At 38.1% G+C, this 52,916-nt stretch carries 36 protein-coding genes and 4 pseudogenes (1 of these 40 only partly in view); 21 read left to right on the top strand and 19 right to left on the bottom strand.

Going from position 1 to position 52,916, the window contains the following annotated elements; all coding sequences use genetic code 11:
* The first annotated feature begins 1,665 nt into the window (after window positions 1–1,665).
* The 18 genes from tssB to ACYUCW_RS03160 all read left to right on the top strand — a co-directional run bounded on the left by tssB (window position 1,666) and on the right by ACYUCW_RS03160 (window position 23,689).
* Window positions 1,666–2,166 (top strand): type VI secretion system contractile sheath small subunit, encoded by a 501-nt coding sequence (gene tssB, locus ACYUCW_RS03245; protein WP_460408202.1) that lies wholly within the window; start codon window positions 1,666–1,668, stop codon window positions 2,164–2,166.
* A gap of 20 nt (window positions 2,167–2,186) precedes the next feature.
* Window positions 2,187–3,665, top strand: coding sequence for a type VI secretion system contractile sheath large subunit (gene tssC, locus ACYUCW_RS03240; RefSeq protein WP_460408201.1), 1,479 nt, complete (start codon window positions 2,187–2,189; stop codon window positions 3,663–3,665).
* A 5-nt stretch (window positions 3,666–3,670) separates the two neighbouring features.
* Window positions 3,671–4,102: a type VI secretion system baseplate subunit TssE gene (gene tssE / locus ACYUCW_RS03235; protein WP_004244624.1), complete on the top strand. Its 432-nt coding sequence runs from the start codon at window positions 3,671–3,673 to the stop codon at window positions 4,100–4,102.
* Between the two features lie 7 nt (window positions 4,103–4,109).
* Complete coding sequence (gene tssF, locus ACYUCW_RS03230; protein ID WP_161742120.1) at window positions 4,110–5,885, top strand: type VI secretion system baseplate subunit TssF; 1,776 nt, start codon at window positions 4,110–4,112, stop codon at window positions 5,883–5,885.
* Window positions 5,849–6,886 carry a type VI secretion system baseplate subunit TssG gene (gene tssG, locus ACYUCW_RS03225; protein WP_004244621.1) on the top strand — a complete coding sequence of 346 codons (1,038 nt, stop codon included), beginning with the start codon at window positions 5,849–5,851 and terminating at the stop codon, window positions 6,884–6,886. The genes tssF and tssG overlap by 37 nt, the downstream gene beginning before the upstream one ends.
* A gap of 4 nt (window positions 6,887–6,890) precedes the next feature.
* Window positions 6,891–8,159, top strand: a complete 1,269-nt coding sequence (gene tagH, locus ACYUCW_RS03220) for a type VI secretion system-associated FHA domain protein TagH (protein ID WP_460408203.1) — start codon at window positions 6,891–6,893, stop codon at window positions 8,157–8,159.
* 1 nt (window position 8,160) lies between these two features.
* Complete coding sequence (gene tssJ / locus ACYUCW_RS03215; protein ID WP_004244619.1) at window positions 8,161–8,712, top strand: type VI secretion system lipoprotein TssJ; 552 nt, start codon at window positions 8,161–8,163, stop codon at window positions 8,710–8,712.
* Window position 8,713: 1 nt separating this feature from the next.
* Entirely contained in the window at window positions 8,714–10,072 is a 1,359-nt protein-coding gene (tssK, locus tag ACYUCW_RS03210; protein ID WP_004247647.1) for a type VI secretion system baseplate subunit TssK, read from the top strand.
* Window positions 10,065–10,820 (top strand): type IVB secretion system protein IcmH/DotU, encoded by a 756-nt coding sequence (gene icmH, locus ACYUCW_RS03205; RefSeq protein WP_004244617.1) that lies wholly within the window; start codon window positions 10,065–10,067, stop codon window positions 10,818–10,820. The genes tssK and icmH overlap by 8 nt, the downstream gene beginning before the upstream one ends.
* 8 nt (window positions 10,821–10,828) lie before the next feature.
* Window positions 10,829–13,540: a type VI secretion system ATPase TssH gene (gene tssH / locus ACYUCW_RS03200; protein ID WP_049203599.1), complete on the top strand. Its 2,712-nt coding sequence runs from the start codon at window positions 10,829–10,831 to the stop codon at window positions 13,538–13,540.
* Between the two features lie 3 nt (window positions 13,541–13,543).
* A complete protein-coding gene (locus ACYUCW_RS03195; protein ID WP_004244614.1) occupies window positions 13,544–14,332 on the top strand; it encodes a helix-turn-helix domain-containing protein in 789 nt (262 codons plus the stop codon).
* A gap of 1 nt (window position 14,333) precedes the next feature.
* Complete coding sequence (gene vasI, locus ACYUCW_RS03190; RefSeq protein WP_004244612.1) at window positions 14,334–14,984, top strand: type VI secretion system-associated protein VasI; 651 nt, start codon at window positions 14,334–14,336, stop codon at window positions 14,982–14,984.
* Window positions 14,985–14,989: 5 nt separating this feature from the next.
* Window positions 14,990–16,453 carry a type VI secretion system protein TssA gene (tssA, locus tag ACYUCW_RS03185; RefSeq protein ID WP_004244611.1) on the top strand — a complete coding sequence of 488 codons (1,464 nt, stop codon included), beginning with the start codon at window positions 14,990–14,992 and terminating at the stop codon, window positions 16,451–16,453.
* 2 nt (window positions 16,454–16,455) lie between these two features.
* Window positions 16,456–20,004, top strand: coding sequence for a type VI secretion system membrane subunit TssM (gene tssM, locus ACYUCW_RS03180; protein WP_004244610.1), 3,549 nt, complete (start codon window positions 16,456–16,458; stop codon window positions 20,002–20,004).
* 49 nt (window positions 20,005–20,053) lie between these two features.
* Window positions 20,054–20,728, top strand: a complete 675-nt coding sequence (locus tag ACYUCW_RS03175; RefSeq protein ID WP_460408199.1) for a type VI secretion system ImpA family N-terminal domain-containing protein — start codon at window positions 20,054–20,056, stop codon at window positions 20,726–20,728.
* Complete coding sequence (locus ACYUCW_RS03170) at window positions 20,725–21,396, top strand: VasL domain-containing protein (protein ID WP_460408198.1); 672 nt, start codon at window positions 20,725–20,727, stop codon at window positions 21,394–21,396. The genes ACYUCW_RS03175 and ACYUCW_RS03170 overlap by 4 nt, the downstream gene beginning before the upstream one ends.
* Window positions 21,389–23,125, top strand: a complete 1,737-nt coding sequence (locus ACYUCW_RS03165) for a type VI secretion system baseplate subunit TssF (RefSeq protein ID WP_004244608.1) — start codon at window positions 21,389–21,391, stop codon at window positions 23,123–23,125. The genes ACYUCW_RS03170 and ACYUCW_RS03165 overlap by 8 nt, the downstream gene beginning before the upstream one ends.
* Window positions 23,126–23,215: 90 nt before the next feature.
* A complete protein-coding gene (locus tag ACYUCW_RS03160; RefSeq protein ID WP_004244607.1) occupies window positions 23,216–23,689 on the top strand; it encodes an Hcp family type VI secretion system effector in 474 nt (157 codons plus the stop codon).
* 92 nt (window positions 23,690–23,781) lie between these two features.
* Here the strand turns inward: ACYUCW_RS03160 and ACYUCW_RS03155 are convergent, their stop codons facing one another.
* The 4 genes and pseudogenes from ACYUCW_RS03155 to aphA all read right to left on the bottom strand — a co-directional run bounded on the left by ACYUCW_RS03155 (window position 23,782) and on the right by aphA (window position 28,141).
* Entirely contained in the window at window positions 23,782–24,432 is a 651-nt protein-coding gene (locus ACYUCW_RS03155; protein WP_004247640.1) for an MBL fold metallo-hydrolase, read from the bottom strand.
* 49 nt (window positions 24,433–24,481) lie between these two features.
* Window positions 24,482–25,031 (bottom strand): annotated as a pseudogene (locus ACYUCW_RS03150) (DUF882 domain-containing protein).
* Between the two features lie 331 nt (window positions 25,032–25,362).
* Window positions 25,363–27,078: pseudogene (gene ldtD / locus ACYUCW_RS03145) on the bottom strand (L,D-transpeptidase).
* 349 nt (window positions 27,079–27,427) lie between these two features.
* Window positions 27,428–28,141 carry an acid phosphatase AphA gene (gene aphA / locus ACYUCW_RS03140; protein WP_004247637.1) on the bottom strand — a complete coding sequence of 238 codons (714 nt, stop codon included), beginning with the start codon at window positions 28,139–28,141 and terminating at the stop codon, window positions 27,428–27,430.
* A 405-nt stretch (window positions 28,142–28,546) separates the two neighbouring features.
* Here aphA and catA point away from each other — a divergent pair, with 405 nt between their 5' ends.
* Window positions 28,547–29,200 (top strand): type A chloramphenicol O-acetyltransferase, encoded by a 654-nt coding sequence (gene catA, locus ACYUCW_RS03135; protein ID WP_004247636.1) that lies wholly within the window; start codon window positions 28,547–28,549, stop codon window positions 29,198–29,200.
* A gap of 282 nt (window positions 29,201–29,482) precedes the next feature.
* On the opposite strand, the gene mukB is transcribed toward catA, so the two are convergent.
* From mukB to cmoM, 4 genes and pseudogenes are all read right to left on the bottom strand, one after another.
* Window positions 29,483–33,940 (bottom strand): chromosome partition protein MukB, encoded by a 4,458-nt coding sequence (mukB, locus tag ACYUCW_RS03130; RefSeq protein WP_460408197.1) that lies wholly within the window; start codon window positions 33,938–33,940, stop codon window positions 29,483–29,485.
* A complete protein-coding gene (mukE, locus tag ACYUCW_RS03125) occupies window positions 33,937–34,668 on the bottom strand; it encodes a chromosome partition protein MukE (protein ID WP_004247634.1) in 732 nt (243 codons plus the stop codon). Before mukE ends, mukB begins: the two co-directional genes overlap by 4 nt.
* The gene (mukF, locus tag ACYUCW_RS03120; protein WP_004244597.1) at window positions 34,649–35,971 is read right to left on the bottom strand and encodes a chromosome partition protein MukF; all 1,323 of its coding nucleotides are present in this window, start codon (window positions 35,969–35,971) and stop codon (window positions 34,649–34,651) included. The genes mukE and mukF overlap by 20 nt, the downstream gene beginning before the upstream one ends.
* Before the next feature lie 9 nt (window positions 35,972–35,980).
* Window positions 35,981–36,753, bottom strand: a pseudogene (gene cmoM, locus ACYUCW_RS03115) (tRNA uridine 5-oxyacetic acid(34) methyltransferase CmoM).
* A 379-nt stretch (window positions 36,754–37,132) separates the two neighbouring features.
* Between cmoM and elyC the strand changes: the two are divergent.
* Window positions 37,133–37,963, top strand: coding sequence for an envelope biogenesis factor ElyC (elyC, locus tag ACYUCW_RS03110; RefSeq protein WP_004247632.1), 831 nt, complete (start codon window positions 37,133–37,135; stop codon window positions 37,961–37,963).
* A gap of 122 nt (window positions 37,964–38,085) precedes the next feature.
* Here the strand turns inward: elyC and kdsB are convergent, their stop codons facing one another.
* From kdsB to serC, 11 genes and pseudogenes are all read right to left on the bottom strand, one after another.
* Window positions 38,086–38,847 (bottom strand): 3-deoxy-manno-octulosonate cytidylyltransferase, encoded by a 762-nt coding sequence (gene kdsB, locus ACYUCW_RS03105; protein WP_004244594.1) that lies wholly within the window; start codon window positions 38,845–38,847, stop codon window positions 38,086–38,088.
* Window positions 38,848–38,851: 4 nt separating this feature from the next.
* Entirely contained in the window at window positions 38,852–39,031 is a 180-nt protein-coding gene (locus ACYUCW_RS03100; RefSeq protein ID WP_004244593.1) for a Trm112 family protein, read from the bottom strand.
* A 414-nt stretch (window positions 39,032–39,445) separates the two neighbouring features.
* A complete protein-coding gene (locus ACYUCW_RS03095; protein ID WP_004247631.1) occupies window positions 39,446–39,661 on the bottom strand; it encodes a cold-shock protein in 216 nt (71 codons plus the stop codon).
* 495 nt (window positions 39,662–40,156) lie between these two features.
* Window positions 40,157–41,158 (bottom strand): tetraacyldisaccharide 4'-kinase, encoded by a 1,002-nt coding sequence (gene lpxK, locus ACYUCW_RS03090; protein WP_046335154.1) that lies wholly within the window; start codon window positions 41,156–41,158, stop codon window positions 40,157–40,159.
* A complete protein-coding gene (gene msbA, locus ACYUCW_RS03085; RefSeq protein WP_460408196.1) occupies window positions 41,155–42,900 on the bottom strand; it encodes a lipid A ABC transporter ATP-binding protein/permease MsbA in 1,746 nt (581 codons plus the stop codon). Before msbA ends, lpxK begins: the two co-directional genes overlap by 4 nt.
* Before the next feature lie 36 nt (window positions 42,901–42,936).
* A pseudogene (locus ACYUCW_RS03080) lies at window positions 42,937–45,219 on the bottom strand (DNA internalization-related competence protein ComEC/Rec2).
* A gap of 504 nt (window positions 45,220–45,723) precedes the next feature.
* On the bottom strand, window positions 45,724–46,011 hold the full coding sequence (gene ihfB / locus ACYUCW_RS03075) for an integration host factor subunit beta (RefSeq protein ID WP_004244587.1): 288 nt from the start codon (window positions 46,009–46,011) through the stop codon (window positions 45,724–45,726).
* Window positions 46,012–46,075: 64 nt separating this feature from the next.
* On the bottom strand, window positions 46,076–47,749 hold the full coding sequence (rpsA, locus tag ACYUCW_RS03070) for a 30S ribosomal protein S1 (protein ID WP_004244586.1): 1,674 nt from the start codon (window positions 47,747–47,749) through the stop codon (window positions 46,076–46,078).
* 181 nt (window positions 47,750–47,930) lie between these two features.
* Window positions 47,931–48,608 carry a (d)CMP kinase gene (gene cmk / locus ACYUCW_RS03065; RefSeq protein WP_004244585.1) on the bottom strand — a complete coding sequence of 226 codons (678 nt, stop codon included), beginning with the start codon at window positions 48,606–48,608 and terminating at the stop codon, window positions 47,931–47,933.
* Between the two features lie 288 nt (window positions 48,609–48,896).
* Window positions 48,897–50,183 carry a 3-phosphoshikimate 1-carboxyvinyltransferase gene (gene aroA / locus ACYUCW_RS03060; RefSeq protein WP_004244584.1) on the bottom strand — a complete coding sequence of 429 codons (1,287 nt, stop codon included), beginning with the start codon at window positions 50,181–50,183 and terminating at the stop codon, window positions 48,897–48,899.
* A gap of 196 nt (window positions 50,184–50,379) precedes the next feature.
* The gene (gene serC / locus ACYUCW_RS03055; RefSeq protein ID WP_004244582.1) at window positions 50,380–51,468 is read right to left on the bottom strand and encodes a 3-phosphoserine/phosphohydroxythreonine transaminase; all 1,089 of its coding nucleotides are present in this window, start codon (window positions 51,466–51,468) and stop codon (window positions 50,380–50,382) included.
* 136 nt (window positions 51,469–51,604) lie between these two features.
* Here serC and ACYUCW_RS03050 point away from each other — a divergent pair, with 136 nt between their 5' ends.
* Window positions 51,605–52,916, top strand: the 5' portion of a protein-coding gene (locus tag ACYUCW_RS03050; RefSeq protein ID WP_004247627.1) for an MFS transporter. 119 nt of this gene lie beyond the right edge of the window; only the first 1,312 of its 1,431 coding nucleotides appear in the window; the start codon lies at window positions 51,605–51,607; its stop codon lies beyond the right edge, outside the window.

The raw sequence follows: 52,916 nt of genomic DNA, 5'->3' as shown, positions 1-52,916 counted from the left end.
AAAGTGTTTATCAGCATAAAATATGATGAATAAATAGACAAATTGCTCGCAACCCAAGAAACACTATGTACATAAAAATATATTTTGTAACAGAAATGTTAAATCAAAAATAGCGCATATAATCCATTGATTTTAAAGTATTAAAAATTAATCACATTGAATTATACTGTCCTTTTTCCATGAGCAGTCCAAATTGGTCAATATATTTAGCTGTTAAGCTCAATTTAATTAAAATATCATGCTAATTAAGCCACTATTTTTATTTAACACACTCAATATGCGTATATTTCAGTCTTATTTTTACGTACCAATACTCATTTTATGGAGGCTAATTATAAAACTATACAATGAACAAGTAGAAAATAAGGATAGGAAGACACAAAAGTTTTAGTTTAACTATCTTGGTCTTTACTTATTGATGATAAAGATATGCTGTTATTCCAGTATAAATTAAGAAGCGATGCTCATTACAGTAGCAATATTGAGAGAAGATTTTTCATATCATATTAGGGTAAAGATCTATTTGAGCCATATTAGTATTTATCCTTGATTGAAATAGGTAATCCTCTTATTTGATAACAATAAAGATATCTCTATAGTTATTTAGCTATTTATGGTTAGTCTTTTTTGGCTTATAGCACCATCTTCTTACTCACTATAAGAGATACATCGTACTAAAAAATTAAAAATCCATTTATTAAAGCAGAATATTTCTCAGATCATACCCTTAAGTTAAACCAAATATAGCTGTATTATATTTGCAATTCTGTTGCCATAAAAAACTAATTCACACCTAAATAGTTTCATTACGTTTTTATTTTTTATCATATACTCGTTATATATATGTTATTTTTAATATATCAATATGTAGCGTCACAAAGGGCTTTAAAACCTATTATTCCCTCTGATTTTCTAACACGTTATGTTCCTATGAATAAATTGATATCCCAAAAAAAACCTCTTTATTACTCCTAAATCAAGATTAACGCCTTAACTAAAAGCACTATAACACATTGAAAATAAAGCAAAATATAAAAGTATCGCCAATATCCTAAAAGGCTTATTTAATATGTATCCATCATCGTGCTACAAATATAATGAGTAAAAGCTAACTTATCCTAAAATTGAAATAACCTTTCAAGCAAAATAGATAAAATAAGTAATTATGCTAGAAAAAGATGAAATTATATTACTAATTGTAAAATATGAACTTAGCTCACAGAATTTTATAAATTAATATATTCTATATTTATTAAATTGAGTTTAATTAATATTGCAATTAGCTATATCATTTAGATACTCATTATTAGAGTAACCACCGAATAAGTTAGCTTTCATAATTATAGTCAAACTTATTTCTTATCCCGATAAGATGCCCTATTGATACTGCTCTCAGCTTATTTAATATAAAAATAAGAACTCATATAATAAATTACCTATTGACCCTAAGTTAATTTTGTATATCATGACCAAAACTAAAAAATAAACTTTGTACAATATTAAACATATTTAAACACCTTACTGGGAAAAGAATTCTTAACGCAGAGCCTGTTTTGTTCTGTGTAGGGAAGTGCATGCTCTAAATTTATTATTAATTTTTAATTTAGGCATTTTATTTATGGAATTAAGAAGTTATTGCATACTCATACAAGGAGCTTAACTTAAATGAGTAAGAAAAATCTCGGTAGTGTTGCCCCTAAAGAAAGGATTAATATTAAATATACGCCAAATACTGGCGGAGCTCAGGCTGAAGTCGAACTTCCATTGAATATGTTGATTGCTGGGGATATGAAAGGTAAAACGGAAGAGACCCCCATTGAAGATCGCAAAGCGATTTCAGTCAATCAAAACAACTTCAATTCTGTTATGGAAAGTGCTGGCATTAATTTAAATATTAATGTTCGCAATACCTTAGAAGAAAGCAGTGATTCAGAGCTTAATGTTAACCTTGATGTGAAATCTTTACAGGATTTCTCTCCTGATAGTATCGCTCGCCAAGTGCCCGAATTAAATAAACTTCTCGAATTGCGTGAAGCTTTAGTTGCATTAAAAGGTCCTCTAGGCAATGTCCCAGCTTTTAGAAAGCGTCTTCAAGAACTACTTGAAAATCAAGAAACTCGCGAACAGCTTCTAAAAGAGCTCGATATTGCTGCTAATCAAAAATAATGTTTATAGAGGATTATTTCATGTCACTAAATGCAGAAGCTCAAGAGCAACAAGCCCCCGCATCTACAGGCTCTTTGCTTGATGAAATTATGGCTCAATCACGTATGTCTCCAGAAACAGAAGCATACGATATTGCCAAACAAGGTGTTGCTGCTTTTATTAGTAATATTTTCGCCAGTGAATCTGAAGACCAACAGATCAATCGATTATTAATCGATAAAATGCTTGTTGAACTTGATAATAAACTAAGTACTCAAGTTGACGAAATTCTTCACGCGCCTAAATTTCAAGAAATTGAAGCTTCGTGGCGTTCTTTAAAATTACTCGTTGATCGCACTGATTTTAGAGAAAATATTAAGATCAATATTCTTCATGCAACTAAAGAAGAGTTATTAGAAGATTTTGAATTTTCTCCAGAAATTGTTCAATCAGGCTTCTATCAACACGTCTACTCTTCAGGATACGGCCAATTTGGTGGTGAACCTGTTGCAACAGTTATTGGTAACTACGCCTTTAACAATACTGCGCCAGATATGAAGTTAATGCAGTATGTTAGTACTGTTGGTGCAATGGCACACGCGCCATTCCTATCATCTGTTTCACCTAATTTCTTTGGTATTAATAGCTACGCTGAACTGCCGGCAATTAAAGATCTAAAATCTGTTTTTGAAGGCCCTGCACACACTAAATGGCGCTCACTGCGTGAAGCAGAAGATTCCCGTTATTTAGGATTAACAGCACCGCGTTTCTTATTACGTTTGCCATACTCTCCAACAGAAAACCCTGTAAAAATGTTTAACTATTCAGAAAATGTTAAACAAGACCATGAGCACTATTTATGGGGTAATACCGCATTCTTATTAGCAAGCTGTATTAATGATAGTTTTGCAAAATATCGTTGGTGTCCAAACATTATTGGCCCACAAAGTGGCGGTACAGTTAATGATCTTCCTGTGCATATTTTTGAAGCGATGGGTGAATTACAAACTAAGATCCCAACTGAAGTTTTAGTTACCGATCGTAGAGAATTTGAACTAGCAGAAGAAGGCTTTATCACGCTGACCATGCGTAAAGGCAGTGATAATGCTGCATTCTTCTCAGCAAACTCGGTTCAAAAACCAAAAGTCTTCCCAAATACTCCTGAAGGCAAATTGGCAGAGACTAACTATAAGTTAGGAACTCAATTGCCATACATGTTTATTATCAATCGCTTAGCTCATTATATAAAAGTATTGCAACGTGAACAGATTGGCTCACGGAAAGAGCGTCAAGATCTGGAGCGTGAACTCAATATTTGGCTTAAGCAATATGTCGCAGATCAAGAAAACCCACCAGCAGATGTTCGTAGTAAACGTCCATTGCGTTCAGCTGAAATCAAAGTACTTGATGTTGATGGCGATCCAGGTTGGTACCAAGTCGCTATTCAAGTTCGCCCACATTTTAAATATATGGGTGCAAACTTTGAATTATCACTTGTTGGTCGTCTTGATAAAGAGTAACGGTGATGGCATCCAATTATGGCTGGCAGGCTAATGCTGGCGCCAGCTTATTTGAACGGATCCGAGGGAAAAACTTAGGTTTTTCCCATCGTTCGCGAACAAATACACTCATTGAATCAATAAAACAGAATTTAAATTACATCTTAAATGCTAGACCTGATGGTTGCCAAGGAACGCCACCCTTAGGGATCCCTGATTTAAATGATGCGACTCAATCTACGGTTGATTTTAAATCTCACCTAGAAGATAGCATTAGTAGTTGCATTATTGCGTATGAACCACGGATCAGCAAAGTTGTAGTGAAATTTCTTGAAGAAGATGCAGATAGTTTATCTTTACAATTTAATATTAATGCTTTTATTGATTTAGAAAATAAGCAGCAACTTATTGAATTTAATGTGTATTTAGATAATAACCGTAGATATCAGCTTAAATAGCATTAATATGTCATCAAAATCCTACTTTACCAATGAATCAGAATACTTAAATGAGCTGACTGAGCAAGTTGCCAAAGAAAAACCGCAACTTGTTAATTTGCTTTCGCACAATGTTAAAGATCCTGATACTTCGCGGATTATGGATGGGCTATCTTATTTATCGGGTAATTTACGCCAGCAAATAGATAGACAATTTCCTGAGTTAACTAACAGTTTAGCCAATATGCTTTGGCCAAACTACGCGCGCCCTGTGCCAAGCATGACGATTGTTGAATATCATCCTAATTATGCTCAGTGCCAACACGCAACAAAAATTTCAGCAGGACAACCTTTTAGTGCCACTCCACTTTATGTGCAAAGTGAGGAAACAAACCACGAGACGTTATTTCAATGTCGATTTAGTCAAAGTCGCGACCTCTGGTTAATGCCGACAAAAATCAGTAACATTTTGCAGCAAACAACCGCCATTGAAATAACATTTGAGTTAGCAACAAAACAGCCACTTGCCAATATTGGCTTAGATAAATTGTGTTTTTACTTAAATGGTGCGCCATTTACTACAAATCAGCTCTATTTTTTATTAAGCCAGCATGTGCAGAGTGCCTCTTTAGTCACAGATGTACATACGCTACCTCTTACTCACTTTTCAGTTACGCCTGTTGGTTTTCAAAAGCAGGATGCCTTACTTCCATACCCGAAAAATAGCTATGATGGCTATCGTATACTGCAAGAGTTTTTCTGTTTTCCTGAAGCCTTTCTCTTTCTAGATATTCATGGTTTGGATGACATTCCTTTGGCTATCGAAGCAGAGCAATTCAAACTGGTGATCAATTTTGATCTAGAAATTCCTGATGGCGTTATTCTTTACGACGACAGTATTAAACTTAATTGCACCCCTATTGTGAATTTATTTCCTATTGATAGTGAAGCAATAAATTTGACGGGGAAAAATGAGGAGTATGTTTTAAGTCCTAATTACCAACTTACTGAATGTTTTGATATTTTTTCGATTAATGAGGTTAGAGGGTTACGTTATCCTAATGATGCTAAACCTTATCCGATCACCTATACAGCATTTGAAAGTTTTTATCATCAAAACCATCAGACTCAAAATCATGGCTATTACCGTTTAAAGATAAGTCAAAATGAGCAGTTATACGGCTATTCCCATCGACTTTCTTTTGTTCGTCAGCAAGAGCCTCAGTTACAACAGTGTGAAGAAACCGTTTCTGTTGCACTCAACTGTACTAACCGCTATATCGCTTCCCAGTTATCGACGCGTTCTATCGATTTAGATAGTGCATCAATGCCTTATGGGGCTTTATCTGCTAAGAATTTATTCGCACCAACACTGCCTTTATATCCATTATTAGATAAAACATTATATTGGTCTGAATTAACTAATTTATCTTTAAATTATCAGTCTTTGCTCAATCTTGATTCATTAAAAAAAATATTACAACTCTATGATTTACCGTCTGTTTATAACACACAGGTTGCAAGGCAATCACAAAAACGCCTAGATGCATTAGTTGATTTACATTCAGAGCATATTGAGCATATCTACAAAGGGCTTCCTGTTCGTGGTCTGAAGACAACTTTAGTTGTTCATCAAAATGCGTTTCTTTCGGAAGGAAGTTTATTCCTATTTTGTACCGTTATCGCTCAATTTTTCACCTTATATACCAGCATTAATATGTTTCATGAGTTGGAAGTTATTAACCTTGATAATAAGGAAGTTTATCGATGGCCAGCACAAATCAACCAGCACATACTGAAGTAATCGATCGTTGGCTGGAACAAGCTGGCTCATCGGTAACAGAGTATAATTTTTATCAACTCGTTGAATTGTTAAATAAAATAATTCATCAAGATGTCAACTCGATGGAGGATGACAGCGGTATTCTTCGCTTTAAATCTTATTCAAATATTGCATTTCCGACGCGAGATGTCATTTCCATTGAAAAAAATAATGTCGAACAATATGAATTAGAAGTCGCTTTTTTAGGCTTACAAGGAAGTCAGTCCCCCCTACCAGGCTATTATCTGGATGAGTTTGCTTGGGAAGATGCACAACAGATAGAAGGTATCTCCGCTTTTCTCGATATCTTCAATCATCGTCTGATAGCGTTACTTTATCGGATCTGGCGCAAATATCGTTACTACATTTGCTTTGAAAATGAAGGTCAGGATTCATTTTCACAATATATGTTTTCTCTCGTTGGATTAGGCAATGGAGCTAATCGCGGTCGGATCAAAATCAACCATAGCAAAATGCTCGCTTATGCTGGTCTTTTGGCGAGTCCAAGTCGCTCTTCTGATGTGATTAGTAGTCTTATATCTCACTGTTTCGACTTAGAAAATGTAAAAGTAATTGGTTGGGAGACACGCCGTGTTCCTATTCCTGAATCACAACAAAACAAGTTAGGTACGATTTCTCATCAATCCGGACAAAAATCTCGCCCACGAATGTTATTAGGGGAAAATTTTAGTCTGGGCTCACACATATATGACTGCAATGGAAAATGCACCATCGAAATCAGTGAATTAAGTTTAGAACGCTATATGCGTTTTTTACCTAACGGCAGTGATTTCGCACCATTAGTTGCCTTTGTTTCTTACATTTTTCATGAGCAATTAGCTTGGGATTTACGTCTTAGCATTGCTGAAAAGCAAGCCGAAGGGTTCCGTTTGGGTCACCAACAACACAACCAATTAGGCTGGCAAAGCTTTTTAGGTCAACCCGCAAAGAAACCGGATGTCACCATTACGGTATTGGAATAAAGAGATGGATAAATATCAGCCAACAATTTCTTTTAGCATCAAAAATAGTGAACAGCTAGAAAGTGGTTATCTGCCAAATGCGACTTTAACTCAAAGTGGCGGACAGATTGGTAGTGGCAATCAATGTGACTGGAAAATCCAAGATAATGAAGGTGCTATTGCCGATCGGCAATGTACGGTGTTTTGGAAAGATCAACACTTTTGCTTAAAAGTAAATTCAGGTCCTGTTTACATTAATAATGCGATTATTCCATTGCATCTTGATGCCGTTAGACTGACCCAAGGTGATCAGATAAAAGTGGGTAAATTAGTTATTGCCACCAATATTAGTCTTACCGGAGAGCCGGTACAAAATATGATGGCGATGACGCCTCAGTCTATTATCGCAAAAGATCATGATCCGCTAGATTCATTATTTGATGTTGATACAACAGTCAAAAATGAGCGGAAAGAGCCTCCGTTTGTACCAACCGTTCAGGGTGCATTAACAACAGATCCACTACAGGCTTTAGAAAACGAAAATCTAAGCTTAATTTCTAAAAACACACAAGCTACTTCAGACGATCCTTTATTGAGTGACCCCCACTCGTATTCATCTGCCTTTCCGACATCAGATAATCAAGAGAATACTATGGTCCAAGAATTTATTGATTTACCTAAAATCACACCTAATGAAAACGAACATATGACCGATGTCGATCATGTGGCGGTTAACCCTCTGATGAAGGGATTAGGTATCCACCTTAATTTAACAAATACACAGCATGCTAATGATTTTCTTGTTGAACTGGGTAAAACCGTCAAAGCGGCTATTGAAGGTTTACTGATTTTGCAACAACAACAAGAAAGCTTACAAGATAAGCAATTACGCCCAATTGAAGATAATCCTCTACGTCTTAATAGTAGCTATGAAGAGACAATGAAGTTGATGTTTACCGATGAACGTAGCCCTGTACATCTTTCAGCACCTGCGGCAGTAACAGAAAGCTTGCACAACATCCAATTGCATTATCAAGCGAATCAAGAAGCTATTTCAACCGCACTATCAACCATGTTGGCAGCATTCTCTCCTGAACATTTATTAAACCGCTTTTCTCAGTATCGACGAGCTTCAGATAACACACCAATGAATGATGGCTGGGCTTGGGAAATGTACAACAACTATTACAAAGAACTCTCTTCATCTCGGCAACAGGGTTTTGAAAAATTATTCTATGAAGTATACAGCCACGCTTATGACAGAGCGCTGAGAAAAGGAATAGAGGAAGCTTAATATGCAGCTTAGAACTTTCTCAATATTACTGTTATTTAGCTCTTTTTTAATATTGAGTGGATGTAGTAAACCTTTTGAAGCCGCGGGTAAAATGGGGAAAATCTTATTAGATCCCTCAACTCCTGTTGGGCAACCGAAAGATCAGCCCTCTACCGTTGCATTAACCATCCTTGCGGAGCCCTATATTAATCCTAATCAGGAAGGTGAAGCTGCGCCGATAAATATCCAAGTTGTTTATCTTAACGAAGATTCAGTATTTGGCTCTGTTGATCATGATCAGATAGATGCAAAAGAGGGTGACTTAGAGAAAGTTCTAAAGAAAAATTATATTGACCATCAAGACTACACCATTTTACCTGGCCAATATAAACCCTTCCCTACTATGACGTTAGACCCATCTAACCGTTACATTGGCATTATTGCCTATTACTCAGATCCTGATAAAGCAGAATGGAAGAAAATAGTCAAAGCGCGTGGTAAAGGACGCCACTACTTCCTATTAGTGCACATTAGGGAAAATGAAATCGAATTTAGACAAGAAGAGGATGATTAATATGTCAACTAAAAATAGAGTGATCTGGCGTGAAGGGCTATTTATCAAACCTCAACATTTTCAACAACAACAACGTCATCAAGATTATATGACGGTGAGTATTTTAAATAACTTTTTTTCACACTTTTGGGGATTTAGTACCTTAAAATTGAGTGACGATTTATATGCTTTAGGTCGTATTGGTATTAAAGAAGCTTCTGGTGTTATGCCAGACGGCACCATTTTCTCTATACCAAACCAAGATTTACTACCACAGCCTATTGATATAACGAATATTACTGATAGTGACAGCAGTATTATTTATCTGGCTTTTCCTTTAATGAACGAGAATGTCAGTGAAATTTCCACTGAACATAACGGTAGTCGTTTACTTTCTCGCTACAGCGAAAGCACCGAAAATATTCGTGATTTACATACTGAAAATGGTGATATCAGTGCTATTCATGTTGCACAGCTCACACCAATACTCAAACAAGGTAAACATGGTTTAGATGCCTATGTTGCTTTACCTATCTGTCGTATTAGAGAGCGTAATGCTAATGGTAATTTAACGCTGGATAATGATTATATTCCTAGCCTATTAAATATCCGTGCCTCAACATTATTGAGCCAATTTCTCACCGAGCTTGAAGGAACGCTATATGAAAGAGGAAAACAAATTGCCTCTCGCATTGGTGCCCCGGGTCAGCAAGGTGTTGCGGATGTGGCAGAATTTATGATGTTACAAGTGCTTAATCGCACTTATCCACTCTATTCGCATTATGCTCAAGAGCCGGTGATCCATCCTGAAAAACTATTTCGAGATTTATTAGAGCTTTGTGGTGAACTACAGACATTCACGAATACTTCACGTTTACCTGAAAATATTGCCAAATATCAACATGCTAAATTAACAGAAAGTTATATTCCATTAATAGCCAGTATCCGCGAAGCACTCAGTGTTGTCTTAACACCAAGAGCGATCCCAATCCCGCTACAAGTTCAAGAGCATGGTATTCGTGTAGCAACCATTCATGACAAACAACTGCTACAACGAGCTGAATTTATTATTGCGGTGAAATCACAAATGCCGCAAGAGCAACTACGTCGCCAATTCCCACAACAAACTAAGGTGACAACAATCAATAACATTCGCAGCTTGGTTAGTGTGCAAATACCGGGTGTTCCTTTATCACCACTTTCGGCTGCACCAAGACAATTACCTTATCACTCGGGATATAACTATTTCCATTTTGATCAACAAGGCAATGAATGGAAAGGGATCCAGCAGGATGGCAACATCGCATTCCACGTTTCAGGAAACTTCCCCGATCTCGATATTCAGTTATGGGCAATAAGAGATGGAGCACTCTATGACTGATGATATTTTACTGAATCATGATGATGAAGAGCGCATTACAAAGAAAAATTACCAACTGCCACTAAGAGGAAACAACATCAATCCAATGATAGATGCTGCTACACCTTTATTAGGCATGGTATTGCGCATGAAAGCGATGTCTGAAACCCCACTTTCAGAAAAGCTGTACCAACAAGTTGTCATGGATATTACCTCTATTGAGCAACAATTACAGATCCAAGGTTACGAGCCAGGTGCCATTGTTTCATTTCGTTATGTGCTATGTACTTTTATTGATGAAACCGCCCTTGGATTAGGCTGGGATCAAGATAATGGTTGGGTAAAACAATCATTACTGGTTCATTTTCATAATGAATCATGGGGTGGTGAAAAAGTCTTTGTCTTAATTGAAAGATTATTAGGTGAACCCAAGCGTTACCTCGATCTGATTGAATTTATCTACCTTTGTTTATGCCTAGGATACCGCGGGCGCTACAAAGTCTCTGCGGGACAAAATGATGAATTTAATCATTTATTAAGACGCTTACAAAAACAGATCCAACAGCTAAGAGGTAACGCTAAACCAATAGTTCTATTTGAAAAAGGTGATAACCAACAAAGCCGTTATCGTTTAGGTAAGCGTTTAGGGGCTCGCTATATTCTCATAGGTACAGCGGTATTCGCGTTGATTATTTATAGCATTTATTCATCCAGACTGAATTATCAAACACTCAGTATTGTGGAACAACTTAATACTTTACTTGGCTAGGACGCATTATGATCCAAATTGATCTCTCTACTCTCGTTAATCGATTACACCCAATAGCTAAGCATGCCTTAGAAAGTGCAGCCGCTTACTGTGTAAGCCACCAGCAACCTGAAATTACGATTGCTCAGTTTCTACAAAAACTGATAGAAACGCCATTAACTGACATTCGTATGATCAGTCAAAAAAGCGCATTAGATATTAATGCGTTATCAGAGTTATTAGATATCGACATTCCGCCACATCAAGTTATTACACAAAGTTATCCTAGTTTTTCACCCTTATTAGTCGAATGGATGAAAGATAGCTGGCTATTAGCGTCAACTGAGCTAAATCACAGTGAACTTCGCTCTGGTGCATTGTTTTTAACTTTACTACAAATGCCTTTGCGTTATCTTGCGAAACCTGTTGCCGATATGCTTGCGCAGATTAACCGCGACCAATTAAAACTCAATTTTGATCAATGGACTGAAGGCTCTGCTGAATCGCCTTTTAACGAAAAAACAGTATCAGAAAAAGGTAACCTTGCCGCTGATTCATTGTTAGCGAAATTTACTCATAACATGACTGAACAAGCGCGAAATGGTGAGTTAGATCCGGTCTTATGTCGCGATAATGAAATCGACTTAATGATTGATATTCTGTGCCGTCGCCGTAAAAACAATCCTGTAGTAGTCGGAGAGCCCGGTGTGGGTAAAAGTGCGTTAATTGAAGGACTAGCACTACGTATTATTGCCGGAGATATTCCTGATAAATTAAGAGGTTGTGAACTTCTTACTCTTGATTTAGGCGCATTACAAGCAGGTGCTGCAGTCAAAGGCGAATTTGAAAAACGCTTTAAAGGCATTATGCAAGAAGTCACTCAATCTCCTCACCCTATCATTCTATTTATTGATGAAGCACACACCCTCATTGGTGCAGGTAACCAGCAAGGTGGCTTAGATGTTTCTAATTTATTAAAACCGGCTTTGGCGCGTGGAGAGCTACGAACTATCGCAGCAACGACTTGGAGCGAATACAAAAAATATTTTGAAAAAGATGCCGCATTAGCGCGCCGTTTCCAATTAGTGCAAGTCAAAGAGCCATCATCTGCAGAAGCCATTATCATTATGCGTGGCTTACGTAGTATCTATGAAAAATCTCACCATGTCTTTATTGATGATGAAGCACTACGAGCCAGTGCTGAATTAAGTGAACGTTATATCTCTGGACGTCAATTACCAGACAAAGCCATTGATGTATTAGATACAGCCTGTGCAAGAGCCGCGATTAATCTATCTTCGCCACCAAAGGCATTATCCTCTTTGAAAACAGAACTCCACCAAATCAATATGGAAATGGATGTATTACAAAGAGAACACTATTTAGGTTTAGATGATCATTCTGAGCGTCTTGAAACGTTAGCCTCACAAGCAAGTGCTATTGAACAACAAGCAACTGATTTACAGCAAGCATGGGAGCAACAAAAAGAGCTTGTATCTCAAATTATTACGTTACGAGCAACATTACTTAATAATGCTACCGAAGCGACTAATGACGATGTCGCAAACGATGTTGCAAATAATGAAGTGGTAAGTGATATAAGAACTTATAGTGAAGCAGAAGATGCTGAAGATAATGATGAAAAAATAGCAACACAGCCCCCCTGCTCATCTGAAGAATTAAAGCAACAGTTACAACAATTAGATAAACAACTTGCTCAGTTACACGACACGCATTTACTGGTTTCGCCTCACGTCGATAAAAAACAAATTGCGGCGGTAATTGCTGAATGGACCGGAGTACCATTAAATCGATTATCACAAGATGCATTATCAATTGTCACTGAGTTACCGACCTACTTGGAAGAGAGTATCAAAGGCCAATCATTAGCCATTCAATGTTTACACAAACATTTACTTACAGCGCGGGCTGATTTACGTCGACCGGGTCGACCGCTGGGGGCATTCTTATTAGCAGGTCCTAGTGGCGTGGGTAAAACAGAAACGGTTATCCAAATTGCCCAATTAATGTTCGGTGGCACACAATATCTCACGACTATTAATATGTCTGAGTTTCAAGAAAAACATACTGTTTCTCGCCTTATTGGTTCACCTCCCGGTTATGTGGGATATGGTGAAGGAGGGATCTTAACAGAAGCTATTCGTAAAAGACCTTACTCAGTTGTTTTACTCGACGAAGTAGAGAAAGCGCATCCTGATGTGCTAAATCTATTTTATCAAGCTTTTGATAAAGGAGAGATAGCCGATGGAGAAGGACGAGTCATTGATTGTAAAAATATCGCATTTTTCCTCACCTCTAATTTAGGTGACCATGTCATTACTGCTTACGCGGATAAACCGGACGAACTAGAAGATGCACTCTACCCTGAATTAACAACTTTCTTTAAACCGGCATTACTTGCTCGAATGGAAGTGATCCCTTATTTACCGTTGCCTGCAGAGGTTTTACGACAAATTGTTGATGGCAAATTAGCCCGTCTTATTAACCTGTTAAAACAGCGTTTCAACGCAGAAATCAATGTAGAAGAGAGTGTTGCTACGGAAATTTTACGCAGAGCTTCTCGTGCTGAAAATGGTGCGCGTATTTTGGAATCTATTATTGATGGTGCGTTATTGCCGCCTCTTTCTTTATTACTTCTACAATATAGTGCACGTAATGAAGCTATCTCTCATATCCGCTTAGCGACTGAAAATGATGAGTTTATTGCGGAGGTTAATTAAGCAATGAAAGCGAGACTAAAAAATGCGCTTGCACTACTAGAATGTCATGATGTAGAGACGCTAGCTGTTCAATTTCTAAAATATAGCTTTTTTCGTAGCTCACTGAGTGGGTTAATTATTTCGTTAATGAATAAAGCTGAAAATAAATTGGAAAGTTGGAATATCGACTTAACGCTTCAAGTGCAAAGCCATTTTTTAGATACCGATATTACCGATGCAGATCACCCTTTAATTCAACTGCTATTTAAGGGTGAACCTGTATTTTGGCAAAACTTACAACAAGGTAGTTATATTAATAATGCTGCTATGCGCGGTTTTATTTCACAGCTTCCGGTGAACACCGGATTGTATAGTTTGCCTATCTATGATGTTAACCATAAAGCATGTGGCACGATTATTCTTTTAGGGCAAGCTGAAGAGCTAGAAAATATCGAGCAAGGTATTTTCCCTATTTATTGTGAACTATTTAATCATCAATTAAAGCATCTTTTTGAATTATCAAATATGCAACAAAAAATCTCTTACTTGCAATATATCAATCAATTACAAAGGGAAAAAGAAACCACGCTTAATGAAACGTTAGATAAATTAACCGCATCTGTAGCGACTATTGCACTTCCTACCATACAAATCAAAGGAGTTAATGATTTAGAAGTTGCTATAGAAAATTATGAAAAAGAAATTTTATTAGATAAACAGCAAGAATTGAAAGGAGATATTAACGCCATGGCAGAACAGCTTAGTATTTCTAAACGAGCGTTAATATATAAATTGAAGAAATACGGAGTATAAAATGAACGTATTGAAAATCTTTTTCTGCACATTACTCCCTTTACTCTTCACTTCACCGGGAAAGGCCGAAAATAATCTTAATCAGAAAATGATTGAGGAATTAACTCAATGCCGTTTGGAATCATCTCAGCTAATTCGTTTAGATTGTTATGACAAAATTGCGCTTTCTTCAACATCTTCCTCCAATGCACTGCCTGATGTTACTCAAATGGGTAAAACATGGCGCCAAGCAACAGAGCATGAAATGAAACGGACGGGAAACAGTGCAGGTTTTCTCGTCTCAGTACCAGAAACCGGTGATTATCCCGTATTAATGACCATTCCAGCGATTGGCTTTCAACCGCCTCGCCCCATCTTAATGCTGAGCTGTATTGATAACATTACTCGGATGCAAATTATCCTGCCAACAAAACAAGATGCTGGCAGTGTGATGGTTTCAACGGATAAAACACAATTTACTGCAGAATGGTTTTTACGTGAAAACGGTTATGTATTGGAATCAAGCCGCGGTATACCGGGCATAGATGAAATTAAACGCTTGTTAAATGCTGAAAGATTGACATTGAAATTATCTAATAACGAAAAACTCACCTTCAATATTTCAGGTATTTCACAACAAATAATCCCTTTAAGAGCGGCTTGCCACTGGTAGAAATCATGATGAACAATACTTCTTATGCATGGAAACAACAGCTACTGACAGCGCTTGATGAACAGCAAGTCAGTAGTGCTGTCAATGATAATGATGCCGACTGGGAATATATTGACAGTGAAATGATAAAGTTCGGCTCACTTAGTCATGGTCAATTAGATATTAAAGAGATCCAGCGTCGCTGTTTACACCTATTTGAAACGCAGACTAAAGATTTTCGGATCTTAGTCCATTTATTACGTACTTTACAGCATGCTGGAGAGCCAAAAGAATTAGTATTGGCAGCACAGATCCTAACTGATTTTAATCGTCAATATTGGCAAAGTTGCTACCCAACCAATATGAAATTGAAATCACGTTTAGCCAATCAAGTTTTGAAACGTTTTGAAACAGCGAGTGAGAGTTTTTGTCATGCAGCCAACAGTGCGATGCGTGATGATATTCTAGGCTCGTTCGCCTTTCTAGCGCAATTTTGGCATGAACAAAGCCCGGCACTTGCAGAACAAATTGATGATTTAAGCAGAGATTATAATCGTATTGAAAATAACGATGCGCCGATTATTGTTGCTTCACCTGCCGAGAAAGAAGAAAAAGTACAGACTCCGCCGGTTAGCGAGTCTATAGAAACACCGACAAAAAATAGCTTAACACCAACTATTAACGTTAACCATCAAGATGAAAGACAATGGAAACAAACATTACTTCAAGTAGCTGATGTTATCTGCCAACAAGCCCCTGAAAGTTCAGTAGGATATCGTATACGGCGTTATGCAATTTGGCACGCTATTACGGTCTTACCTCAAGCTAATGCTCAAGGTAAAACGCCTTTAGCCCCCGTATCAATTGACCGTGTAATGGATTACAAAGCTCAACTGACTCAAGCGTCCATTACGCTATTAAACAATATTGAACAGAGTCTCTCACTCTCTCCTTACTGGTTAGAAGGCCATATGTTAGCTGCACAAGTAGCAGCTAAATTAGGTTATGGGGAAGTAGAAAGTGGCATTATTGAAGAGTTACGTATTTTTTTAGCGCGTCTTCCTGAACTTGTTAACTTGCACTTTTCGGATATGACTCCCTTCTTTCCTGAAAGTGTACAACAGTGGTTAGAGCAATATAACCAAACTGAAAACGGTCAATTGCCACCATCGAATACAAATACTGCGATCCTAGAGCAAGAAGTCTTGCAATGTTATGAACAACAAGGTCTTGAAGCAGCCCTGAAGCTTATTGAATTAAACCTTGCTAGCAGATCAGAGCCTAGAGATAGATTTTATGGACAATTATTGTCTGCACAACTATTTGAATTGTCAGGTATGGATTATATGGCTACACAGTTATACCAACAACTTAATACCTCTGCCTCACATTATTCACTTGCAGATTGGGAACCCAACTTAATACGACAACTCATGCAAAAAATAGACAAAAAGACAGAAATAACAATGACTATGGATAGGGATCAATAATAATGAAATTACCGGTTTTCTCCATTTCAAACATTACGAGTTCGGTAAAAAAACTCTTTTTTGCTGATAAATCTAAAATTGCCTCCTTTTTGCTATTTTTATTGGCATTACTTCCCGCTTTGCTCATTATTTGGATCTGGTGGTGGGGGCCAACATTTCGTTATCAAGATTCCATACCGTTTAGCGAGGTCACCACACGTTGGTTAGCAACCGTCGTTATTGTATTGCTTGTTGTGAGTTGGATTGGTCTAGCAACATGGCGTCGAGTTAAAAAATTGGAAGCATTAAAACTTGATGTCGAATTGGCTGTAGTTGATCCGGTAAGACAAGATCTTGATTTTCAAAAACGTTATTTAAACTATTGGAAATCACAATTTATTCGTCACTTAAATGGTCATACTAAAGCGGTTTATTTACGCCCTTGGTATTTTGTTTTAGGAGCTAACCAAAGTGGAAAGCATAGCTTATTAAAAAATACGGTAAACCCATTAGATATTGCGCCTAGCGACAATATTGTTAACGAACAAAATATTGCATTAAATATTCAATGTCTATTAACCGACAATGCTGTACTTTTTGTCCCTAATGGTGATCTATTAACCCAACCGGCAAATCAGGCTGATAAACCTCAACTTTATCACCGTTTGTGGGGCGATTTACTCAATTGGATCAAAACTAATCGCCCAAGACAACCAATGAATGGCATCGTCTTAACTGTCGATACCCTATCGTTATTAACCAATAGTAAGGAGCAAAATAGTCAGCTACTTGCTGATTTACAAATGCGTATTGAAGAAATACGCATGACATTTAATAGTCGCTTGCCTTTATATATCGTCTTAACCAAGCTAGATCTATTACGTGGTTTTGACTCAATGTATCAATCATTAGATGTTCAACAACGTAATGAAGTATTAGGTGTTTCTTTCAACCAAAAAGCAAAAAGTAATTGGAAAAAGGAATTAAATCATTTTTGGTCACAATGGGTAGGCCAAATGAACAGCGCATTACCAGAAATGATGCTACAAAGAGCAGAAGGTAACCAGCGTAGTGATCTATTTAGTTTCGTGCGCCAAATTGAAGGGTTACAACATTCTGTATGCACATTAATTGATGCATTGCTCATCAATAATGAGCAACATAATATCTGTTTAAGAGGGGTTTATTTAACTTCTGCATTGCAAATCGGTCAAATCGATGATGTGTTTAGCCAAACAGCGTCCGAACAATATCATTTACCGACAGCACCTCTTACTACATGGCCAATTAATGATAGCCACCCTTATTTTACTACCCAATTATTTAGTCAAGTGCTATTTAGTGAGCCTAATATTGCAGCAGAAAACCATTATTGGGTTAAAAAACATCGGACTCGCCTATTAGTCACCACTGCTGTTAGCTTTGTCGGCTTAATCGCAATTTGGAATGGTTGGAGCCACTATTACGACAAAAACTATCGTGCTGGAGAAAACGTTCTTAATGAGGTAAAAGCATTCCGTGCTATTGAGAACAATGCTCAAAAAGATACTGATGGTAGCCTACAATTACCGGTGCTCAATCCATTACGTGAAGCAACCTTAGCTTATGGTAATCATCGTGATAAAAATGTGCTCTTTTCTGATATGGGTCTTTACCAAGGTCAAAAAGTTGGCCCACAAGTTGAACAAGTCTATTTACAACTACTCACCGATCGCTTTTTACCTGCGGTTATGTCTGGGTTGTTAAATGAACTTAACAGTGCCGATAAAGGAAGTGAAGATAAGTTAGAGATATTGCGTATTATGCGCATGTTAGAAGATAAAAGTGGCCGTAATAATGGCATGGTAGAAGATTTTATGGCTGATTATTGGAGCCAACTGTTCACTGGTCAACGTGAAAAACAACTGCAACTAAAAGCCCATTTGCGCTATGCCCTTGAGCACACAGATTGGAAACAAGAGCGTGAAAAAGGATTTGTTTCAGCCACTAAAGCCTTTATGCCTTTTGCTGGACCTATAAAAAATGCACAAGCAGAGTTAAGTGTATTGTCACTTTATCAGCGTGTATATCAAGCCTTACGCTTAAAGGCTAATCAAGAGCTTTCAGCGCCTTTAAATTTACAACATCAAATTGGCCCAAGTTTTAATACGGTCTTTACGGCTATTGATGATGATAAATTAGAAATTCCACAATTCTTAACGCGCTCAGGGTTATTAAACTATTTTATCCGCCAAAATGATAAATTGGTCGAGCTAACATTACTTGATGCTTGGGTTCTTAATCTAACCACCAACACACAATATAGTGAAAGTGATCGTAAAGAAATTCAGCGTCAAATCAGTGAACAATATCTTAGTGACTATACGGCTCAATGGCGTAATGCCATGAGCAATTTAGAAATTCGTCAATTTGATTCAATACAAGATGAAATTACCGCTCTTGAGCAAATTATTAGTGGTGAACAACCATTACGCCGAGCATTACAAGTTCTACGTGATAACACGGTTATTCCAACTATTGATGAAAATTTACCACTTGATGAACAAAAAACACTGATGGCTGAGCCATCTTACCGTTTATTAACCCGCTTAGATCGCGAATTTACTCCTCAAACTGAGATATTAGTCAGTAACCAAGGGGAAAATTTACAGAATCTGAATCAAAAACTAAATGACTTACATCGTTACCTATTGGGGATCCAAAACTCTCCAGTGCCGGGGAAAGCGGCGCTTAAAGCAGTTTCGATGCGCTTAAACGATAATAATCGCGACGCTATTTTTGAGCTATCACAAATGGCGAAAACATTACCAGAGCCGCTTAACCGCTGGGTCGATGAGTTATCAGTGCAAGCATGGAATGTGGTCCAAAAAGAAGCTATTCGTTATATGGAAGTAGAATGGAATGAAAATGTTGTCAAACAATACAATACTTATATTGCCGGTCGCTATCCATTTAACCCAGCAGCTAAACAAGATGTTCCTTTAAGTGAATTTGAACGTTTCTTCAAACCAAATGGAACATTAGATAGCTTCTATCAACAAAATCTGCGTTTATTCGTTGAGAATAACTTAGTTAACGATAGTGATAGCCAATCATTGATCCGCGCTGATGTATTAGCACAAATTGAAATAGCCAATCGTATTAGAGAAACCTTCTTTAATGCCCAAGGTAATTTAGAAGCACAATATGCTATTGAGCCACTGTCATTAAGTGGTAATAAGCGTCGTAGCATCTTAAATCTTGATGGACAATTGATTGATTACGCTCATAGTCGCAGCCATGTGACACACTTGGTATGGCCAAACTCAATGCGTTCCAATATTGAAAGTAAACTGACTTTAGTGCCTCTTTCCGGTGATAAATCGCCACGTTCAATCAGTTTCTCTGGGCCATGGGCACAAATGCGATTAGTTGATAATGCAAAACTCATCAATATCAAATCTAACTCATTCGATATTCGCTTCACAATCGACGGTGGTGATATGACTTATCGAGTTATAGTTGATGAATCTAATAATCCTTTCTTCGGTGGATTATTCACAAAATTCCGTTTACCTGAAACGCTTTATTAATGTGATTTCCCCCACTTTATAGTGGGGGAATAAAAGGATGTTGAGTGCGATGAAATCAGAAAGTTTAGTGATTAAAATTGGGGGATCTCCACTTGATACCCCTGAATTTATTGCCCTGAAAACCGAATTTAATAAATTGAGCCACCCTGCTCGACCAGAAATAAGTTGGACACTTATTGAGTCACTTTGCTTATCCCTATTTAAAAATCATGGTATCGACCTACAAAGCGGTGCTTACTATACCATTGCAAGATTACAACAGCATGGTTTAAGCGGTTTTACTGAAGGATGTGAGTTATTAGCAAATGTTATTGTGACTTATTGGGATAGCCTGTGGCCGGAAAAGCCAAATCAACGTACAGAGGTATTAAACTGGTTTAATACCAAAGCCAGCGCTTTATTAAGACAACAATCCTATCAAGCAAAAGATCTACGATTAATCTATCGTTCAGAGCGCGCGTTACAGTTAATAATCGATAAACTGGCTAAAACAACTTGGGAAAAACTGCCTAAAATTGAAAACTTACTGTGGTTTTTCCAAAACTTAGCCAAACAAATTGAAAAGCAAGAAAAACAGACGCAACAAGATAGTGCCGAACCCGTTAGCGTACCGCCATTAGTCTGTATTCAACAACCGTCGAAAACAACGGACAAAGCAGCCCCCACTTTTGTGATTGAAACACCTCAACCCGCCTCTTCTTTCACTGTAGTAGCAAAAAAATGAGTGCGACCCGAGGTTTTATATGGGGCTGTGTGCTCAGTTGCATACTGTTTTTAGCTGTCGGATTTGGTGTACATCTCTATTTAAAACAAGAGATGAATGCGATTACTTCAATACCTGAAGGTGCGGCTGCCAAATGGTTGTTTAAACCACAGTTAAATAGCTACGAGTATCATTTAGCATTATTAGAAAAACGTTCTCCTCTTTCTAATTTACGGCTAATTGATACGATGCAAGAAAAAGCCAAAAACGCTTGGCCTACAGATGCAGAGCAAATTTATTTTACACGTAATTGGCAAAATCTTTATCAAACGCACTTAGAGAATATGCCAATTAATGATAGCTGGTCTGAAACCGCGACATTATTACAACAACTTTCTAATAAAATAGTTCAGCAAGAACGAAATAGAGGCAGTTTTACACTCTCTTATCTAAAAACGGCAATTTATGATATTCAAAAACAGCACAATAAAGTTGAGCCAATCGAAGAAAAACTGCGACAACTCGCTGTACAAATTGAAACAGGGCAACCTATTTCTCCTGCAACTCTTAATAATATTGATAATAAAATTAATGGGTTATTAGCTCGTTATTATGATTTACAAAAACAAGCTGAACAACAAGGTTTAAAACCCGGCTCATATTCATCTTTTGGATTAGATCATGAGTGAAATTAAATATATTAAAGAAAAGCAGTACTTACAAAAACTGTTCAGTGAGTATGCAGATAAAGCGCCACATTTAGCGAGCGTACTTGATCCTCAAGATCCACAAACAAGTTATCTCTTAGAAGGCTTTGCTTTTTTATCTGCTCGTTTACAAGATAAAATTGATGATGCTTTTCCTGAGATCACATTACCCCTACTGCAACGACTAAATTCCCAAGCCATTAAAGGCCTACCATCAACAACAATTATCCAAATTGACCAAAGTGAAATTCTCCCCTATCCCATGGAGATTAATGAAAAACATTTGGTGATTGGCGACAACGGGGCACAATTTAGTTTCTGCCATAATTTCACCATCATGCCTTATAGCATTTTGGATAGAAAAATTACTCAGCATCCAAACCACTCTTGTATCTCTCTTGAAATATTATATCGTGGTGATGTGGAATTAACTCAAACAAATGCACTTAATGTTTTTTTAGGGGAAAATAAAACCACCTCAGACATTTTATTACTCGCATTTAGTCAATATTTTGAAAAAATTGAGGTGGTACATAACGGTGAACGTTATGAAGGCGATCCTCTTAATTATGCTTTTGAACCCAAAATTGGCAATGACTATAAAATCTTCCCACAGAAAAATAACTCATTTTCTGCACCACAACGTTTATTAGAAGGTCTTTATTTACCCCATGTTCACCATTTTATTGAGTTAGATATACCACAAATAGTGACTCAATTAGATTGGAAACAACAGCAGCGGTTTGTTGTGAATATCTATTTCAGTCAGCAACTTCCTTTAACTCAAGAAGAGTGTAATCAGAGCTTTTTTTTAAACTGTGCTCCAGCGATTGATAGTGAAGCAAAACATACACTTTTAATTGATTTTAAAAAGAATAAATCAAGTTATTTACTCCCTATTCCAACCCATCACTATTTGGCCGATCTTGATAAAATTGAGTTATCACTAGAGCCTCATGAGCTAGCGCGTGGCATATACTGTCATTTTTATCCTACGACAGAATTAACCGCCGCCTCTCGTTTAATGCCCCAATTTCATAAAGCCATTTTCTATTCATTAACAATGGAGAAAAATATTACTGGGCATACACTTTATTATTTGAATTTCTTTGATAATAAAGGTGATCCTATGGTCACACCGCCTAGTTTACATTTTGCATGTGTTTATATTGGCTTTGAACAATATAAAAGAAATGAGTTAGGTCTATTAAATAAACACAGCGAAAAAATGCCTGATGCAGTAAAAACAGGAAATATCACATTATTATCATCTTGTTATCCACCTATTGTAAATAATCACCATTTTTGGAAATTGTTATCTCATTACAGTGCTAATGGTTCAATGTTAATGTCATTAGATACTATTAAACATATGATTTCTGATTATATTCTTTACCGAGATACTGATAGGCAGATCACTCGAAAATGTGAGCGATTATTAAATGGACTCGTTGAACTAAAAACACATTTATATGACTATATTTTAAAAGGTAAACCCTATCGTTGTTTATCTTTATCGCTATTCATTGACGAAACACAATATGAAAATAGAGGTGAAGCTTTTGTCTTTACTACACATCTTTACCATTTTTTCCCGTTCTGTTTATCTGAAAATATGTTATTGGAAATGTCAGTTACACTCAACGATCAGAAAAACACCACTTGGTATTTATCTCCCTCACCACTAAGGGGCTATAAATCAATGATTTAATAATTAGTAGTATTAACTATGGCACATAATAAAAGTGTTTATAAAGTTGATAATATCATATGAAGAAATATCAAAAAGGAGTTATAAATAATGGCTAATTCAATATATTTAAAGATAATAGGGAAATCTCAAGGTGATATATCCAAAGGGTGCTCTACTTTAGGATCTATAGGCAATAAATATCAGCACGGACATGAAGATCAGATATTTGTGTATTCATTTGATTATGATTTAACTCGAGCACAAAATTTAAATCATTCTCCTGTGGTAATTTCAAAACCTATAGATAAATCTTCACCCTTACTTGGGGTTGCAATAACAAATAATGAATTATTAGAGTGCGAGCTAGAATTCTATAGAACAAGTTCAAACGGCAATCAAGAAAAGTTTTATACCATTAAGCTAACAAAAGCCAGCATTACCAATATATCAGCACATTACCCTAATTCACTGACGCATGCAGATGCCCAGCCTTATGAAGATATTACTATTCGATATGAAAGTATCTCTTGGAACCATATTTGTGCAGGAACATCAGGTTATAGTATCAGCAAAAATATTTAATTTTACCGACGATGAGCGATATCATTTTTAATTTTTTATCTATAAAAAAGCCCTTTAATATAAAGGGCTTAAAGAGTTTGCTTTATTTTAAATTACCAAATGGGCATTTCATCTTGTAAGAAAGGATTATATTGACGCTCATGACCTAAATTAGACATAGGGCCATGGCCGGGGATAAATAGATAATCATCACCTAGTGGTAATACTTTATTTTTGATAGAGGCAATCAGATCGGCATGATTACCACGAGGGAAATCAGTACGACCAATACTTTCACGAAATAATACATCTCCCATCGAGATAAGTTTATTTTGGTGATTAACAAAAATAATATGGCCAGGTGTATGGCCCGGACAATGTAAAACCGACAAAGTAATGGTTTTACCAATAGTGACAGTATCCCCTTCATTTAACCATTGATCAGGCGTAAAAGATTTTCCACTGGGAAAGTTAAACATACGACACTGTTGTTCTAAATCTTCAATAAGGAAGTTATCATCTTTATGTGGCCCATAAACAGGCACATGAAAATGCTCAACAATTTGAGCTGTTCCTGCTACGTGATCAAAGTGACCATGAGTTAATAGCACTTTAGTCAACTTTAATTGACGTTGTTCAATTTCTGCAATTAATGTTTCGACATCACCACCGGGATCAACAATGGCCGCTTCTTTGGTATCATCACACCAGATAAGGGTGCAATTTTGCATATAATTTGTCACAGGTATAATGTGATACATCATAGCTTACTCCGCGCTTTCTTAATCTATATCTATTTATTTATTACATAGATTACCATGAGCGCACGGGTCCTGTATCGATATGAACAAAATTACTTCGTGGATAATAACCCACTCCTCCCGCTTTCATTCTTAGTGCTACTTGGCGTACTTTAGATAAATCTGTACCTACTAAACGGAAATCCATTGCTTGAGCACGGGTATGATAGCTTTTTTTTCGCAACACCGCTGGTGTGTTGACGTAGATGATTATTAGTCGCGAGTGAACGATAACCCGAAATAAGTTCAACGGCTTTATTGTTGTTTAACATCACCTGTAACAGATAGATTTGATCAAACAAGGCTGGATCGATAGTTTTAACTTTATTTTGACGGTGATCTCTAAAAAGATGATTTAGTCTAGCAAGCTCTTGTTTATTATAACGTTTACCATCAAAAAACTCGGCTTTAATAGTTTCACCAGTATTTAAATTATTAAAGCGAAGAATTTTCGGTCGGGGAGTTGCTAATGATGCAAATGCATGTGAGGGAAGTAAACCTAAACCAACAGCAGCCATACCAAGGCCTAACCACTTACGACGATGTGAATCAACAATATCCATGATAGCTACACTCAAAATAATGATAGAAGGAAGAACAGACCTTTATTATGACAATATTTTTCTTGAATTGTTGCTTATTGTTTGTATAGATTTGTAAACATATCATTGATATTATTTTATAAAAGTTTATGTTTTATTATTAATAATAGCCGTGTTAGCAATTAACATTTTATTAATATTAATGTTATTTCTAAAAATAGATTAAAAATAATAGCTATTTTTTAAAATTTATTAATAAAACTGAATGAAATTATTTTATCTCACTGATTTTTATAAAAAATAAAGAGCAAGCATAATGCTTACTCTTTATTGTTGTTAGCCATCTATTCTATTACAAATATTTCTTAATATTCTCTAAAAAAGAGGTTGCATTATTAATGCTTTGGTCATAATTATAAATATCTGCTCGATATTGAGGGGCATTTTCTTCTGCTACCCAAGCTGTTTGATAATATAAATAGACAGGGATACGTTCTGGAATTGGTGCATATTGTGTTGAACCTCGTTTTAAGGCTGCATCAATTCTATCTTGTTTCCATCCTGCATCACCTAATAATATCGTCGCTAATTGCGCCGCTTTATTCACACGAATACAACCTGAACTAATTGCTCGCATATTTTTAGTAAATAAATTGTGGTTTGGTGTGTCATGCAGATAAATTGCTTCAGAGTTTGGCATATTAAATTTATATCGGCCTAGGGAGTTAGTTGGCCCAGGGGCTTGCCAAATGCGATATGGAAAATTAGCCGCAGAGATGTTTTCCCAATCTATATCGTAAGGATTAATTGGATAGGCGTCATTCCCCCACCCTGAATAAATCGTATAACCTTTACGGCTAAAATAACTAGGATCAGCCTTTCCTTTTGGAACTATATCTTTACGCGTCATACTCGTAGGTACATTCCAAGGCGGATTAACCACAACATTATTAAGCGCACTACTCATAATGGGGGTTTTTCTATCTGGTCGACCAACAATCACTTTTGAATCTAAAATCAGTTGATTATTAGCATAAAAATAGAGGGAGTAATCAGGAATATTGACCCAAATTCCAGTGTCACCAATAGGTGGGGTTAAGCGTAACCGCTGTATATTTAATGCCATAATTCCAGCACGCTGTATTGGTGTCATATTTAACCAATTACGCGTCTGTCTACCAATAATACCGTCAGTTTCCAATCCATGAGCCGCTTGAAATGATTTTACAGCAGCAATTAAAGGCTCATCATAAATCGTTGTTGCTACTTCTTGCTCATTTTCAGCCAATTGAGGCAGTAAATTTAAGTTACGCAATATTTGTCTTAATGCAATAACTTCTTCTGCCGATTGGTTTGGCTTTAATGAATTTTTCCCTTCCATGACGGGCCAAATAACCTCTTGATGAAGCTGTTTGCGCACTTCCTCTTTCATTAATGGATAGTAAGGGTGTGAGGGTGCAAAGGAGACGACAAAGCGCCCTAAGCTATTTTGTTGTAGATTGAGTTGGAAATGCTCGACAGCTTGCACAGTCGGTGCCGGTAATGCTTGTATCGCAGCGCGATATAACAGTGTTGTTCCTGATTGATTAATCTGTTCAACAAAGCTGATATAACCTAAAAAAGCGTCAGATAAAATAATATCTCGTGCTTCTGGCGTTAATTGTGCTGTTTCTAATAGCGTTAACCAACGTCCAAATTGTGGTTGAATTCCAGTTAAGGCAACCTCTGCCAGTTGCTACTCTAGTTGTTTTGTAATTTGTTCATCTTGCCAAATCAGTGCTAAATCATTGCTTTGATAAACATCCACGAGTTGCTTAAAGTAAAGTGGTTTATATTCGCTTGGTAACCAAGATTGTAGTTTAGTGCTAACTTCCTGCTTACTCACTGATGGTGAATTTAATGTATCTTGTGTTGCCACATCTTCTGTGAATGCGGGTACTAATGCAGGTGTTTCTGATGTGAATAGCAGTGGCGTTTCACTTTCTGAGGCAATAACATTATGCCCTGAGAGAAGTGTACCTATTACGACCGAATACGTTATTGCTCTTTTAATTGCTTGTTGCGCCATAGTCCTCAGTGCCTCATCCCTTGTTATTATTTTGCTATCGTAAAATATTAGATGAGTTAGACAAAGAGTTTTATAGGAATAAACTAATATTTGTAAAGTTTTATAAAATCTTTTCAACAATAGGCACTTAAATCATCATAAAAAGATGTTTAATACACTTTTTATATTAAATAAGAGTATAAATACTAAATACTCACAATGCCGTGCACAATAAATATTCAAATAGAAAGTATAAAGTATATAGATTTAATCTATCATATGGTTCTATTTTGTTTTATAAAGAAACCCAAAATAAAAAAGGCGTAGTTTCCTACGCCTAACAAATAAAGGTCAACAGCACAGAGACAGATTAGTACTCTGAATTGATAACCACTTCTTCACCAAATTGTCCCGCTTTAGGTAACGGCTGGTAAGAAGAGTTAGCAGCACGTAAGATACGGATCCCGCGGATATTTAGCTCATCTGCTGCTGCGATATCAGCATCTGCATCACCGTAGTAAATTTTCAGTTTGTGATCGCGCATCCAGCTTACTTTGTTATTTGCGCCAGGTTGGTCACCGGCAAAAATAACAGGTTGCATTTTATCTGCAGGAATATTTAAACCTTCTTGAACATATTTAGTCACAGTCTCTGTTTTAGTCTGTGTACGACCGGTAATGAAATAAACAGTATCACCACGTTTTAAGTGCATCTGAACAAGATCGATACCGACTTGTTTAGGCATACTGAATTTATCCCATTCGTTGTTCATTTTTTCCCAGAATTCTGGGTTTTTCAGATAACTGAAATCGTTAGGAGAATATTCCAGTTTACCACGATAAAAGCCTGGGCTTGAGAACAGAACGGTGTCATCAATATCAAAACCTACCGCCATTGGTGCTTGGCCTTCTAAGCTTTTTTCAATTTCTGCAACAGAAACCCATTTAATTGGTTGCTGATGTGCAAGTTCAGTAACAGTAACCCCTGGGCTAACAACTTCTGGCATATGAACTTTTGCCATTGCTGCGCCATTTAAACTTAACGCCAACGCAATTGCACTAAGAGTAAGTGTGACTTTACGCATTCTCTTTCCTTTAATTTTTATATTAATCACAGAAGGTGATAATAATAAACATCATAATTACATTTAAATGAGATATAGCGCACGTTATTTTATTTAGGCTGGTACTCTTTTGTTAGTTTACTTTCATTTTTTGATCTATCTAACACTTTGAAAAAAGAAAGCACTATCTACGAAAGCAGATAGTGCCGTTGTTATCTAAGTCGTTCCCAAATGAATACATCAATGACTCTGTTATTTTTGAAACATTTTTTGGTAAAAAATAAACATTTTAAAATTAACCAAGAAAAACCCATTACCTACCATAGGTTATGGGTTTATCTACAGATAGAGGTTCGAAATTGTTTTAATAATTTATAAGTAATATACAATTAATTTAAATTTGGATTAGAAAACAGGAAAGCTAACATGGACACAAAGCGCGTGGGATATACTGTTGTTGATCTATCCCAATGGGGACGAAAAGAACACTTTGAAGCATTTCAGTCTTTTGCTCAATGCACCTTTAGCCAGACCGTTCAACTGGATATTACTTCATTATTAAAAACCGTAAAGCAAAATGGGTACAAATTCTATCCGACATTTATATACATCATTAGCCGATTGGTAAATAAACATGCAGAATTCCGCATGGCAATGAAAGACGGGGAATTGGTGATATGGGATAGTGTTAACCCTGGGTACACTATATTTCATGAACAGACCGAAACATTTTCATCTTTATGGAGTTACTACCACAAAGATATCAATCAATTTTTGAAAACTTATTCAGAAGATATAGCGCAATACGGTGACAATCTAGCCTATTTTCCAAAAGAATTTATCGAAAATATGTTTTTTGTGTCAGCAAATCCTTGGGTAAGTTTCACCAGTTTTAACTTGAATGTGGCGAATATAAACAATTTCTTTGCCCCTGTATTTACAATAGGTAAATATTATACGCAGGGAGATAAGGTTCTGATGCCACTAGCAATTCAAGTGCATCATGCCGTATGTGATGGCTTCCATGTAGGCAGATTACTCAATGAAATACAGCAATACTGCGATGAGGGATGTAAATAATCAATGGGACTTAAAGCACATGTTTTTGTTCCACTCAAACCTGTCGCTATCCTCTGTTTCCACTTTTATTGATTATTTTAACATCGATATAAATTGATGAGGGGCATTTAGTACTTCCCTTTTTATTGAGGGGTCACGCTATAAAATTTGTACACTGATTTGTACTAATAACGGTGATAAAAATACTAAATGCCATTAACACTCATGAATAACCAAAATATAAAATAATAAAAACAATAAGTTATATTATAAGGTTATTCACTTACTCATCATGATCCTTCATCAACTATCTGCAACATTTTCGGATAAAATGTTATCTTTTTCACTTTGTTGCCCAAAGCCTTTTAATCCGACCACATGAACATGCTCGCTTCCATTAAAGACTTTACGCACTAATTTATAAGTTGTGCCTTTTTCTGGGCTAATATTTTCTGGTGCAGCAATGATAAGTTGCATATCAAGTCGTTCACACAGTTCAAATAGGGTTGCGATAGATTTCGCATCTAAACGAGCGGCTTCATCAAGGAAGAGCAAACGACAAGGCGAAATATCTTTCCCTCTTAAGCGTCGTGATTCTTCTTCCCAACTTTGAACCACCATCACTAAGATAGACATACCTGTACCAATGGCTTCACCCGTTGATAGCGCACCACTTTCTGCTTTTAACCAACCTTCTGGCCCACGATTAACTTCAACTTCCATCTCAAGATAGTTACGGTAATCAAGTAGCTCTTCACCCACCGTTTGTGGCATACGCTGACCAAAATCAGCCTGTGGATTTAAGCGTTGATACAGTTTTGCCATCGCTTCAGAGAAGGTTAGGTTTTGGTTTTTAAACAGATCTTGATATTGGCTATCTTCTTCTTCCGATAATACATCCAGTAAGATTTGATGGCTTTCACGAATATTAACGTTTAACCGTACACCACGAACCTGACCAAAGGAAACCGCTTGTAAGCCCTGATTTAGCATGCGAATACGATTTTGTTCACGTTGGATAGTTTTACGAATAATATTTGCCACACTGCGAGAGCTGATCGCCAGTTTTTGTTCACGACTGGTTAGCTCTTCGGTTAAGCGTGCTAATTCAATTTCCATCTGTTCGATAGCATCAACCGGATCATCGGTTTTGATAATATCTTGTCGAATACGTTCTCTTAAATGCTGGTAAACCGCAATAAAGAATTGGACTTTGCGATCAGGGTATTTTGCATCTTCAGAGCGACGTAATGCATCCCGTAAATATTCATTATCCGCCACAGCCTGACGTAACGCACCTAGCGCCTTATCCGACATTGAACGTAACTCATCCGCTGAAAGATAGGCAAAGTCACGACGATGTAAACGGCGCTCCATACCATTTTCTTTCACTAAGCGCATAACAGCACACCAACTGGCTTTAGCGCTGACGACGTGTTCACGCATTTGGCCATAATCACGTTCTAATTTGCGAATTTTCTTCGCCATATTTTCACGTTCAGCTTCACTAAGCGCAATATCACGCTCAAGTTGGCTAATACGCGTACGGTTAGCACTCACCGCAGCATAACGTTGATCACGTAACTCTTTGGCTCGCGCTTCTGCACCCGCATCAATTTGCAAGCCAGTCTCTTTCATCTCTTGCTCAAGCCCTCTTAATAGTTCTGATTTGGTATCAAAAGAACTTTTTAGTGAGGCTAGTACTTGATTAAACTGATCACATTGTGCCTGCTGTTGACGATATAACTCTCTCGCTGTCGCTCGCTCTGTTTCAGCCATTTCTAAACGACGACGTAATTTTTCATTAAGATCGTTATTTTCACTGACAATTTCAACCGAATCGCTATAACTAAAATGTGGACGACGCTGAACCACTTCCACCAGCAAAAATGCTTGTTGTTGATAACGTTGCTGCTCTTCTTTTGCGTATTGATAATCTTGTGTTAATTGATCATGCTCTTGTGGGTCGCTTTGTAAAATCGAGGCTATAGGCTCTAACGCAGTTAATGCTTTCTCATGACGCTGTAAATAACGCATCGACTCTTCTGCGTTATAAAGCTCTTCACGTAGCTCTTCAACACGATCAATTAATGTTTCGTCCAATAATAAATTGACTTGAGGAATGAGTTTATTTAATAAATTGAGCGACTCTTTGGCTTGCGCATAATGCTGACGTTGTTGCTGAGTGCCCTCTTCATATTGTGATAACTCGCGCTCTAATTCATTACGACGTTGATTTAATTGGCGAATATCTTCTTCAGGATCGGCATCAAATGCCACTGAAATATGTTGCCCAACAAATTGGCTAAATGCATGGTGTGCACGTTGAATTTTCTGCACATCAAAGGCCTGTGTGGCATACAGCTCTGACAGCTCATCTCGTTGACGGGATAATATTTCTAGCTGGTTTTCTCGTGCTGCACGGCCAAATAATGGAATTTCTGGATAACGTGAATAGCGCCACTGCCTATCAGAACTTTTAATAAGTACCGCTTTTTCCATCTCTTGGGCATTAAATACGCTATCATCAAAGGATTGCGGATCACCTTCAATAAAATAGAGATCTTCCGGGCAATCTTCTAAAGAAGCTAACTGCTCTTCGATCGCACCGAGATCTTGTACCACAATCGCATGGCGCGCAGGTCCATATAATGCTGAGAAATAAGGTGCATCATCTAAGGTGATATCATCGTAAATCTCCGATAATAAAACCCCGTTAAAGCGTTCTGCTAAAGTAATTAATCGGCCATCTTCAGCCCCACTAGGCTGACTTAATCGTTCAATTTGAGCTTCAATTTGCTGTTTGCGAGCAGCGGTTTCATCACGCAAAACCGTGGCTTCACGCTCTTTCTCAAGTAACTGTTGCATATATTCAGTAACTTGATTGCTTGTTTCAAAAGATTGATGCGTTTGTTCACACAGTTGCGTTAAAGCATCTTGTGCAGCAAACCAAACTGGCGCTTGTTTTCTTAATTTTTCAATTTGTTGCTTTAGTTGATCAAGCTCTTGGCGCATTTGCATACGCTGTTCGCCTGAATCACTAACATAATCGCTCAGCTCTTCAATCTTTGCTTCTAGCTCTTCTTGTAGAGTAAATAGATCATCAGGCTCAACATTTTTGCCATACTGTTTATTAAACTCTGCAAGCTGACGTTCAGCATTATTTCTTTGCTGTAAACGTTGCTCTAATTCAGCTAATTGCATCCGAATAGGGTGAACACGATCGGCTTGATGGCGATGTGATGACCATTCACGTAATGCGCTTTTAGCCGCACTCCACGCATTTTGACGCTCAACTTCCCCAACAATCGAGGTGATCAATTTATAGGCTTGATCAAATTGCGTTTTGGCCGCATCAGAAACACCGAGTTTCTGCTCCATAGAAAGTAATGAATGCGTGATGGATTGAATTTTTGCTTGAATACGTTCAGCCCATAGCTCTGCATTGGTTTCATCTAACTCATCAATGCCACATTGTGCTTTCGCACGCTCTAATGCTTGTACCGCCTGACGATATTGAATAGCTCGGGTTTGTTGAACATCTAACGCTTGTTGATAATCTGCCAATTGACTTTTCAGTTCATCAACTTCTTCTTCCGCAGATCCAACTCGCGCTTCCAACTCTTCTTTTTTTGATGTTGCTTCTTCAACAACTTCACTTTGCTCTTCTAAACGGAATGTGATTTCTTCAACATCCGCAACATAGCGATCGATTTTTTCTTGTTGGCGTACCGCATTTTGTACGAGATTAAGTCTATCACTGGCGGCTTGATAATCTGTTTCCAAATCAGCCGATAACGCTTGTTGCTCTTCTAACTCTTTGCCCATTTCAATAAAGCGATAAGCTTCATTGTTAATCGCTTTACGCTGATCCCACAACTCTTTACGTAAAGATAGAGCCTGATCAAGGTGTACTCGTCTTTCATTAGCATGACGCATATAGTCCGCTGCAACATAAGAGGTCGCTTCGGTAACTAAATGTTTAAACAGATCACGATCGGATTGAGTGACCCGAATAGCTTCTAAGGTCATGCGGTTTTCACGTAATGCCCCTTCCATATCTTGGAAGGCTTTTCTTACTCCGCTATTTTCAGGTAATAAATAGTCGCGTAAAGAGCGAGTGATGGCACTTGAAATACCACCATATAATGAAGCTTCAATAAGACGATAGAATTTTGCCCGATCGCTTGCTGAGCGTAAACGTTTCGGAATAACCCCTAAATCAAAGAGTACAGAGTGGAAATCAGTAATCGAGTTAAATTGTCTAAAAACAACGCCTTCTATCGCTTCTACTTTTTCTTTTAATTCATTAAGTGGTAGAACACGTGCTTGGCGTCCATCGACAGCTTGCGTCAAAATTTCTGTTGGATTTTCAGCAATAGGTAGCCCTTGGATCATAAAAGGTTTGATATCAACCTTTTTATCTCGTCCGGCAACTTGTTGTAAGCGTACACCAACGACAGCTCGTAAATGGCGGGAATTAATCACATCTAAAACAGCGTAACAAACTCCCGGGCGTAATTTCCCATATAATCCTTTATCACGAGAGCCACTGGTTGAACCGGCTTCAGTGGTATTTCTAAAATGAAGTAAAGTCAGATCGGGGATCATCGCGGTAATAAAAGCCGCCATGGTGGTGGATTTACCCGCTCCGTTACCACCGGATAAAGTCGTGACTAATTCATCTAAATCAAAAGTACGAGCAAAAAACCCATTCCAGTTGATCAATGTTAATGAGCGAAATTTTCCTCGTTCAATCATTTATTTTCTTCCTCTGCATCATCATCTTCACTGGACTCTAATTGCTCATCTTCCTGTTCATCGTCATCACTTGGCTCGCTATCTTGCTCTAGTGGCATAGCTTCACCATCGCGGATCATACGCATTTGCGCTTCAAGAGGAGAGTCACCACTACGCACATCAGCACCAAAGCGGAACACCGATTCAGTAATTGAAAAACGTTGCGTATCATTGGGTAAAAACGAAATCATCCCTAAACGACGTAGTCGGTTAAGTGACGTTCTCATTTTCTCTTGCAGTTTTTGTAGGTCTAAATCCGATCCTGTTGAGCGTTGATTAACTAAGCGTAACAATTTGCTTTCATCGGCCAGTGTGCGTAATTCATCAAATAATTCTTGTACAGTGAAGATCCCCTGATTAGCTAATCGCTCAGGGCTAAGGTAGAGATAACAAAGAATTTTGCCGACCAACATATCCATTTCAGAAAGCACTGAACGAGGAATAAGCGTCGTTGAACGGGGGCGTAAGTAAAAAAAGCCTTCAGGTGCCCGAATTAATTCGACATTATAACGCGCATAAAAATCTGTTAACTCATCTTGAAAGTCCATCAAAAAAGCATGGTTATCTAGTGAGTCTATACCAATATGTCGACCTGCACGTAGCTGACTATCCAGTTCAGGGAAAAGTGAATTCGCTAATGCCTGTGCTAATTTAGCTGGTATAAATTGTTCAGTATGTATCGATGACATGCGCTTGTACCTTAGCTCCATATTCGTTAATTTCTGCCCATTTTGCTGGCAATCCTGCAAGTTCAGCTTGCGCGACACCTAATCGTACCGCTTGATCAATGACAATCCGTGCCACATCAAAATGCTTCTGTTGTGGATAACGATTAAGATACTCAACTAATACTGAACTGAGATCTAACGCTCGTTGTTCTAATTTATAAGCAGCCAGCTCTTGTTCAACCCATTGAGCAATTTGTTCATTTACTTCACTGAACATCTGATATTCCAGCTCTTCAGGCAATTCCCCGGTCACTTCTTCATCTCGCAACACAAGCTCTTCATCACGCATATCAAATAGCCTATCCGCATTAGCATAAGTTAATGCCCATGGGCTGTCGAAATAGTTTTGTACGGATTGGCGTAGGCGACGTGAAAAAATACGGTTTTTATCCATATCTATCGCCGTGCGAATAAATTTATGCACATGCCTATCGTAACCTATCCATAAATCGATAGATTGCTGTCCCCAACTAATAATACGGTCAAGTTTACTTTGTAACTCAAAGACTAAAGTATCTATTTGGTCGACATGGCCTGAACTCATATTCGCTTCTTGAATACGTAATAGATTTGCTTGTAATTTGTCCCCTGCCGCTTCCAGTGTGTCTTGTAACTCTCTTAATGTCCCAGAGGTTTCAGATAGTAATTGTTCACAGTTTGAAATGGCAGCTTGCCAATCTTGGTTTAATAGTGCAGCAATATCTTCTTTAACGATATTTTGCTGTTCATCCATAATGCGTTGAGATAAATCGATGCTATCGAATATCTCAGCCACCGAATATTTTAACGGTGCAAAAACATTACGATGCCAATGGTATGCATCACCACCTTCTTCTGCGGCACTTGCCGCTGAATCTAACTCACTTGCCACAATTGACAGCTGCATTGACAAGCGTAGTGATGAAAACTCACGTTGACGAATGTAGTAATCACTGATGCCAATACCTAATGGCGTTAAACGATATATCGCATTACCTTCTACCAGTTCACTGGTAAAACGGTTAAAAAGCCGCTGCTTGACCATATCATTAATGGCATTATTAGCACGAACTTGTATTGATTCTGCGGGTTGATCAAAGCCTTTACACACCTCTCGAAAGGCATCAATCAACTCCCCTTCACTCATCTCGCCATCAAGACGTTCGCTGTTTAATACAGCAACTGCCATCAAAAAAGCTAATCTTTCCGGTGGCAGTGAAATAGAGAAATCATTTTTTCTCGCCCAAGACACTAACTCAGGAACGGTCTGGGTAAAATCACTCATAGTACATCCTTAATTTACACACTTTTGTGCCATGACATGAATGTAACGCCCCAGACTGATATAGGGCTCTTGCCGACAATAGCGTTGCTCTAAGGCAAGCAACGCTGGAAAATCTTTATTTTGCAACTGACGACTTTGCAAATAGTCATGAAAAACACGCACTCCCGTTTTTCCTAAAATCGTCATTGAAAATGACGCTAACCATTGATAAACATCCTCAGGTTGTAGCGGATTTTGTGGGGATAATGAGCGTTTTCTTCTGCGTGGTATTTCCGGATTTGCCAAATGGAAATTTCCCAAAATAGCATTTCTCATGACAATACCATTCGCATTGTAAAACATTAACGATAGGATACCATTAGGAAGTAGCATATCGGTAAGGACATTTATGGCGTTTTTCTGATCTGTGATCCACTCTAATACGGCATGGAATAGAATTAAGTCAACACCATCATCTAGATGCTGGTTTATCTCTTGTGCTGCACAACAAATAAACGTCATTTGATTGACAACACCTTCATCAATAGCCGCTTTTTGTGCGCGGTTAAGCATCTCTTGTGATAGATCACATAAAATTATCTGGTGCCCTAATTTTGCCAGTTGTCTGGAAAAATAACCTTCACCACCCCCGCATCTAAAATACGCAACGGACGATCAGGGAGTTGAGTTAATAATTGTTGTAAATCATCCCAAATCACCGCTTGGCGGATTTTTCCTTTTGTTGTGCCATAGATATTGCGAGAGAATTTATCAGCAATATCGTCAAAATTACGGTCTGACATTAAAACGCCTCATGATAACAACTTGTTACTTGCGCTCTTTGCATTCTGATAAATTCAAAAATATGAGACACTGTACTGAAGGTAAACAAAGACAACAATTTTACCAGTGTTCGATGATACTGGCTGTTTTCAATCACAAAATAAGCCATGAATCAGATTATTCGCAAAGCGCAGTATAAATATAACGCTTATTAATGAAAAAATTAACGCTCAAACGTTTATCGTTTTACAATTTCTAAATTAGTGAGTATTTCTGTTCGTTAGCATTTAGTAAAAACTATACTTATACGCTATTTTGACACAATGCTTTATCAATCCCCTAGTTTTCACTAGATTTTTACTCTCAGTTGCTGACATTTCACTCAGCTTAGGAAGATTTATGCTGTTTTTGCTCAAAAAATATCTTGGTAGCCTAATCATGCCACTACCGCTGTTATTAATAATTGCTTTTTTTGCGCTTATTTTACTGTGGTTTACTCGTTGGCAAAAAACAGGAAAAAGCGTACTCACTATCGTGATTGTGTTACTTACGCTGTTAGGCATGCAACCTGTCGCAGATACTCTATTGATGCCGAGTGAAAAAGCGTATCAAGCACGTTATGAATTACGCGAAAACTCACCACAAGATGTTAACTACATTGTCGTTTTAGGGGGCGGTTTTACTTATAACCCTGAATGGGCACCTAGTGCTAACCTGCTAAATAATAGCTTATTTCGTGTTGCTGAAGGCGTAAGGCTTTATTATCGTTATCCTAATGCCAGCTTAATTTTTACCGGTGGTGCCGGCGTCAATAAAATAAGTAGCGCCGAAGTGGCTGCACAAGTTGCACAATCATTAGGTGTTCCAGCAGAAAAAACGATCGCCCTTTCTCAACCTAAAGATACCGAAGAAGAAGCGTATGAAGTGGATAAACTTATCGGTAAACAACCTTTTTTATTGGTGACCTCAGCAAACCATTTAGCGCGAGCAGAACGTTTCTTTTTAGCTAGAGGTATGCACCCTATTGTTGCACCTGCTAATCAGCTAGCCATTACTACCCCTCTGCATCCTTGGGAAAAATATACCCCTTCCGCGTATTATTTTCAGCATAGTGAGCGAGCATGGTATGAATTTATCGGCTCGATTTGGCAAACCATAAAACCTAGCGAACCATCTAGTGTAGAGGAGGTTGTTGAGAATAAAAATGAAGCTGACAATGGCATAAAATAGTGCATAAAGAATGAGATCATTAGGTAAAAAGTAATCAATCCTCTTTTTTATCGATGGAAGAAAACAACAACGGCACTGAATACCAGTGCCGTTAAACATTAATTTGCAATATATTGCAAATATTAGAACTCTTGGTTTAGTGCCCGAAAAGCGGCTCTCGCGGCAATTAAGTCATCTTGAGTATCAACCCCGACACCCGGTACTTCAAGCGCTTTTGCTACATGGATTTTCTCGCCATACCACAATACACGCAGCTGCTCTAACATTTCGATAGACTCCAATGGGCTTGGCTCCCAAGTAATATAACGACGAATAAAGCCTGCACGATAAGCGTAAATACCGATATGACGTAAGTAATGCTCGCCTATTTCATCATGAGAGAGATTAAAACGATCTCTTTCCCAAGGAATAGTGGCTCGAGAAAAGTACAGTGCAAAACCTTTCGCATCCATAACCACTTTTACAGCGTTAGGATTAAAGGCTTCTTTTGAGTCGACGATAGGCACAGCAAGAGTTGCCATACCTGCACCACAATTAGCTAAATTTTCTGCCACTTGCGTAATAATTGCGGGTGGAATAAGTGGTTCATCGCCTTGTACATTAACGATTATCTCATCATCTGCGAATTGATATTTTTCGATAACCTCAGCTAAACGCTCTGTACCTGAGTGGTGGTCTTCACGGGTCATACACGCTTCTCCACCCGCTTGTTCAACAGCACGAACCACATCTAAGTTATCAGTTGCAACAATGACACGTTTAGCACCTGAACGCTTTGCTTGTTCCATAACACGAACAATCATCGGTTTGCCATGAATATCAGCAAGTGGCTTACCGGGTAACCGAGTCGACGCATATCGACCTGGGATAATGACCGTAAACATTAGGTTATTTTTCCTCTTCTAATGACAACTCTCTGGCTTCATTCTCTAGTAGAACCGGAATATTGTCACGAACAGGATAAGCGAGATGATCAATTTTGCAGATAAGCTCTGAATTTTCTTTATCAAAGATAAGTTTGCCATGGCAAACTGGGCAAGCAATAATTTCGAGTAAGCGGTGATCCATTTTGTCCCTCACAAGGGTTAATCATGTTATAGGATAAAAGGATATCATAAGGAAGGATCAGCGTTAATACTCTACACCGCGGGTTTGGTAATTATTCGCTAAATATTTTCTCTATTAATAAATTTACTATTTTCTTTTTCACTATAAGCAACAAAAAAGCCACAATAATGTGGCCTTTTATCGTTTTGTCTGCAACATCATTAATAAAGAATTACATTCCGCTTTTATTGATAATAATTTAACCTTTTTATTATCTTTATTGCATTCTAATTAACGTGGCAACCATTTTATATTACCTTGAGCAATCAGTGATAACGTCTTATTTTATCCTTTTTGCATCAACGTAATGATAGATTTTAATTAAATCAATAGGTTAAAACATGGTCTTGCCCATTTATTATAGGTGTCGACTATTTAGAACCCGATAACATCAGCGGCTTCTAGACCTGCTGCTGTTTTGATAACAGAAAACTCAACGTCTTGGCCTTCGGTTAGTGCTTTATTTTTTGTATTGGCAATCGCTTTTTTATTGACGTAAATATCTTGTTCAAGATCTTTTGCAACAATAAGACCATATCCTTTATTATTGTCAAACCATTTTACGCGACCCATTCTTAATTGTAATGTCATGATAGATAAACTCCTTTTGTTCTTTGTATAGTTTTTATCTTCTATACACATGCATTCTACTTTTTATTAAGTCTTCTTATATAAAACCCCATTAAATTCTGAACACATTAATTTAAGTAGTGCATTTTATTATTCAATATAAATGTTCAAAATCGTGATAGCTAAATTAGATAACTATTTATTGAACAGACACTAAACTACAAAATATTCATGACAAATATATGACATATTCTATATTGTAGCCTGTACCTATCAATAAACTTGCTTGATATAAATGATAAAGTAATTTCTATTCGAAAGCATTTTAACTATCAAGCACGAATAATATCCACAGCATAACAATATTAACTCTACAATAAAGATCTAAAAACTCTCCACACAAGGCTTTTGAGTAGATAGGGTATTAGCGAGTTAAATTGAACTACGACAAAAGCGGTATGCGATTAGTGGGTAGGTAATCTTTATGTAACGCTATCCTGATTTCCATTATAAATATCATTGTTTCAGATCATATACAAGTTTTTTTCGCGTTGTCACTAATTGGCTGACTTGATTTAGCACAGATAGATCTTCCAATACCGCACTGACAGGCAAATACCACCAGTTGTTTTGCGCAAAATGCTGGCATTTAACTGCATCTTTTTCTGTCATAATCAGAGGCTCTTGGTGAGGCGTCAGTATTTGTAACTCTTGTAGGGTATATTCACTATGATCATTAAAGGCTTTAGTCGCAATTAACTTAACCCCTTTATCTTGCAAGGAATTAAAGAAACGAGGAGGATGACCAATCCCTGCCATAGCAACTGCATTACCCAACTCAGTAATAGCTTTTTTCTCACCTGTCTTTAGATTTACCGCGATTTCTCCCTCTAAACTCATCGCTATTTCATTCGCTTGACAATCACCACCATTGACAATAACCGCATCAACAGAATCAAGACGATGAGCGCGCTCTCTCATCGGCCCTGCGGGCAACCACCAGCCATTACCAAAACGCCGTTGTCCATCAATAACAACGATTTCATAATCTCGCTGTAGGGCATAATGCTGTAATCCATCATCAGTAATAATAATATCAAGATCATATTGCGCTAATAGCGCTTTGACTGCATCACTGCGAGAAGGAGCAACGGCAACAGGTACTCCAGTGCGATGATAAATTAAAACCGGTTCATCTCCTGCGACGGCCGGCTGTGTTTCTGGCGACAATAATAAAGGATATTGGTCTGATTTCCCGCCATAACCACGAGAAACAACCGCAGGTTTAAAGCCTTGTGCTTTTAATTGCTCAACAAGCCAAATCACCACTGGTGTTTTACCATTACCTCCCGCCGTTAAGTTACCTACCACAACAACAGGTACGGGGGATTTCCATGAGGATAACCAGCCTTGTTTATAGGCAAAACGCCTAAAAAGGCTGATCGCCCCATAGAGCCATGAAAAAGGCAATAAAAGAAGGTAACACCACGATTTACCAGACCAAATCCGCTCAATCATTTGCCAAATTGCATCCTGTGTAGCTGAGCATAAACGCCTTTTCGCTCAATTAAATCAAGATGAGCACCACGTTCAACAATTTCCCCATCTTCAATCACTAAAATTTCATCTGCTTTTTCAATGGTTGATAGACGGTGAGCAATCACTAATGATGTTCTATTTTTTTGCAGTTCATCAAGTGCAGCTTGAATTGCCCGCTCTGATTCAGTATCTAATGCTGAAGTTGCCTCATCTAAGATAAGAATAGGCGCATCACGCAATAGTGCCCTTGCGATGGCAATACGTTGACGCTGACCACCTGATAACAACACGCCATTTTCACCAATTTCAGTATCGAGACCATTATCTAATTTTTGGATAAAGTCCATAGCATGGGCCATTTTAGCCGCTTTCTCGATATCCTCACGGGTATATTGGTCTTCACAAGCATAAACAATATTGTTTGCTACCGTTTCATTAAACAGATGCACATTTTGTGAAACTAACGCAACCTGATTACGTAGTGATCTTAATGTGTAATCACGAATATCGTGACCATTGATCAAAATCTCCCCTTCATTAACGTCATAAAAACGAGTGAGGAGGTTTGCAATGGTAGATTTACCTGAGCCTGAACGCCCTACTAGTGCCACTGTTTTCCCTTCAGGAATAGTGAAGGACAGATTTTTCAAAGCAGGTGTATCTTTGGTGATATATTGGAAAGTGACATTACGGAACTCAATATCACCTGTTGGTTTTTTCAGCTCAAGGGTGCCGGTATCTTTCTCTTGTTCCATATCAAGGATAGCAAATAATGTTTGGCAAGCAGCCATGCCTCGTTGGAATTGAGCATTAACGTTAGTTAATGATTTTAATGGGCGCATTAAAGCGACCATTGAAGAGAAGACCACCGTAATTGTCCCTGCAGTCAGGGTATCCATAATCTCAGGAAAACTGGCTGCATATAAAACAAAGGCTAAAGCAAAAGAAGCAATAAGCTGGATAATGGGATCTGATATAGAAGATGCCACCACCATACGCATACCTTGGCGACGAATATGGTTACTGACATGATTAAAGCGCTTATTCTCAACTTCTTGACCATTAAAAATTAAGACTTCTTTATGACCTTTAAGCATTTGTTCAGCACTTGTTGTCACCTGCCCCATACTATTTTGGATACGCTTACTGATGGTTCTAAAGCGTGTTGATACCATTCTGATCACCACCGCCACAATAGGTGCGATCACAATCAAGATAAGTGATAACTGCCAGCTATAGTAGAACATCAGGCCAAATAAGCCGATGATATAAGCCCCTTCACGGACAACAGTGATCAAAGCCCCTGATGAAGATGAAGCGACCTGTTCTGAATCATAGGTAATACGTGATAATAACGTACCTGTAGATTGCTGATCAAAAAAGCTCACCGGCATTCCCATAATATGAGAAAACAGCCGACGGCGCATATTCATCACGACTTTTCCTGATACCCAAGAAAGGCAGTAACTAGAAATAAAGTTAGATATACCACGCAGAACTATCAGGCCAATAACGGCTAAAGGCATCCATTTTAATACATCATTACTTGCTTTACCGAAACCTTCATCAAGTAGAGGTTTCAATAAAGAGATCATAAATGCATCAACACCCGCATTTATGATTAATGCGCCTGCTGCAGCAAACAACCCCGCTTTAAAGATCCGAATCATCGGCCATAAGCGTCGGAATGTTTGCCACGTTGATAGGTCTATACCATTCATATATATTACCAAACTTTTAATAAATAGCGGGCTATTCTACTCGGGAAACGTCAAAACACCAAACCACTGATGATACCAACGAGGTAAAATATCTCGTCTATAGGTGTATACATCAATCTTTCCGTGTTTAAACTCGATAGAAATTTGCCCATTTATCGATGTTGTTAGCCAATCAATGGCCTCTTTTTTATAACGGTTATGTACTTTATCAGAAGGTAAACGCCAAGGGCTATAACGTGCAGCAGAAACTAGTGCATATTTTGGTGATATTGCTTGAATAAACGCCAATGTGGATGATGTTTGGCTACCATGATGAGGAACTTGTAAAATATCCGCTTTTAAATAGGCTTTTTTCCTTCTCAGTAATTGTGCTTCCCCCTCTTTTTCCAGATCGCCTGTTAATAAAATAACACTGTTACCATCCGTTAATGAAATCACACAAGAATCATTATTTTTAGGTGAACGAGATAATGTCAGCGGCCAGAGCGCGTTGAAAGTAAGGTCTTTCCATTGCCATACTCCCCCTTGTAAGCACGGTAAATGTTGGGGATTGTCAAAGCTACTACGGATAGTTAACTTGGGATAAGCACGTAATAAGTCGTCAATACCACCGGTATGATCAAGGTGATCATGGCTAATTATCATGGCAACAGGCTGTGATCGATGATGCGTTAGATAGGGAATAATGACATTTTTAGCAATAGTGCCACCACTTTTCCAGCGTATCCCTGTGTCATAGATAACCGCTTCTCCCTCTTTTTCAATAATAATAGCTAAACCATGTCCAACATCTAACATGGTTATTCGCCAATCATAACGTTTAGAGAAAGACAGTTCACAATATAAAAAAGTAGCAATAGTGATCAAAATAATCACATGATGACGCCACCAGCTCATTTTAATAACTAAAAGAGTTATAATACCGCTTAATGCAAATAACCAAGGGACAGCGCCACAGGGTTGTCAATACGCAAGAAAATAAGGCGCACAGAAAAATGCCCAATTGATAGACTGATCAACCCATGACCAAATAATAGGTTGTAGAACAGGTAAAAAGGCAGTAAATAGCCCACACATAATAAGTGGTACGGTAATAAACGAAATAATAGGCACAGCCCATAAATTAACAAGCAAGCTAAAAAGATTACCACCACCAAATAAGTAGTATTGAAAGGGTAATAAGATGATCAATAGTCCTAGTTGCAAATGAATGAGTCTAATAACAAACCAACGTTTTTGCTGGCTAAATCTTTTATTTAATGGATAGAGCCAATACCAAACAATGATGGCAAATACCGCAGAAAAGGATAACCAAAAACTAGCGGATAATATGGCGAGCGGATCAAGCAATAAAATCACTGCTGCACTCCAAATCGCCCACTGCCAAGGTAAAAAAAGCCCACTACGCCAATGGAGTAAAACCCAAATAGTTAGGCCTATTATCGCTCTTGTTGCGGGGATCCCCCATCCTGATAAAGCCGCATAAAAAACACCACAACCTAAACTAATAACCAAAGGAAATTGTGGGTTAATCCATTGCGTTGGGAAAAGATATTGTACTCCTCTCGCTATCAGCCAACCAAACAGAGCAGCAAGGCCAATATGCAGCCCTGAAATCACAATAAGGTGCGAAATACCTGTTTTCATATAAAGTATTTTATTTTTGGCAGAAATACCTCGTTTATCACCTAACACTAATGCTGTGATTTCACCACTATTTTTTGTGGCTTGCCAATAAGATGAAAGATAGTGAATAAATTGAGTATAAATAGGAAGGTGAGAATTCGTTAATGTGGCTGATAATATTTTTCCTGACAATGTTTCTCTTACTGAAACTGCATATTTTTGGCTATCAAATCCTCCCTCATTTAAATAACTATGTACTGCACGAAAGTGAATTTTAAACAGCCATGTTTGCCCGACTACGACATTTTTAGGTGGATGACGCCAATATATATTGGCATAGAGTTTAGCAGAAAAGAGATGCTGTTTAGGAATAGCAACTTTAATCATTATATTGCTATCCGGCAAGCGACGATATTCTAGAATTGCGCTTTCTATTGTGGCAATGGTGTCAGCAAGTTGAGAGGTTTTGACCATTAAAGAGGAGGCAGTACTGTTTGCATAGCACCAAAAAAAGAGTAATAGCAACAAAAAACGTAAGTATGAAAAAGGAATTAAATATAACAATATCCCTACGATAATCAGTGTATAGCTCAGAGATAAACTCAGTGTTTCACGTTGAATAAGTAAAGGTAAGCAACTTAATATAATGATAACGGCAAGATAATCTATATTAAGAGGTTTTAGCCCTAGCATTGCAATATATTTAGCATATAGATAATGCCATTTTATTAACGCTATTTTATTTCTATAAATATATTTTATCTTGGCTAATAAAATCATATTTTACATCCATATAATTAATTTTTCCTTGTAATATCATGCTGTTAAATTGTTATCTAAGATAGTTAAAATCGTATTTTTTTCGAACTCTCTTTTAATAAAAACTTTCGTTTTAAGCGCATACACTATTTTTTGCGAAGTTGTTCTAAAAAGTGATGGAATAACGGCAAATATCAAAATTAACTCAAGCCAAATAGATAAAGATCACGTAAGGTAAGCCCAATGTCTTACAACAATCGCTAATAAAGAGAATATAGAGAAGTGATAAAGAATATAGAGAATAGAGAATAGAGAATAGAGAATAGAGAATAGAGAATAGAACGTAACTTAATACCAACCGATAACCAATAAAAAACGGCACCGAAGCACCGTTTTTGAAAAAGTTTACTAACTTTATGCCTATTTGATAGGAAACTATTATTCCGTATAAATATTTACACGGTCACGTAACTCTTTACCTGGCTTAAAGTGTGGAACGTATTTACCTTCCAGCTCTACCTTATCACCAGTTTTCGGGTTACGACCCGTACGCGGCGCACGGTAGTGTAGAGAAAAACTGCCGAATCCGCGGACTTCGATACGCTCACCATCAGCCAAAGTATCAGCCATATGATCAAGCATTTCTTTTACAGCTTCTTCAACCGTCTTAGCCGAAAGATGAGATTGTAGGCCTGCAAGTCTCTCGATTAACTCAGACTTGGTCATATTACCTCCCTAGACTACCGATAAATAGGCAACGACTCTCGCTGCCTTCCGTTAATAACTTAAATTATTCGCCTTTAGCTGCTTTGAAAGCTTCAGCCATAGCGTTGTTTGAAAAACCAGCTTCTTCTTTGTTGTTTACAGAAGCGATAGCGTCTTTCTCATCTGCTTCGTCTTTAGCACGAACAGACAGGTTGATAACGCGGTTTTTACGGTCAACACCAGTGTATTTAGCTTCTACAGCATCGCCAACATTCAGAACCAGAGTTGCATCTTCAACGCGGTCACGTGAAGCTTCTGAAGCACGTAGGTAACCTTCAACGCCGTCAGCTAATTCTACAGTTGCGCCTTTAGCATCAACAGCAGTTACTTTACCAGAAACAATAGCACCTTTTTTGTGAGCAGACAGGTAATTATTGAATGGATCTTCTGATAATTGTTTAACGCCCAGAGAGATACGCTCACGCTCAGCGTCAACTTGCAGTACTACTGCAGCGATTTCGTCGCCTTTTTTGTACTCACGAACAGCTTCTTCACCTGCAACATTCCAAGAAATGTCAGATAAGTGAACCAGACCGTCAATACCACCGTCTAAGCCGATGAAGATACCGAAGTCAGTGATAGACTTGATTTTACCTTCAACACGGTCGTTTTTGTTGTGAGTTTCTGCGAATTGCTGCCATGGATTTGCTTTACACTGTTTCAGACCCAGTGAAATACGACGACGTTCTTCATCGATGTCAAGAACCATAACTTCAACAACATCACCAACGTTAACAACTTTAGATGGGTGAATGTTTTTGTTAGTCCAATCCATTTCAGAAACGTGTACCAGACCTTCAACGCCTTCTTCGATTTCTACGAAGCAACCATAGTCAGTCAGGTTAGTTACACGACCAGTCAGTTTAGTACCTTCTGGATAACGTTTAGCGATAGCTACCCATGGATCTTCGCCCAGTTGTTTCAGACCTAATGATACGCGAGTACGCTCACGGTCGAATTTCAGGACTTTAACAGTGATTTCGTCGCCAACATTGACAATTTCGCTTGGGTGTTTAACACGTTTCCAAGCCATATCAGTGATGTGCAGTAAGCCGTCAACACCGCCCAGATCAACGAATGCACCGTAGTCAGTAAGGTTCTTAACGATACCTTTAACTTCCATGCCTTCTTGCAGGTTTTCTAACAGTTGATCACGTTCTGCGCTGTTCTCAGATTCGATAACCGCACGACGAGACACAACAACGTTGTTACGTTTTTGGTCTAATTTGATGACTTTGAACTCAAGCTCTTTGTTTTCCAGATGAGTTGTATCGCGAACTGGGCGAACGTCTACCAGTGAACCCGGTAAGAACGCACGAATGCCGTTCAGTTCAACAGTGAAACCACCTTTAACTTTACCGTTGATGATACCAACAACAGTTTCGTTTTCTTCGTAAGCTTTTTCCAGCATCAGCCACGCTTCGTGACGTTTAGCTTTCTCACGAGACAGAACGGTTTCACCGAAGCCATCTTCAACCGCGTCCAGAGCAACGTCAATTTCGTCACCCACTTGGATTTCTAATTCGCCTTGCGCGTTTTTGAATTGTTCTACAGGAATCGCAGATTCTGATTTCAGACCTGCATCAACCAGAACAACGTCTTTATCGATAGCAACAACAACGCCACGAACGATTGCACCTGGACGAGTTTCGATTGTTTTTAGGGATTCTTCAAAGAGTTGAGCAAAAGATTCTGTCATGTTAATGATCTTCAAGTAAATTTAATTAACGTCCATTTAGCATCCGGCCGAATGGGGTTGTTTCACATACCTCGTTACATCCTTTGTGACAAGGTCATCGGGCATTATTGTGTATTCATTAACACGTCAACCCGATTTTAATAATTACCTAGTATAAACGAAATAAAAACGAATTACGCTGTTAATTGCAGATTTTTTTCGCATAAGCTAACGATTTTTCAATAACTTCATCAATAGATAAGCTTGTTGAATCGAGAATTAATGCATCTTTTGCCGCAACCAAAGGCGCTACTGCGCGATTTCTATCACGATAATCACGCTCTTTTATCTCGGATAAAAGGCGTTCAAAGTTAACATTAAAGCCTTTCTCCTGCAACTGTAACATGCGACGACGTGCACGCTCTTGCGCACTGGCATCAAGAAATATTTTTACTTGCGCATCAGGAAAAACGATTGTGCCCATATCTCGGCCATCAGCAATTAATCCCGGTGCAGTACGAAATGCACGCTGACGGCGTAATAATGCTTCTCTTACGCGAGGAAACGTTGCTGCTTGTGACGCTGTGTTGCCAACGGTTTCAGTACGAATTTCGGTTGAAACATCTTCACCTTCCAGAATAACACTTAATCCATTTTCATTAGGAATAAAGCGCACATCCAAATTCGCCGCTAAAGGCACTAATGCATCTTCTGATGTAATGTCCACATGATGATGTAATGCTGCTAATGCTAATACACGGTAAATAGCACCGGAATCAAGTAAATGCCAACCAAAGGCTTTTGCTAATGCTTGACACAATGTTCCTTTACCTGCTCCGCTAGGCCCATCAACAGTAATTACAGGGACGATAACCGCCATGAGTTTCTCCTTTTCATGGGTACTGTTTTTCTATATTTACTGCCGTGAACCTATGGCGTTCTACAACATAAGCTCTAAACAGAGAAAAACAGTATTAATATATTGCGCGTCATTATACGCATACTCTCTAGAGGAGGAAACAAGCAGTTAAAAACAAGCTGTGCTTTTTAAAGATAATTTTTTATTAATCTACTTATTTATAGAATAAAAACACGCTTAAATTAAGAAAATCGATAGTATCGTACTAGAGAAAAGCCAATACTATCGATTTAATTGATGCTATTTTAATTAAACTTTTGCATGAGAAATACTTGCTAGTTTTTCAAAATAGTCAGGGAATGTTTTTGCCGTACAGCCAGGATCAAGAATAGTAATCGGCGTGTTAGACAATGCCACCAGTGAAAAACACATAGCTATCCGGTGATCATTATAGGTTTTTATTTCAGCCGTCGTTAACTGTTTAGGCGGTATCACAGTTAAGTAGTCGCGACCTTCGTCAACCATCGCACCAACTTTACGTAATTCTGTCGCCATGGCAGATAGACGGTCGGTTTCTTTTACCCGCCAGTTATAAATATTACGGATAGTCGTTTCACCCTCAGCAAAAAGCGCTGTCGTAGCAATCGTCATTGCCGCATCAGGAATAGTATTCATATCCATATCTATCCCTTTTAACTTGCCACGTTCACACTCTATATAATCGTCACCCCAACGTATTGTAGCCCCCATTTTTTCAAGCACAGACGCAAAATGGATATCACCTTGCAAGCTATTTTTACCAATGCCGGTTACTCGCACGATCCCTCCTTTAATGGCGGCTGCCGCCAAAAAATAAGAGGCAGAAGATGCATCGCCTTCAACCAAATATTTACCCGGAGATTGATATTGTTGACCACCTTTAATCATAAAACGCTGATAGTTTTGATTTTCAATTTCTCCACCAAAAGTGTTAATCAAGGCTAACGTGATATCAATATAAGGTTTAGAGACTAATTCACCTTTAATGGTAATAGTGGTGTCTTGCTGAGCTAAAGGCGCCATCATTAGTAATGCGGTCAGAAATTGGCTGGAAACGGAGCCATCAACATCAACGCTTCCCCCCGAAAATCCCCCACAAACACGTAGCGGCGGATAATCCGTTTGTTCAAGGTAATCAATCTTTGCCCCCCCTTGACGTAACGCATCCACTAAATGACCAATAGGACGCTCTTTCATACGAGGCTCACCCGTAAGAACAATATCGTGCTCTCCGAGGCTTAAAGCTGCCGCCAATGGGCGCATCGCTGTTCCTGCATTACCTAAAAAAAGCTCAAGTGGCTGCTGGGGATGAAAAGAACCTGCTAACCCTTCAATATCACATACCGTATTATTATTTGATAATTGATATTGTACCCCTAAGGCAGTTAATGCATTGAGCATATGACGAATATCATCACTATCTAATAAATTAGTTAAACGCGTTTTTCCCTTGGCTAAAGCTGCCAATAAAAGTGCACGGTTAGAGACACTTTTTGAACCGGGTAAATTGATAGTGCCTTCAATATGTACGATGGGTTGTAATGTCAACGATTCCATAAACAGGTAAAAGCTCCGCTAGATAAGTCAAAATAGGTAGAGACGCTGTGTAATAATGTCAAATAGTATGATTATCGTAATTAATATTTATCTATTTGCCATATTGGCACAGAAATAACAGTTGTTGGCTCTCTGTGCTTTAATTATCAGAAAACCTGCCAATAAGACAGGTTTTGCAACAGTGAAAAGGTAACCATTAAGCGTGGCGACGCTCAAAATCAGCCATAAAATCAACTAATGCTTGTACACCAGCAAAAGGCATTGCGTTATAAATAGAGGCTCGCATACCGCCTGAAACACGGTGCCCTTTCAGCGCAACTAATCCTTGCTCTTCAGCTTCTTTTAAGAAAACCGCATCTAAAGCAGGAGAAGACATTTGGAAAGGTACGTTCATCAAAGAGCGGTTTTCTGTGGCAATACGGTTAATATAGAAATCACTGTTATCAATCGCACTATAAAGCAGTGTCGCTTTCTCATAATTGCGTTTTGCTATCTCTTGCAAGCCACCTTGCTCTTTTAACCATTTAAACACCATGCCTGATAAGTACCAAGCAAAAGTCGGCGGTGTATTAAACATGGAGTCATTTTCAGCCAGTACTGTGTAATCAAACACTGAAGGGGTTTCTTTACGTGCTTTACCCAGTAAATCTTCGCGAATAATTACCAGTGTTAACCCCGCAGGACCAATATTTTTTTGTGCTCCAGCGTAAATCATGCCAAAACGGCTAACATCAAGTGGCTGAGATAAAATAGCGGAAGAGTAGTCGGCAATAACAATTTTTTTATCATCAAAATCCGGCTCTTCGTGGATAGCAATCCCATCGATAGTCTCATTTGGGCAATAATGCACATAGGCTGCATTATCACTTAATTGCCACTCTTTCATTGGCTTAACCGCGATTTTACCGTCAATTTCTGTTTTTATTTTAATGATATTAGGTGAACAATATTTTTCCGCTTCATCGGCAGCACTTTTAGCCCAATATCCTCCATCGATATAATCAGCGGTGGTTTTCTCACCTAATAAATTAAGCGGTAATGCCGCAAAATGACCACGAGCGCCACCATGACAGAACAGAATTTTATAATTTTCTGGTACATTGAGTAGATCCCGTAGATCTTGCTCTGCCTGATGGGCAACCTCCAAAAATTCTTTACTGCGGTGGCTGATCTCCATAACAGAACGCCCTAATCCGTGCCAGTTGCATAATTCTAATTCTGCACGACGAAGAACTTCTGCCGGTAACATGGCCGGACCTGCACTAAAGTTATATACCTGACTCATTCAAATTCACCCTATCTGAATATGTTTTGACAAAACGACCTCTATCGGTTGTATCATTCTCCTCTAATTGGCGCAATGACTTTTGTAAACTTACGTATTATGTGTAGCACACAAAAATAATCGTTAGGAGTATTTTATGTCGGGGAGTCAGTATAAAAAGGAAGATGCGAGCTGGGGAATGCTACTTAAAGGACGAAATAGTCTAAAATCACTCGCTTTAGCAGGGGGAGTGGCATTACATGCTATTAATGTCTATATCACCATTACCACCCTACCTTCTATTGTTCGTGATATCGGTGGGCTTAATTTATATGCATGGAATACCACCGTTTTTATTTTGGCATCCATTCTCTCTTCAGCGTTGACTTCTCGTTTATTAATTTTGCTCGCGCCACGTAATAGCTACTTATTTGCCACACTCTGCTTTTTAGCAGGCTCTATTATCTGTGCTACCGCCCCTTCAATGCCAATCTTGTTGGTTGGCCGATTTATTCAAGGTGCGGGAGGCGGAATGTTACTGGCTTTAGCTTATTCATTGGTCAGGGTGATGTTTCCGCAACCATTATGGTCTCGAGCTATGGCGTTAATGTCCAGTATGTGGGGAATATCAACGTTGCTGGGTCCCGCATTAGGAGGAATATTTGCAGAATATAATATTTGGCGGGGTGCTTTTTGGTCTATTCTTTGTGTAGGCATTCCTTATGCTATTCTACTGTTTACTATCCTTCCTAAGGAAAACAGTGCTGATATTGCTAACAAAAAAACATCACTTCCCTACCTACAACTTACCTTATTAATATTAGCAGTGTTATCTATCTCAATCGGTAGCTTGTATCACGTTACGCTATATCATATTTTATCTTTTCTATTAGCAATTATTTTTATCTTATTATTAATTTATATCGATAAGAGATCTCATGATGGGCTTTTTCCTAAAGGAACATTCTCTTTTTCAGCCCCACTATCCCCTATTTATCTGACTATGGCATTGCTAGGAATAAGTGTTCAGACAGAAGTGTTTGTGCCCTATTTTTTACAAATGATCCATGGTATTACTCCGTTACTTTCCGGTTATTTAGCTGCTTTAGTCGGTGCTGGTTGGTCTTTTTCGGCTATTATCTCTTCATCTCAACCAAGCGGTATTGCTCAGCGTCTTATGCGTATCGGCCCTGCCATTAACTTTACTGCCATAATTGTTCTTGGCTTATTAATTTCAAATTATCTTCTTTTACCTTATGGGCAAGTGATTATTATTTGTCTAGCCCTCTTTTTTACAGGTGCAGGAATTGGCATGGCTTGGCCTCATTATCTCACTCGTGTATTACAGGTTTCTCAAGGGGAAGAAGCGCAAAAAGCGGCGACGTCAATCACCACTATTCAGCTATTTTCAACCGCTGTAGGTGCTGCCATTTCAGGTACTGTTGTAAATATGGCAGGATTAACCAACC

Source organism: Proteus sp. MB838 (assembly GCF_054767435.1).
This window is presented reverse-complemented; position numbering and strand designations above follow the sequence as displayed.

Coding starts and splice junctions, on each gene's coding strand:
- tssB (WP_460408202.1), top strand. CDS start 1,666: ATGAGTAAGAAAAATCTCGGTAGTGTTGCCCCTAAAGAAAGGATTAAT.
- tssC (WP_460408201.1), top strand. CDS start 2,187: ATGTCACTAAATGCAGAAGCTCAAGAGCAACAAGCCCCCGCATCTACA.
- tssE (WP_004244624.1), top strand. CDS start 3,671: ATGGCATCCAATTATGGCTGGCAGGCTAATGCTGGCGCCAGCTTATTT.
- tssF (WP_161742120.1), top strand. CDS start 4,110: ATGTCATCAAAATCCTACTTTACCAATGAATCAGAATACTTAAATGAG.
- tssG (WP_004244621.1), top strand. CDS start 5,849: ATGGCCAGCACAAATCAACCAGCACATACTGAAGTAATCGATCGTTGG.
- tagH (WP_460408203.1), top strand. CDS start 6,891: ATGGATAAATATCAGCCAACAATTTCTTTTAGCATCAAAAATAGTGAA.
- tssJ (WP_004244619.1), top strand. CDS start 8,161: ATGCAGCTTAGAACTTTCTCAATATTACTGTTATTTAGCTCTTTTTTA.
- tssK (WP_004247647.1), top strand. CDS start 8,714: ATGTCAACTAAAAATAGAGTGATCTGGCGTGAAGGGCTATTTATCAAA.
- icmH (WP_004244617.1), top strand. CDS start 10,065: ATGACTGATGATATTTTACTGAATCATGATGATGAAGAGCGCATTACA.
- tssH (WP_049203599.1), top strand. CDS start 10,829: ATGATCCAAATTGATCTCTCTACTCTCGTTAATCGATTACACCCAATA.
- ACYUCW_RS03195 (WP_004244614.1), top strand. CDS start 13,544: ATGAAAGCGAGACTAAAAAATGCGCTTGCACTACTAGAATGTCATGAT.
- vasI (WP_004244612.1), top strand. CDS start 14,334: ATGAACGTATTGAAAATCTTTTTCTGCACATTACTCCCTTTACTCTTC.
- tssA (WP_004244611.1), top strand. CDS start 14,990: ATGATGAACAATACTTCTTATGCATGGAAACAACAGCTACTGACAGCG.
- tssM (WP_004244610.1), top strand. CDS start 16,456: ATGAAATTACCGGTTTTCTCCATTTCAAACATTACGAGTTCGGTAAAA.
- ACYUCW_RS03175 (WP_460408199.1), top strand. CDS start 20,054: ATGAAATCAGAAAGTTTAGTGATTAAAATTGGGGGATCTCCACTTGAT.
- ACYUCW_RS03170 (WP_460408198.1), top strand. CDS start 20,725: ATGAGTGCGACCCGAGGTTTTATATGGGGCTGTGTGCTCAGTTGCATA.
- ACYUCW_RS03165 (WP_004244608.1), top strand. CDS start 21,389: ATGAGTGAAATTAAATATATTAAAGAAAAGCAGTACTTACAAAAACTG.
- ACYUCW_RS03160 (WP_004244607.1), top strand. CDS start 23,216: ATGGCTAATTCAATATATTTAAAGATAATAGGGAAATCTCAAGGTGAT.
- ACYUCW_RS03155 (WP_004247640.1), bottom strand. CDS start 24,432: ATGATGTATCACATTATACCTGTGACAAATTATATGCAAAATTGCACC.
- aphA (WP_004247637.1), bottom strand. CDS start 28,141: ATGCGTAAAGTCACACTTACTCTTAGTGCAATTGCGTTGGCGTTAAGT.
- catA (WP_004247636.1), top strand. CDS start 28,547: ATGGACACAAAGCGCGTGGGATATACTGTTGTTGATCTATCCCAATGG.
- mukB (WP_460408197.1), bottom strand. CDS start 33,940: ATGATTGAACGAGGAAAATTTCGCTCATTAACATTGATCAACTGGAAT.
- mukE (WP_004247634.1), bottom strand. CDS start 34,668: ATGTCATCGATACATACTGAACAATTTATACCAGCTAAATTAGCACAG.
- mukF (WP_004244597.1), bottom strand. CDS start 35,971: ATGAGTGATTTTACCCAGACCGTTCCTGAGTTAGTGTCTTGGGCGAGA.
- elyC (WP_004247632.1), top strand. CDS start 37,133: ATGCTGTTTTTGCTCAAAAAATATCTTGGTAGCCTAATCATGCCACTA.
- kdsB (WP_004244594.1), bottom strand. CDS start 38,847: ATGTTTACGGTCATTATCCCAGGTCGATATGCGTCGACTCGGTTACCC.
- ACYUCW_RS03100 (WP_004244593.1), bottom strand. CDS start 39,031: ATGGATCACCGCTTACTCGAAATTATTGCTTGCCCAGTTTGCCATGGC.
- ACYUCW_RS03095 (WP_004247631.1), bottom strand. CDS start 39,661: ATGACATTACAATTAAGAATGGGTCGCGTAAAATGGTTTGACAATAAT.
- lpxK (WP_046335154.1), bottom strand. CDS start 41,158: ATGATTGAGCGGATTTGGTCTGGTAAATCGTGGTGTTACCTTCTTTTA.
- msbA (WP_460408196.1), bottom strand. CDS start 42,900: ATGAATGGTATAGACCTATCAACGTGGCAAACATTCCGACGCTTATGG.
- ihfB (WP_004244587.1), bottom strand. CDS start 46,011: ATGACCAAGTCTGAGTTAATCGAGAGACTTGCAGGCCTACAATCTCAT.
- rpsA (WP_004244586.1), bottom strand. CDS start 47,749: ATGACAGAATCTTTTGCTCAACTCTTTGAAGAATCCCTAAAAACAATC.
- cmk (WP_004244585.1), bottom strand. CDS start 48,608: ATGGCGGTTATCGTCCCTGTAATTACTGTTGATGGGCCTAGCGGAGCA.
- aroA (WP_004244584.1), bottom strand. CDS start 50,183: ATGGAATCGTTGACATTACAACCCATCGTACATATTGAAGGCACTATC.
- serC (WP_004244582.1), bottom strand. CDS start 51,468: ATGAGTCAGGTATATAACTTTAGTGCAGGTCCGGCCATGTTACCGGCA.